We start from the raw sequence: 57671 nt of genomic DNA, 5'->3' as shown, positions 1-57671 counted from the left end.
GCGCCCAGTCCTTCCTGACGATAGTTATCGCCCTGGTCATAGTTGACGCGAAGTGCGCCAAACCGGGTGTTCTGTTGTAGATTACCGCCAAACGTCGTTGATGCGCCGCTATCGCCATTGCGATAACGCTCGTAGCCGCCATAAACTGACCATGACAGGTCGCTGTTCTCACCGCTACTGCCCGTCATTGATACGGTTGAGGAACGGCTTTGACGGGACTGGTTATAATTCATGGCGACAGAGGTTCTGTTTTCGCCCCAATCCAGCGGTATAGAGACATTAAACGACACTGTTGTCTCGGTATATTTTTGTCGGCTACTCACATCCAGTGGTTCGTTGACGCCGTGATAAAAGCGATCGTAATCCCAGGTGGTGCGCTGTCGTGCGATATTCACCCCGTAGCTTATATTCCGCCACTGGTTGCTATATCCCATTTGTAGCTGTGTTATACGCGATTGGTTATTGTAGTAGTCTGCGGTGCTGGCGCTGAGGTTAAGCGTGCCGAGCCGTCCTAACGGTTGGCTTACCGTCGCAGACAGGCGGTTGCGTTGATGCAGCGTGTCGGAGTAGTAATCAATCTCCGTTTTCGCTTCCCGGCGTACGCCGAGCACGTCCTGAAGATCGCGAAAACCGTTGGTTGAATAACGATAAGCCGCCAGTACCAGGTTAGTGCCGGTGGTAAACGTTTTGCTGTAACTGAGTTCCGCGCGCCAGCCTTGTTGGCGATCATTATGCTCTGCGCGCGCATTCGACCAGGTGGCGTTGAGGCCGAACGCGCCCATACCCGTGGCCCAGACGCCGCCCGCCAGCCATGCCTGGTAACGCTGCGCAATTCGTGAACCGAGGTTGAGGGTAATGGTGTTATTAACGCCGTGCTGGAACGTTCCCTCAAAGAAACGATTTTCAATATCGTAGTACTGACGAACCCTGCCGAAGGCCAGCGAATAGTGCCAGTTACCGGGACGTACAGAATCCGGCACGGAAGAATAAGGCACGGTGAAACGTGAGGTTTTACCGCTGGCCTCGATAACCTCTACCTCCAGATCGCCTTGATAACGGGTGTTGTACAGATCGCCAATATAAAATGGGCCCGGCGGAACGTTGGTTTCATAAATCACTTTCCCCAGTTGCTTTACTACCACGTGCGCGCTACTGGCCGCTACGCCACGAACTTCCGGCGCATAACCGCGTTTTCCCTGAGGGCGCATCCGTTCGTCGGTGACAAGCTTAGCCCCGTTAAAGGACAGGCTGCCGAATAAGCTGGAGTCCGTATAGCTATCGCCCAGCGACAGGATACTGTTAATGGACGCGACAGGTCTTTGCACCCAGGTTCGAACACTATTATAGCGCCAGGCGCTTCCGCTCTGGCTGCTATTGGCATAGCGCAGATTACTTTGATGACGGACCTGCCAAAGTCCGAGGTTAACGCCCATGTTTATACCGCTCCATAAGTATTGGTAACGATAATGGCTATCGGTATTTTCGGTGTGAGTCCAGTTTGTGTTATGGCGTAAAAACAGCGCCAGCGCGCCGCTATCCCACTCTGAAGGTGAGATATAACCACGCGGTTTGTGCGTAAGTTCGGTCATCGGAATCGTCAGCAACAGGCGAAGCGTGGCGCTATCAAATTGCCAGCCGGCATGAGGTACCCACTCACTGAGCGGGCGACACTGGGTCGCAGCGTCAGTCGCGGGGAGTGATTTTATCTGTGCCGCTTTCATCACCGATAAGGGCAGGCAGGGTTCAGTCTGTTGACCCTCTTTTACAGCATTAAATCGAATATTAATGCTCGATGTTACCAGCGTGCCATTAACGTAAACGTCGGCAAGATAGTCTCCGGAAGGCGTTTGCTGTTCATTAAAACGGGCAATGTTTTGTCCGTAAGTGGCCCCCTGAAGTAGCGCAGGATCAAAATAATACTCTTCACCCTGCGCGGAGCCTGAGCAAAATATGGCAATCAATAGCGCAAGGCTTTTGCGGTTCAAATTAATGGTGGGGGACATTGTAGCTCTCGCTTATCCGTGCGCCCAGGTCGTTAACCAAAGTAACGGTGACTGTACCGGAGAAGGATTTGAGTGACCGTTTGCCCGGTAGCCACCAGGTTTGGCTGGAGAAAGGGGCAATCATGTCAGCATCCAGGTTATACGAAGCGCCGTTCGCTTTTACGTTCAGGTTACTTAAAGAGGCAAACCAGGGCTGCGAATTAACAATAACAATACCGCTTTTTCCGGAACCATTATTAACCGTTTTAATCTGTAGTTTTTTCGCCAGATTATCAGGTTTGCCCAGCCCGTCAGGACGATAGAAAAGTTTTATTCTTGAACGCAGCATCACCAACATTTTATTTTGCCCGCTGTCGCTGCCAATATTCGTTGGTGGCACCTGTAATACGTTAAACCAGAATACTGACTCACGATCCTGCGGCAATTTTTTCGTGTTGTTATAAATTACGCGTACAACCTGGCCTGCTTTGGGTTGAATACGAAATACTGGCGGTGTGGCAACGAACGGCATCGCGCGGCTATTTTCCGGGCTGGTATTCATATCGCCATCGTCAAACCAGGTTTGTACGATATAAGGTATTGCATCATTATTTTTTAACTGCACATCTACGGAGGAGGCTGTCGATGGGTAAATTATTCGGCTACCCAAAATAGTAACGCTCGCCCACGATGCTGTGGCGGGGAGGGCCAGGAATAGAAAAACTATTAAGTAACATAATCTGGAATGTCGGGTATCCATTTTCATCTCAACAACTCCCTGGCGATAGAAAATGGTCTGGTGATTCAACACCAGACCGTAGCGACAATTATTTATACGAAACGGCGTATTGTAGGGTGGCAGCGACTGTCCCTGCCTCTGCTTTCCCGGTAGAATAATACTGTGCGGTATAAGTCGCGCTCGCTTCAGAAGCATTTGGCTCCAGCTGTAGGTCGCCGTCGCCAGTAAAACCGCCGGTCAGATTGATTGGATTATCTGAGGTGTCGAGCAATTGAACTTCAACATTCTTCGCACTGCCAGTATTACCCAGGTTACCGTTACTGGTGACCTGATTACCGACAAAGACGGTGGAGATTTTTGTTGTTTTGTCCTTAGAGCCGGTACACCCGGACAGCCCAATGTCAAACGTGACTGACCCCGCCGTTTTCCCTTGATCTGTTAACTCTTTAGTACTTACTGTCGGCAATAACACGACGGGTTTAGCCTGATTGCCATTAATCACGACAGAGCACGTTTCATCAGTGACTTCCCCTTGAAAGGTGATGGTATTATCAGAAACAGCCATCGCGCTGCTGGAGACAAGAAACGAGCCTGTAACCATGGCTAAATATTTTTTCATAGACATATTATAAAGTTCCTGTATTAATCTTTACTTTTTTCAGGGCGAGTGTAATTCGCCCAAATGTTTCGTGCTTATGGAGACGTGGTAAAATTAACCATCATTAACTCTATTTTGGGATGTAAGCTATACCCTCCTGCCTATCTTTAATGCGATATCAAACTGATAGGCTTATTTCTCTTTTGCTGAAATAGAGCGATAAGCGCTTTAGCCCGTATACCTCATTAGTACAACTGATAGTGTTATCATTTGAGTGAGCGTAATTCGATAATAATTCTCTCCGTGACTGAATAGATTAACGACGTTGCAATACAAATCTACACACTTTTGCTATGTAAAATCCGCATCAGCTAAAACTCCCGATGGATAATACGATAGTGAGATTAAGGAAACTTTTCTGAAATGTGCTTCTGAAGCCGTATAATTAGTCTTGCTTTTTTCTTACTTTTTGGCTTTCAGAATTTTTCTAAGTTTGCATTAAGGTAAAAAAACATTCAGATTTCACTGTAATATTTTGATTTTTAATGGTTAATTGATGTGAGTGTCAATTATTGTTTACTATGTATGATACTTTTAAGTTAAACTGAAGTTAATTAGGGGGCTGAATTCTTTTTTGAGCATGATAATATGTTGTCTGAATGATGGATGCAGTTACCTTTAGGATTGTCATGAATGAAAGCATATTTTTACTTGATAAGCGTGTTGTATTTGATAGTACGAAAATGACCTTATCGCAGGGTAATGAGATACTCAGAATATCAGAAGCCGAGACCCATTTACTTCTTGCTTTTTGGCAAGGCCTTTATAAAAAAGAAGATATTATCCATTTTGTCTGGGAAAATCGTGGAGGCTGTGTCTCAGAATCAAGTTACTATAAACTTATTAATCAAATGAGAAATGATTTTAGTAGCATTGGTCTACAGTCATCTGACATCGTAACTCGCCCTCGGGTTGGTGTGTCGCTGTCTGTTTCCATTGAGCCTATAAAAAAAATAACCACCGTAAAGGTACAGGATGAAAACGTTAATGGAAACCTGTCGCGGAAAAGCATAATCTATAAAATTAAACATAACAGTGCTTTTATAGTATTAGCAGGAGTCATTATTCTGATATTATTCTATGGGATGTTTCATATATATAGTGCACCTGCCCGTAAAAGTCCTGATGCTTTTTTTACGTATCTTGGCGAATATAATGATTATGTAATCTATAAAACCAAAGAGGATAAGGTCACGTTAAGCGAAGTGGTTTTTGCCTATAACTCTCTGAAAATTAAAATTTACAGGCAGAATGGACACCATCTTTATTATATCAGGGAACCTAATCTGAATATTTTTCTACAATGCTTAAATCCTGTTGAAATGGCGGTGCCAAAATGTATTACAGTAAAAGAACGTTATTGATTATGTTTATAATATTCATAATCATTATCGTAATAGGGTCTGTAACAGTGCTTGGGTGGATAAAACGTGATTCTTATAGAGCCAATAATCTTATATGCACGACAAAATCAGAGGCTTATATTGAACCACGAAAACTGTACATGGATGGTGGACTGGTTCTGGATCTTAAATCCGGCAGGATTACCGTACACTACGATGTTACTACCGATACGAAAGAGAAACGGCTTTTTTTCCGTGACATCTGCATCAGTAAACTGCGCAGAACAGGTATGAAAACATTTACTTTTAAAGTCAATTCAGTGAAGACTTTTGACTCTGATACTGCTGGCGATTTATTCTCCTGGTTGAGACTATTACAACCCGGTACGATTAATGAGTTAAAGATTGTCAACATTGGAAAAAACACCTATATGTTTTCGCTTAATCGGCATTTGTATAATGTGTGTACCACCAGTAGTAATGCTGAGTTACAATGAGTAATACTGTTTTTAATTGGTATTCGTGCCATGATTATTATGTTAACTTAGTGTCAGACTAACATATCGCACGTGACTTTATTTTAGATATCTGCTATCACTCATTTTAACGATGGCATCCTGCATCTGTTGAGTATTGATATTTTCTTTTATGTTTTCGACACAGGGTGTGCTGTCTTGCTATCATTAAGAACATATAACGTATCTCTTAATATTTCTTTTCTATATTAAGTTAATTTGGTTATCATATCAAAGCGTACAGTGGCAAAAGAAAGGCTGGTAAGAGGACAATGTTATGAAAGTAAGAAAGATATTTCTGATGTTGTTTATTGCCGTTCCACTGATCGTAATGATATTAGCGGGGTTACTCGCGGGTATCTTCCAGCTAAAAAGAGATATCGCCGTCAGCGCCAATACGCTGCTGCGGTTTAGCGCGGATATGTCAAACGCCTCCTGGCAAGTCGCCGGAAAAGCCGCCAGTCTGGCTGAACGTTCCTGCACTGACACGCTGAAAGAACTGTCCAGAACGCGGGCCTTCACTCCTTATGTCCGTGACATTGGGTTTCTGGAAAATGGCGATATCACTTGCTCCTTTGTCACAGGAACCGAACGCTATCATTTTTCCCGGCTGGCAGGGTTTTCTTTACCTGCTTCTTATCCGGCTCGGTGGCTGCGATCCATCGGTAGTATGGTCGAAGGGCCAGATCGGCTTGTCGTGGTTTATGTGAAAAAAATAGCAGCGAATAAAGCGGCCTTTGTCATTGTGGATTCGCAGTATGTGCAGGAGCTCATGGAGATATTGGCGGCAGAAAGAGCATCTGGTTTTAGTCTAACATTCGGCGCCGGGGATGCTATTACAAGCGCTGCGACATTGTACGGTAAGGCATTTTTAACGCAACGGTTCACCTCAACAGATCATTCTATCCAACTGATGGTACGCACTCCCTTCTCAACATTATCGGCATACTGGTTACACAATCTTTTTATTTTTGTTCCGCTATCATTATGCTTTTCTGTAGGAATGATTTTGCTCTACAGGCGCTGGCATTTAAAACGCTTATCTCTGGCCCGGGAGATTGAGCGGGGAATAGCGTGCAATGAGTTTACGGTACATTATCAACCTGTTTTTAATGTTAAACGCGGCAGTTGCGGCGGCGTGGAGGCGCTTATGCGCTGGCCGCAAACGGATGGCCGTTTTATGACCCCGGATATTTTTATCACCGCGGCAGAAAATGAAGGAATGATTATTCCACTTTCTCGTCATTTGTTTGAATTGATTGCACATGACGTAACAAACTGGAATGTACCGGATAATTTTTATATCAGCGTAAATATATCGCCTGCGCATCTTATGGATGACGGATTTATACAAGATGTAGAGGCGCTCAGGGCTCATCTGGGAATCATAACGCTTATGCTGGAGCTCACCGAGCGTAGTCTGATTGTAGAACCTTCACTGGTCGCAGAAAAACTTTCAACGCTCCGTGAAAAAGGTGTGTTAATAGCGATTGATGACTTTGGGACTGGCTATTGCTCTCTCTCATATCTGCAACAATTGCCTGCAAATTATCTTAAAATAGACAGAACATTTATCGATACAATTGATACCAGCAGCAATGATGTTCCTGTACTGGATACTATCATCACGCTGAGTCAGCGACTGGGACTCAATGTGGTTGCCGAAGGGGTCAGCACTCATCACCAATTGCGTTACATTTTAAGCCACGGCGTAGGATTCGTTCAGGGATTTCTTTATGCCAGGCCAATGAGGGCTACTGACTTTATGAGCTGGCTTGATAAGTCAGCCTGGCGGCAAAATAGTTTGCTCAACGGGGAGAGCGGGCCAGCGAGCGGCCTGGCGTCTGAATAATGCAGAAATCCGCTACTGAAAAAATTCAATAGTGCGATATATCCTGGTAATATGTTTACGCCGTGAAGAAACGTTATAGCACTGAGGCGGATATTTTTATGAGTCAGAACAACTACCTGATTGACAAAAGAGTTATTCTTGATTGCGAACGAATGACGCTTTCCAGTGCCGGAGAGTCGATAACGATATCTGAATCAGAACGTAGTTTGCTTATCGCTTTTTATGAAGGCCTTTTTAAAAAAGATGACTTAATTAACTATGTCTGGGGGCGAAAAGGTGTCGTGGTATCTGATGCCAGTTATTATAAATTGATTAACCAGCTACGAGGATCATTTGATAAAATTGGTCTTAAGGCTGCGTCTGTTGTGACTCGTCCTCGCGTGGGCGTTTTGCTCTCAGTTTCCATTGAACCGTTGAGTAATGAGGATCAAAACACGGCTCTGCCTGCTGTTGCTGAAACAGAATTATCGATGGTTGAAACGCGGCACAATGACACTATTATCTCACCGACACAGGGGACGCTGAATAGAAAAGATTGGCTCTATTTTTGTTTAGCTGCGATCCTGATGTTTTTTATGATTTATAAAGTTAAGAGCGAAAATATTGATTACTTTACTCTCCAGGGTTCATATGATGGATACACTTTTTATAGTGTAGGCCATGATAAAACGCATCTGACGGATATCGTTGACGCGTACTCTGAGATGAGTAATGAAATACATAAGCAAAATGGGAAATTCATTTATTACATCCGTGTTCCTAACACAAATATTTTTGTCCAGTGTCTTAACCAACTTGATATATCGGAGCCGAAATGCATTTCCATAAAAGAACGTTATTAAGCTTGGCGACGCTTGGTATGCTGGCTGTTTCAGTCGTGCTGATGGTGGTTTTGGTACGAAATGATAACTATCGATTTATTAATACTGATGAGTTTTTATGTACGACAAGAACGGTAACAACGATACAGCCTAAAAATATTCATGCCGATGGTAGCCTTGTTCTTGATTTTAAGATGAAAAGAATTACGCTTCAATATGAAATAAAAACAAAAGATAACGCTGTAAAAATATTATACCGGGACGTATATATGAAAAATTTACATCGAACAGCGCCTGGTGTCTATACGTTTGAAGTATCCTTGATAAAAGTCTTTGCCACAGACACGGCTGGCGATCTGTTATCATATTTACGGGTTCTGCATCCGCAAGCGGCTAATGAGATTCGAATATCTAAGGTTGGTGAGAAAACATTTTTCTACTCTCTTAATCGGCAGCTTTATAACGTTTGTACCGCACAGTAGATCTGAATGCTACCTGAACGCGTTCAGAAGGTGGTTTGCGTAATTGCCCTCCGGAAAGAGTAAGGGCTAACCTGTGATTCTTTAAAATAATATTAAAAACAATAAGATATAACGTGTAGGTTTACGAAAGGATTTACTGCGATTCTCTGGCAACACTCACAACCTGCCTGACGGATGCGATATAGTGATCGATGAATTTCTGGTTTGAATTAACTATGAATCCGCTATTAATAAAAAAGTAAGAAACTCTGTAAGACAGATTTCATATCCATTACCGAGCATATCAGGTTATATTACCTCCGCAGTTGGTATGGCTGTTAATAAGCATATCTGTCACTTTTAATTTATATGCTATTTGTGTGCCATGAGTTTCGGTACTGCCTTAATTATATATCAAAAATGGAGTGTTTTTAATGAAAAGACGGTCTTCGTTCCTTGTTGTTTTAGGTCTGTTATTAGCATCATCTTTAGCTTTGGCTAACGATCAGCACACCGTATCGTTTGGTTATGCACAAACCCATCTCAGTTCATTGAAAAATAGCGATAGCAAAGATCTGCGAGGTTTTAATTTTAAATATCGTTACGAGTTCAATGAGACTTGGGGGATGTTAGGCTCATTCACCGCGACGCGGAAAGAAATGGAGAACTACACCTGGAAAGAGGGGAAATTGCATAAAAATGGTTCCGATTCTGTGGACTATGGTTCTTTGATGTTTGGGCCGACATATCGTTTTAATGACTATGTGAGCCTGTACGGCAATGCTGGTATAGCGACGATGAAATTTAATAAACACTCAAAAGAAGACTCCTTTGCCTACGGCGCTGGCGTAATATTTAATCCTGTTAAAAGCATATCCATCGATGCATCATGGGAAGCAAGTCGTTTCTTCGCTGTTGATACCAATACATTTGGTGTCAGCATAGGTTATCGCTTCTGATATTAAAAGTATAAGCGTTAAGTGTATGGCAAGGAACTAAAAATAACGTGGCGTTGTTACTGAGTAGGGATGGTTAGGATCAATCAGGTAATATTAAGAGGACAATAAAACACTCACCGTGACGTTATTCTATTGATGAAATTATGATAAATTTAGAATCGGAACAACTTCCGTTAAAAACGATAAGCATAGTTTTAACGGATGATTATTATACTTATTTAGGTATCGCTTCACTCTTCGAGGCTGGGAAGTGCTTTATGTTCCCACTGAATAGAGGATATAATTCGTGTCAGATATCAGCTAGCGAAGATATCATAATTATTATTGATGGGCGAGTTTTGATTCAGGGGATCTGGAAAGGTTTTAAGACGCTCATGCAGCATTATCCACATGCTCGTCGAATCTGGCTCACGCGCAGAGATATTGGAAAACTTTATCCATCTGGCTGCGATAGAGATCCTGATATCGATCCCGATTTGGCAAAGCCTGTTTTTATTGAGTACTTCATTAAATACGCTTGTGCAAACGATGTAGCGGTCGGTGAACTCGTGCCGTTGACAAAAAAGGAGGAGGAGTTGTTATGGCATTTTTTATACAAAAAGTCGATGAATCAGATTGCCAGTAGCTATGGCATTAGTCGCAAGACTTTATATATTCATAGATTGCGTATTTGCCGTAAATATGGCTTCAAACGTTTTTTCCATTTGCTATTTATTTACCAAAGAAGTCGCCATATATTTACATCTAAAATCTCCCATGTAGATAAAAAGGCCAGCCAGGCTTGAAGTGAACAAGATGAAAAAGTTAACGATGAGAGAGTGTGAAAGCATGAGCCCTACTTTATTGCTTGCCATTAAGATACTTATCTCGTCGCTTGACGAACAAACGAAAATAAGGCTCAGAGAGCATATTGAAAAAACTGAACAAGAAATAGCCTCAAGCATACATGATAGCATCATGACAGAGACTTTTCTTCAGCAAATGAAAGACATTCGTTACATCTTAAATATGGCTCCTTGACGGCGTCCAGAAGAGAGAACGTGTCACGATTTAATGATTAATAGACCAGGTATCAGTATGAAAAAGATCGTAGTATGTTTTGCCGGTTTGGCTTTAACCGCATGTAGTGCTAATTCGTTGAATTATGGCGCTGAACAGGTACGGGTGATGACCAGCGAGCCAGGTAAGGAATGCAGCTACTTAGGGGATATCACGGGCAGCCAGGGGAATTTCTTTACCGGTGGCTGGACATCCAACAGTAACCTGGAAACGGGGGCCCGTAACGATCTGAAAAACAAAGCTTATAAAATGGGCGGAAATACGGTAGTCCTGTTAACCCAGCGTGCGGGCCAAACAGGAAGTTCATGGCACGGTTCGGGCTCAAGCAAACAAACTAATGTCACATTAAGCGGGAACGTTTATCGTTGCCCTCGTTAGCCTGATTTTGAATAAGGCGAGTATTTAGCGCAGGCAATGTATTGCTGTTTAACACATGCGCCATACTGGCGATGCGTTTGGTTGAAGTTGAAACGTCGCTATCCGGGGAGCAGATAGCTGCCGCCCTGTAAAAGGCCGGTTTCCCGCCGCGCGAGCTGTAATCGTCAATTGCGACCGGTCTGGCGACAGGCCGGTCGCGATACGATAGCTATGCCTCGCTTTTCTTTGCATGACATCACCCCTATAAAAACTGTGACAAATCATGTGTCAGTAAGCTTTGTTAATAATATGTAATGATTTGTCTATTTTTGCTAACGTTTTACCTGCTATATACAAAAAAATAACAAAGAAGTAGCGCAACGCTACCTTGTTACGTCGCTTTGGCGATGGGAGCGCTCATCAGCGCCTCGCCGCTTCAAAGCTTGATGTTATTTTTTGATGCAGGACACTACCTATGTACACCCCCCTGAACTGGACGACGACACAACGACATGTGGCGTTTGCCAGCTTTACCAGTTGGATGCTGGATGCGTTTGATTTCTTTATCCTTGTCTTTGTACTTAGCGATCTCGCCGAATGGTTTCACGCTTCCGTATCGGAGGTTTCCATTGCGATTATGCTGACCCTGGCGGTACGTCCCATTGGCGCGCTGCTATTTGGCCGAATGGCGGAAAAGTACGGACGTCGACCGATACTGATGCTCAATATTCTGTTCTTTACGGTTTTTGAACTGCTTTCCGCCTGGTCGCCCACCTTCATGGCATTTCTGATTTTTCGGGTCATGTACGGCGTGGCGATGGGCGGGATATGGGGCGTCGCGTCATCACTGGCGATGGAAACCATTCCCGATCGTTCGCGTGGCCTGATGTCAGGAATTTTTCAGGCGGGCTATCCCTGCGGCTATCTGTTCGCCTCGGTCATTTTTGGCCTCTTCTACAGTATGGTAGGCTGGCGCGGTATGTTCCTGATTGGCGCCCTACCTATTGTCTTGCTGCCTTATATCTGGTTTAAAGTGCCGGAATCGCCCGTCTGGCTGGCGGCCAGAGCGCGTAAAGAGGATACCGCGCTGCTTCCTGTTCTGCGCAAGCAGTGGAAGTTGTGTCTGTATCTGGTGCTGGTAATGGCTTTCTTTAACTTTTTCAGTCACGGGACGCAGGATCTCTATCCTACCTTCTTGAAGATGCAGCATGGTTTTGATCCGCATCTGATTAGTATCATTGCGATTTTTTATAACATTGCCGCGATGCTCGGCGGCATTTTCTACGGTACGCTATCGGAACGTATTGGACGTAAAAAAGCAATCATGATCGCCGCCTTTCTTGCGCTTCCGGTACTTCCGCTATGGGCATTTTCCAGCGGATCATTCACCATTGGCCTGGGCGCGTTCCTGATGCAGTTTATGGTGCAGGGCGCCTGGGGAGTCGTGCCGACCTGGCTGAATGAGTTGGTTCCGGCGAATGCGCGCGCCGTGCTGCCGGGGTTTGTTTACCAGCTAGGTAATTTACTGGCGTCGGTTAACGCGACGTTACAGGCCCGCATCGCGGAAACGCATGGTGGAAATTACGGGTTGGCAATGGCGATCGTGGCTGGCGCGGTGGCTATTTTAATCTGTGTATTTGTGGCATTTGGTCGCGAGACCCGGGGAGTCGTCATCTCCGGTACAGATAGCGACTCACTCCCGGAGTCGGCCGTCGGTCATCGCACGTAAACAATACGCTCCTGGCGCTCGCCGTCGCCGGGGGCACACCTTCTTCCCGCTGGTTTTCACGCTCTTTCAACGAACAACAAAGGTTAATGATGGCATCTGCCTTTCGTGACCATTACAATCATCGCTTACTTTTTTCTTTATAAGAAATTGATTGTTGGACCTTAAAATTATCAACGGAGCGAAGATATCATGTTGAAAGATAACCAAAAACACAACGAGTCTGTTGCCCCGAATAGCGCCTTTCTGTCTGAGTTACAACGTGCATTACCGGAATTTTTTATCGCCGATCGTTATGACGAGCAGGGCGAACTGATCGCGAAAGGCGGATTTGATCTCGCCAGATTTGAGCGCGCGCTGAAAGCGCGTAATATCGATGAGCTGACTAGCGGTTATCAGATTGATTTTATTGGCAAAGATTACGCAAAAAAACAGGCGGGTGAAAAATCCGTTACCGTTATCGTTCCTGACGTGGAACACAATACTCTGGCAGAAAACAAAAACAGCCATAATCTTTTTCTGACCGGGGATAATCTGGATGTTTTACGCCATCTGCAAAATAATTACGCCGATACCGTCGATATGATCTATATCGATCCCCCTTATAACACCGGATCGGACGGGTTTGTTTATCCCGATCATTTTGAATATAGCGATCGGGCGTTGCAGGATATGTTTGGTCTTAATGATACTGAACTGGCACGTTTAAAATCCATTCAGGGTAAATCGACGCACTCCGCGTGGTTATCTTTCATGTATCCGCGTCTCTTCCTGGCCAGGAAACTCCTGAAAGATACCGGATTTATTTTTATCTCTATCGACGATAATGAGTACGCCAATCTTAAATTAATGATGGATGAGATTTTTGGCGAAGGCGGATTTGTCACCAATGTGATGTGGAAGCGCAAAAAAGAGATTTCTAACGACTCTGATAACGTTTCCATCCAGGGGGAATACATTCTTGTTTACGCCAAAACCGGTCAGGGCGCCTTACGTTTAGAACCGCTTTCTAAAGAGTATATTCAGAAATCCTATAAAGAACCGACCGAACAGTTTCCTGAAGGAAAATGGCGGCCGGTGCCGTTAACGGTGTCAAAAGGGCTGAGCGGCGGCGGCTATACCTATAAAATTACCACGCCTAATGGTACGGTACACGAAAGGCTATGGGCTTATCCTGAAGCCAGTTACCAAAAATTGGTGGCCGATAATTTGGTCTATTTTGGCAAAGATAACGGCGGTATTCCCCAGCGAGTCATGTACGCGCATCACAGTAAAGGGCAGCCAACGACCAATTACTGGGATAACGTAGCGTCGAATAAAGAGGGGAAAAAGGAGATTCTGGATCTCTTCGGCGACAACGTTTTTGATACGCCGAAACCTACTGCGTTATTGAAGAAAATCATCAAGCTCGCTATCGATAAAGACGGCGTCGTTCTGGACTTTTTTGCCGGTTCTGGCACCACGGCCCATGCGGTGATGGCGCTGAATGAAGAAGATGGGGGGCAGCGCACGTTTATTTTATGCACTATCGATCAGACATTAAGCAATAACACTATCGCGAAAAAAGCGGGTTATAACACCATTGATGAAATCAGCCGTGAGCGAATTACACGCGTTGCGGCGAAGATCCGCGCTAACAATCCCGCGACCAATGGCGATCTCGGTTTTAAACATTATCGTTTTGCCACCCCGACGCAGCAGACGCTGGACGATCTGGATAGCTTCGATATTGCTACCGGCCATTTTATCAATACCAGCGGTCAACTGACCGCTTTCACCGAATCAGGATTTACCGACATGATCAATCCTTTTTCCGCCAGAGGATTGGGTGTGCCGGGCGGTGCAAGCGGCGAAGAGACCCTATTAACGACATGGCTGGTCGCCGATGGTTATAAAATGGACATTGAAGTACAGACCGTTGATTTTTCCGGCTATCGCGCCATGTATGTGGATAATACGCGCCTGTATCTGATTGATGAACGATGGGGAACAGAGCAGACCCGCGATCTGCTCAACCACATTGGTACGCACCAGCTTCCGGTTCAGACTATTGTCATTTACGGCTACTCTTTCGACCTTGAATCCATTCGGGAACTGGAAATCGGCTTAAAACAGCTTGATCAAAAAGTGAACCTGGTGAAGCGTTATTAAGAGGGGATGAAGATGAATATTTTATTGGAAGAACTCCCCCATCAGGAACAGGCATTAGCGGCGATTCTGGCGAGTTTTACCGGTATCGATCACGCGCAGGCCGATCATAATCACTATGCTAATCCGCTGATTAACGAGCGCTACAACGATAAAGCCAATATTGACGTTAAAATGGAGACCGGGACGGGGAAAACCTATGTCTATACCCGGTTGATGTATGAACTGCATCAGAAATACGGCCTCTTCAAATTTGTGCTGGTGGTGCCGACGCCAGCCATTAAAGAAGGTGCGCGGAACTTTATCACCAGCGATTATGCCAGACAGCATTTTTCACAGTTCTACGAAAATACGCAGATGGAACTTTGCACCATCAACGCTGGTGATTTTAAAGTGAAGTCGGGACGCAAAAATTTTCCGGCCCAGTTATTAAGTTTTACTGATGCCAGCCGTCGTGATAGCCATACGATTCAGGTTTTGCTAATCAATGCGCAAATGCTCAATTCCGCCAGTATGACGCGAGACGATTACGATCAAACGCTACTGGGCGGGCTGACGTCGCCTGTTAAAGGGCTACAAATGACGCGACCGGTGGTCATTATTGATGAACCGCATCGTTTTGCGCGAGATAACAAATTTTATCGAGCGATTCAGGCCATTCAGCCGCAAATGATCGTACGTTTTGGCGCCACCTTCCCGGATATTGTCGAAGGCAAGGGTAAAAATAAATGTGTACGTAAAGATTACTATCGCCGGCAACCGCAGTTTGATCTCAATGCGGTGGACAGTTTTAACGATGGTTTGGTGAAAGGTATTGATATTTATTATCCGAATCTCCCCGAAGAGCAGGCCAACAATCGTTATATCGTTGACAGCGTTACGGCAAAGAAATTAATCCTCCGACGGGGGAGCAAAATTGCCGAGGTTGGCGTGGGCGAAAATCTCGCCGATGTCGATGCGGGATTTGAAGGCAGTATTGAATATGCCGGCAGTAAAATGTTATCGAACGAGCTGGAGCTGGAAGCCGGGATGGCGCTGGTGCCAGGAACCTTTGGTGCGAGCTACCAGGAACTGATTATTCAGAACGCTATTGATAAGCATTTTGACACCGAACAGGCAAATTTCTTACGCAGCAATGAGCCAGAAAATAACGCCCCGCGTATTAAGACATTAAGCCTTTTCTTTATTGACAGTATTAAAAGCTATCGTGATGACGAAGGTTGGTTGAAACTGAAGTTTGAGTGTTTACTGAAAAAGAAACTGACGCAACTGATTGACAATTATCAGCGCAAGACCCTGCCGCGAGAAGTGGAGTATCTGTCATTTCTGCAGGCCACGCTCGCCAGCCTGCACTCGGATAACCAAAACGTTCACGCCGGTTACTTTGGCGAAGACCGGGGAAGTGGCGATGAGGCGATCCAGGCTGAAGTAGATGATATTCTGAAAAATAAAGAGAAGTTGCTCAGTTTTTCAGACCATCACGGCAATTGGGAAACGCGCCGCTTTTTGTTTTCAAAATGGACGCTTCGCGAGGGTTGGGATAACCCGAATGTTTTTGTCATTGCTAAATTACGTTCTTCCGGTAGCGAGTCGAGCAAAATTCAGGAAGTGGGGCGCGGCCTGCGGCTACCGGTGGATGAAAACGGCCATCGCGTTCAGCAGGAAGAGTGGCCGTCCCGGCTGGCGTTTCTGATTGGCTATGATGAAAAAGCGTTTGCCAGTATGCTGGTTGATGAGATTAATCGTGACAGCAAAGTTCAGCTTAACGAGCAGAAACTGGATGAGGCGATGATCACACTTATCGTCACCGAGCGGCAAAAAGTCGATCCCGCGTTTACGGAGCTTCGTTTGCTGGAAGATCTGGATGATAAAAGACTGATCAACCGGAGTAATGAGTTTAAACCCAGCGTCACGCTTAACGGAGAAACCAAAAGTGGTTTTGCATGGCTACTGGAGTTCTACCCTGAGCTGACGCAGGCGCGGGTGCGAGCGGATCGTGTTCGTGACAATAGACCCGTCTCCCGATTGCGAGTCAGGTTACGCAAAGAAAATTGGGAACAACTTAGCGGTATCTGGGAGCAGTTTTCCCGTCGTTATATGCTGCAATTCGAGCGTAGCGGCGCTTCTCTGGAACAGATTGCCGCCGAGGTGCTGCGCGACCCGGCGCTGTATATACGCCAGAAGCCAAGCCAGATGCAACAACGGCTGGTATCGAATGAGGATAATGGCCGTTTTGAGGTGGCGCAGCGGGAAGGCGAATTAGCCGCCAGCGAATTCATGGCGGGCATGAAATATGGCCATTTTCTTAAGCAACTGGCGTTACGCACCAGTCTGCCGGTTAACGTTCTGCACCCGGTGTTAATGGCGATGCTGCGTGATGTTTTGCAGGGAGATTCACGCTATTTAAGCGAGATTTCGTTGGACAATATGACCCGCGCATTACAGGCGCGGATTAATGCGCATTTTGCGCAGCGCCACGATTATCTGCCTCTCGATTTTCAGGCTTCAACGTCGGTATTTGATTCCACGGCACGGCAGTTCAGGGAGGAGATTAGCGCTGAAATTCTGGGTAAAAATGTGGATGAGAATGCGATAGATGATCCCCGTTCTCTCTATCAAATACCGCCGCTGCGTTATGACAGCGTCGATCCTGAATTACCGCTATTAAAATACCATTATCCGCAACAGGTTTCCGTATTTGGCAAACTACCCAAGCGGGCCATTCAGATCCCCAAATATACGGGGGGCTCTACCACGCCGGATTTTGTGTACCGTATTGAGTGTCAGGACGCCGACAGCGTTTATTTACTGGTTGAAACTAAAGCAGAAAATATGCGCTTAGGCGATCAAGTTATTCTTGATGCGCAACGTAAATTCTTCGATATGCTGCGTCGGCAAAATATCAATGTCGAGTTTGCGGAAGCGACCAGCGCGCCGGCGGTATTTTCTACGATCAATGGCCTGATTGAGGGGAAGGTAAACTAACGGTTATCTTTCTGATTGACGGTATAAAATGATCGCAGCGAGCGCTGCGGTCATTCTCCCTACGCTAATCCCCCGCCCATGAAACCGCGTTGACTTGAACGTTATCGTTTTACGTCTATTCTTAACTTTCAGCTAAGAGTATTTTGCTGAAACTGCAAATAGTCTTGAGAACGCTGTTTTTTTGTTTTGCCGTTATTTTTCATAATGGCTGGGTAGATATTGCCAATTGAATGTAACTAAGGGAGACATGTTATGCTAAATAAATACTACCGTTTCGCTGTCGAAAAAGACGACCCCTCCGAAGCGCCAGAATCGGGCGATAAGCCTGATAGCCAACCGCATAAAAAATCGTAATTTATCTGGATATTCCCCGGCGTTTTTACGTTTGGGGAAAATAACCGTTTCGTTTCAACCTGGTTGCGAACAGTGAATATTTTACACAAAGTGACTGTATATAAACGGGAGGGAACATGGAGTTTGATGCATTCTTTTTAGCGAGACTCCAGTTTGCCTTTACCGTCTCTTTTCATATTATTTTCCCCGCGATTACGATTGGCTTAGCCAGTTACCTGGTGGTACTGGAAGGTTTATGGCTAAAAACGCGTAATCCTGTCTGGCGCTCGCTCTATCAGTTCTGGCTCAAAATTTTTGCCGTCAACTTCGGGATGGGCGTGGTCTCCGGTCTGGTCATGGCTTACCAGTTCGGAACGAACTGGAGCGGTTTTTCCCAGTTCGCCGGCAGTATCACCGGGCCTTTATTAACCTATGAAGTGCTCACCGCATTCTTCCTGGAAGCGGGATTCTTAGGCGTGATGCTTTTTGGCTGGAACAAAGTCGGGCCGGGCCTGCATTTCTTGTCTACCTGTATGGTGGCGTTGGGCACGTTAATGTCGACGTTCTGGATTCTGGCATCTAATAGCTGGATGCATACCCCGCAGGGATTTGAAATTCATAACGGTCAGGTGGTCCCGGTGGACTGGTTCGCGGTGATTTTCAACCCGTCGTTCCCGTATCGCCTGTTGCATATGTCCGTTGCGGCGTTTTTAAGTAGCGCGATGTTTGTCGGCGCGTCCGCAGCCTGGCATTTACTGAAAGGTAACGATACGCCGGCTATCCGCCGTATGTTCTCGATGGCGTTATGGATGGCGGTCGTGGTGGCGCCCGTTCAGGCATTGATTGGCGATATGCACGGCCTTAATACTCTGAAGCATCAGCCGGTCAAAATTGCCGCGATTGAGGGGCACTGGGAAAATACGCCCGGCGAGCCAACGCCGCTTACGCTGGTAGGTTGGCCGGATATGGAGGCGGAACGGACCCGCTATGCGCTTGAGATCCCGGCGCTGGGCAGTCTGATCCTGACGCATAGCCTGGACAAACAGGTGCCTGCGCTAAAAGATTATCCCAAAGAGGATCGCCCCAACTCTACCGTGGTGTTCTGGTCTTTCCGTATTATGGTGGGCATGGGCGTACTGATGATCTTTCTGGGGCTGGCCAGCCTGTGGCTACGCTACCGACACCGACTGTATCATTCGCGGCCCTTTATGCACTTTGCGCTGTGGATGGGGCCGTCCGGGCTTATCGCTATCCTTGCTGGATGGGTGACGACTGAAGTAGGGCGTCAGCCGTGGGTGGTCTATGGCCTGCTGCGAACGCGTGATGCGGTTTCCGCGCACAGCACCTTGCAAATGAGCATCAGTTTGCTGGCCTTCTTTGTGGTCTATTCCCTGGTCTTTGGGGTTGGCTATATTTATATGATTCGCCTTATCCAGAAAGGGCCGCAGCCGGCGGAGACACCGACCGCTGAAACCGATGGCAGACCCGCGCGTCCTATCTCTGCCGTGGGAGAATCGCTTGAGCAGGAGAAACGCGAATGACCATCGTTCTTCCGGTTATCTGGTTTGCTATTATCGTGTTCGCCACGCTGATGTATATCGTGATGGATGGTTTCGATCTGGGCGTCGGTATCCTGTTTCCGTTTATTCGTGATAAACACGATCGCGATGTCATGGTGAACTCGGTCGCGCCGATATGGGACGGTAACGAAACCTGGCTGGTGCTGGGCGGGGCCGGGCTTTTTGGCGCGTTTCCGTTGGCTTATGCCGTCATCGCCGACGCGCTGACTATCCCGCTGGTGGTTATGCTGCTTGGTCTTATCTTCCGCGGCGTCGCTTTTGAATTCCGTTTTAAAGCTACCGAGTCGCATCGCGCTTTCTGGGATAAATCCTTTATCGTTGGGTCAATCCTGGCAACCTTTGCCCAGGGGGTTGTGGTGGGCGCGGTGGTGAGCGGTTTTCAGGTGGAAGGGCGAGCCTTTAGCGGTTCGCAGCTTGACTGGTTGACGCCGTTTAACCTGTTCTGCGGCGTCGGTCTGGTCGTCACCTACGCGCTGCTGGGCGCTACCTGGCTGATTATGAAAAGCGAAGATCCGCTACATAGCCGGATGTGCGCGCTGTCGCGCCCGTTGTTGATCATCTTGTTGCTGGTGATGGGGGGCGTCAGCGTGTGGACGCCGTTCACCCACGACGATATCGCCGAGCGCTGGTTCACACTGCCCAATTTATACTACTTCCTGCCGGTGCCTGTGCTGGTGTTGGCTTTTAGCGTCTGGCTATGGCGCAGCGTGAAAAAACCAGAATCCCATGCGCGTCCATTTATTCTCACGCTAGGGTTGATTTTTCTGGGGTTCAGCGGGTTAGGCATCAGTATCTGGCCGAATATTATTCCACCGGATATTTCGCTGTATGCCGCCGCCGCGCCGCCGCAAAGTCAACGCTTTATGCTGGTTGGGGCGCTGATAATCATCCCGATTATTCTGGCTTATACCTTCTGGAGTTACTACGTCTTCCGTGGAAAAGTGCGACATGGAGAGGGATATCACTGATGGTTAAAGTGAAAAAATGGTCGCGGCGAGTCGTATGGATGGTCGCGATATGGTGCGCCAGCGTGCTTCTGCTGGCGGGCGTCGGAATGTTGTTCAGACTGCTCATGACCTCCGCAGGGTTTCGCTCCTGACTGATACCACCCGGACGCGCTTTCGTCTCTGGCGAAAGCGCGTCTTTATCGACAGATCGGCGTTTATCGATCACGTTTGCTCGCCTTATCTCTCCCTTTAATAGCGGTTGATAATTATTCTCATCTTTATTGTCGTTCCCGTGCTGCAGTGATATGGTTACAGAGTAGCTAATGCTTTGGTATAACGCAGATAAACGGTATTGATAATGTCTCCGAGCTCCTGTCACTCTTCCGCATCCCCGGCGATGAAAAAGATCTTTTCCGTCAGCGACTTCATCGCGTTTGGCGAGCGGTATGGCATTGATTACCGCTTCCCGGCGTTACCGCAGTATACGCAGAGTAGTCCCGTACTTCATGGCGATATCGAAGAGATAGCGCTTCCCGGCGGGATTTGCATTACACGCTCGGATGTTCACGTGTTACAACCCTATGAAACCACCTCTCGCCATAGTAGTCCTCTGTATATGCTGGTAGTGCTGGAAGGTAACGTCGCGCTGGCGGTAAATGAGCAGACCTTTTTGCTGAGCGCGGGGATGGCGTTTTGCTCGCAACTTAGCGAGCAGCAGACGATGCGCGCTCATCACGACGCAGACAGTAAATTACGCACCTTATCGCTGGGAATGTACCCGGACGGCGGATGGCGGGAGCATTTGCCTGGCTCGCTGGCAGACGAGTGGGAAAATAGCGCTACCTCTGCGATGGTCTGGCAGGTGCCGGAGTTTCTTCTTTCGGGGCTACGCTATGCGCAGCAGCCCGGACATCATGCTGCGTCACGCCAGTTAATGCTGGAAGGCATCATGCTGCAATTGCTGGGCTATGCGCTAAATCTATGTCAGCCCGAAAAGCAAAAATGCGGACTTCCCGTCACTGGTGAATATCAACGGCTGGAGCTCATTCGGCGTTTACTGGAACAGACGCCGGAAAAAGCATACACGCTGAACGAACTGGCGCGTCGGGCGGCAATGAGTCCGAGTAGCCTGCGGTGTAAATTTCGCCATGCCTATGGTTGTACCGTGTTTGATTATCTGCGCGATTGCCGCCTGGCGCGCGCGCGTCGTTATCTGATGGAGGGATACAGCGTGCAGCAGGCAGCCTGGATGTCAGGCTATCAACATGCCACAAACTTTGCGACGGCATTTCGTCGGCGTTATGGCTGCTCGCCCGGCGAACTGCGTGACGCTTCCCTGACGTCGTCCCGACACTGTGCGTAACGTGCCCCGCCAGAGCGGTAATATCCGCCGCTAACCCGGTTTTCTGCCTCTTTTTATGATTTTTTATCATTGCGCATAGGCAATCTGGCGTTACGCATAGTGATTCATCACCTCTAAAGGGTAATAATTCTTATTTACAATAAGAGATACCTTTGGAGATGTTCATGTTTGCGACAACGCGTATAGCGCTATTGATAGGCGGAACTATCGGCGGCGCGACTTTTCCTCTTTTTGCCCAGGAAACAACAAAAAATGATACGGTCATTGTCACCTCGCCCGTACAGAGTGGCGCGACCAAGTTGGCGACGCCAGATATTGAAACGCCGCAGTCGGTATCCATTATTACCCGCCAGCAGTTTGAAGAGCAGGGCGCAACCAGCGTGCGTCAGGCGGTCAGCTACACCCCAGGTGTATACAGTAACCAGATAGGCGCCTCTAACCGCTTTGATTACATTGTATTGCGTGGTTTTTCGGACGGTAGTCTGGATAACGTCTATCTCGACGGGTTAAAAATGATGGGCGACACCAATTCGCACAGTTCGTTGGTGGTTGACCCTTGGTTTCTGGAGGATATTGAGGTGGTACGCGGCCCGGCGTCCGTTCTGTATGGACGTTCATCGCCAGGCGGCATTGTCGCGCTGACGTCGCGAAAACCGGCGTTTGATGCCGGGGGAGAGGTGAAGCTGTTTGCCGGCAATCACAACCAGCGCGGGGCGGCTTTTGATGTGACCGGCCCTCTGGATGACAATGAACGTGTGGCGGCGCGTCTTAGCGGCATGACACGTTACGCCGATTCGCAGTTTACCCCCTTGAAAGAGGAACGCTATGCGCTGATGCCGAGCCTGACCTGGCGAATTACCGATCGGACGCGTCTTGAGCTTATGGCCTATCTGCACCGTGATCCGCAAGGCGGTAGCCACTCCGGATTGCCTTATCAAGGCACGGTTGTACCCTATAACGGCGGCAAAATTTCTAACACCTTCTTTGAAGGTGAAGATGACTACGACAAATACGATCGCCGTGAAAATATGGTGGGTTATAACATCGAGCATCTGTTCGATAACGGCTGGTCGGTACGGCAAAAATTGCGTTATCTGCATACTAAAGTGGCGTTAAATCAGGTCTATGCCGCAGGTTGGTTGAATGAAACGGCGCTGAATCGCGGCTATTCCGGCTCCGGGGAGAAAATGTCGGCTATCGCGCTGGATAATCAGCTCGACGGCAGCGTGGATACCGGGGAGATTAACCATCGTCTGCTGGTGGGGATCGATTATCAGGATCGCAGCAATCATACCACTGGCTATTATGGCGCGTTTCCGCCGATTGACGCTTTCAACCCCGTTTATGGCGCTCAGCCGGATTACATTACGTTGTACAGCCGTGAAAAACATAAGTTGCGGCAGACTGGATACTATTTACAGGATCAGATGTCATGGGATCGCTGGCACTTTACGTTGGGCGGCCGTTACGATCGGGTCAGTGTGTCTAATATCGACAAACTTCATGATTCACGCAGCGATCTCGATAAAAACAACGTCAGTACCCGTGCCGCGTTGCTTTATCTGTTCGACAATGGCGTCGCCCCCTATCTCAGTTATTCTACCGCGTTTACGCCAACCAGCTTCGCCGACGAAAACGGCAATGTGCTGGAACCGATGAAAGGTAAGCAGTGGGAGGCGGGGGTAAAATACGAACCGCTGGGGTGGAACAGCCAGTTTAGCGCCGCCGTGTATCGTATTAACCAGACAAATATCGCGACCAAAGAAGAACCTACCGATCCGTACCGTTCGATTGGTGAAATTGAGTCTAAAGGAGTTGAACTGGAGGCCATTAGCCATTTGTCGGATAGCGTCCGTTTGCAGGCGGCGTATACCTATACTGATATCCGTTATAAGAAAAGTAGTCCGCAAGAGCAGGGTAAGCGCGCGGTTTATGCTCCACGGAACCAGGCCAGCGCCTGGCTAAGCTACGATGTGAAAAGCGGTCTGTTAGAGGGGCTGACTTTGGGCTCCGGCATCCGGTACGTCAACGGCGTGACCAGCGATCGCCTGAATACTCATACGTTGCCGTCCTATACACTGGTCGATATGGTGGTAGGGTATGATTTATCCAGCATTGGGTTAAATGGCTTAAGCGCCCAGCTCAACGTAAATAACCTGACGGACAAACGTTATGTCGCTGCCTGTAATTCGCTCTCTTATTGTTATTTTGGCGCCGAGCGTAGCATTGTAGGCAGCGTTTCATGGGCGTTTTGATAACGCTTATTGCCCGGTAGCAAACGCTACCGGGCAAGCATTAGCGGTGCGTCACGCCTTCATAGAGAAGTCTGAGCGCAAACATCCCGATAATAGCGCCGATAACACGACTGGCAATGCGCTGTATTCGCCCATAAGCACGGCGGACTGCGGGGAGCGAAAAGGCCTGGCTGAGAAAAATACGCCAGATAACGGATGACAGCACAATCCCGGCCCAGGCCATTAACCTTGCCCATGTGGGCGTTTCTGCGTTAAGCGTTACGGAAAAAATACTGATAAAAAACAGTACGGTTTGCGGATTAGATAAATCTGTCATTAATCCCCGGCGAAAGAAAATCGTCCACGGGGCGGCAATCGGTGCCTGGAGCGTGCTCATTTGCGGCGTCGCCTGGTGGCGAATACTGTTCCAGGCGAACCATAATAAATAGGTGCCGCCGACAATTTTGATAAGAGAAAATACCGCTTCGCACTGCGTAATGAGCGTCGCCAAACCGAAAAGCCCCAGCCCGGAATAAAAGGCGTCTCCCGTGGCGACGCCCAGGCCGGTTATTACCCCCGCCCGGCGTCCTGATGCGAGGCTGGTTTGCACCACCACAAACAGATTTGCGCCGGGATTAAAAAAGGTTAATACAAACAGACTGACGGTAAGCACAACGGCATGAAACGGCTCCATAGACAACTCTTCCCTTAGCCTCAAGAAATAACGTTCATCTTATTAATAGTCAAACCAGACGATTGCGAGTGAGATCACAAAGCAGTAGCATTTTTAATGCGCGTAGTTACGCCGACAGAAGGGAGGCTGACTGGATTTTTCCAGCAATCTACACTACTTATTTAATCAGTCCGAACGGCATTTTTGTTCTGATAAAGCGATGATGGCGTAATAATAAAACGAGGGTTTTGCTATGAAAACTGGCTACAAGGTTATGCTTGGCGCATTAGCGTTTGTCGTGACAAACGTCTATGCCGCAGAAATGATGAAAAAAACGGACTTTGATAAAGTCGCTTCGGAATACACGAAAATTGGCACTATTTCTACCACCGGGGAAATGTCGCCGCTGGACGCCAGAGAAGATTTAATTAAAAAGGCGGATGAAAAAGGGGCGGATGTAGTGGTGCTGACGTCCGGACAGACAGAAAATAAAATTCATGGTACGGCTGATATTTATAAAAAGAAATAAAAGCGTTGCATCATAAAAATACCCGCCTGGGTTTCCGGCGGGTATTTTTATTCCTGGCTGGCAACCGGCATCCATTTTGTCGGATGACGGCCTGCAGTAAACGTAGTGCCATCAGGCGTTCAGGACATTGTCATTTGTCTTAATTACCCGACTGGTTTTTGGCACATGCTTTTAAACGACGCCAAAGGGGGGTGCGGCTAATCCCCAGATAACGCGCCGCAGCAGTCTTATCGCCATTAAAGCGCGCCAGCACATCCTGCAACGTGAGTGCATCCACGATTGAAGGCGTCAGTTCTGCTGTATTCACCATAAGTTCAGGTAATAATTGCCGCATAAATTGCCTGTCCAGCGTTGGCGCGGGGTCGACGCTTAAAAAAAGCGCCAGGCGCTCCATCATATTACGCAGTTCGCGAATATTACCGGGCCAGCGCCAGGCCAGCAATAGCGGCTGACACTGCGTCAATCCATGACGTACCGATTCGGTAAACGGAATTTCTATCGCCGCCAGCGACTGTTTTAAAAAGCTTTCCGCGAGCGGCAAAATATCAGCCTGCCGCTCGCGCAAAGGAGGAAGCGTCAGGCGTAGAATACTCAGGCGGTAAAATAGATCGGTACGAAAACGTCCTTGCACTATCTCCCGATCCAGATCGCAATGTGTAGCGCTGATCACCCGGACATCCACCGGGATCGGCTGGTGTCCGCCGACGCGAGTGACGGCTTTTTCCTCCAGTACACGTAAAAGTCGGGTTTGTAACGGCAAGGGCATTTCGCCGATTTCATCAAGAAACAGCGTGCCGCCGTGCGCGATTTCAAACAGCCCCGCTCGGCCTCCTCGTCGTGAACCGGTAAATGCGCCCTCTTCATAACCAAACAGTTCCGCTTCCAGCAACGACTCGGTAATCGCGCCGCAATTGACGGCGACAAAGGGAGGGGATGGCTTATTCTGACGGTGAGGCAGGCGGTGAAAAAACGTCTGGTGAATCGCCTGCGCCGTCAGCTCTTTCCCGGTCCCCGTCTCCCCCTGAATCAGCACTGCCGCACGGGAGCGGGCATAGAGTGTAATCATCTGGCGGACCTGCTCCATTTGCGGCGAATGGCCGCGTATATCGCCCAGTTCATACCGGGTTTGTAATCCCTTGCCGGACGGATAATCAACGCGCTGGCGCCGTGTCAGACGGGTCATATCCAGCGCATCATGGAAGGCCTGACGAACGGTCGCCGCGGAATAAATAAAGATGGCGGTCATTCCCGCCTCTTCCGCCAGATCGGTAATTAATCCCGCCCCGACGACAGCCTCAATACCGTTGGCCTTAAGTTCGTTAATTTGCCCGCGCGCGTCCTCTTCGGTGATATAGCTTCGCTGTTCAAGACAGAGGTGAAACGTTTTCTGAAAGGCAAGTAAAGCCGGAATGGTCTCCTGATAGGTCACGATGCCGATAGATGAGGTGAGCTTTCCCGCTTTCGCCAACGCCTGTAACACATCGAATCCGCTGGGCTTGATGAGGATCACCGGTATTGACAGGCGACTTTTTAAATAGGCGCCGTTAGAACCCGCCGCGATAATCGCGTCGCAGCGCTCGGTCACCAGTTTTTTGCGAATGTAGGTCACCGCCTTTTCAAAGCCGAGTTGAATAGGCGTGATGGTCGCCAGATGATCGAATTCCAGACTGATATCCCGAAACAGTTCGAACAGACGCGTTACGGAGACCGTCCAGATCACCGGTTTATCGCTATTATCGCGCGGAGCGCTGTGGGCAGTCGTCATCGCAGTAGGTTCATCTTTAAGGGGCGAGTTTTTGTTTTAAACATGTTTCATGAATGTTGCAATGAAACGGAACGATTCGTTTCATGAAACGTTAGCTGACACGTTTTTCTTTTTCCTTAATCGCGCCTATTCATAACAGGGATTGCTGTAATTATCTGTTTTTAAATCTCATTGTATTTAATTTTCTCGCTGCCTCTTTGCCTGGCATAGCCTTTGCTTTGGTTAATATATCTTGAGTAACAATTTACTAACATGAGGATCGAATATGTCTCTACATTCGCCGGGGCAGGTATTTCGCGCCGCGCTCGCCAAAGAGAATCCATTGCAAATTGTCGGCGCTATCAATGCTAATCATGCTCTGTTGGCCCAACGGGCCGGGTATCAGGCGATCTATCTTTCTGGCGGCGGCGTAGCAGCGGGCTCGCTCGGACTGCCGGACCTGGGGATTTCGACGCTGGATGATGTGTTAACCGATATCCGGCGCATCACGGATGTTTGTCCGCTGCCGCTGTTGGTGGATGCGGATATCGGCTTTGGCTCCTCCGCCTTTAATGTCGCGCGGACGGTAAAGTCCATAGCCAAAGCGGGCGCCGCCGCGCTGCATATTGAAGACCAGGTTGGCGCTAAGCGCTGTGGACACCGTCCAAACAAAGCGATCGTCTCGAAAGAGGAGATGGTGGACAGGATTCGGGCGGCAGTGGATGCGCGCACCGATCCGAACTTTGTGATCATGGCGCGTACCGATGCGCTGGCGGTGGAAGGGCTGGAGGCGGCTCTCGATCGCGCGCGGGCTTACGTAGACGCGGGGGCTGACATGCTGTTCCCGGAGGCGATCACCGAACTGTCGATGTACCGCCAGTTCGCCGACGTGGCGCAGGTGCCGATCCTCGCCAACATCACTGAGTTTGGCGCGACACCGCTGTTTACTACCGACGAGTTACGCAGCGCAAACGTGGCGATGGCGCTCTATCCGCTGTCGGCGTTTCGCGCCATGAACCGCGCCGCAGAAAAAGTCTATACCGTACTGCGCCAGGAAGGGACGCAAAAGAACGTGATCGACATCATGCAGACCCGCAACGAGCTGTATGAAAGCATCAATTATTACCAGTTCGAGGAAAAACTCGACGCCCTGTACGCCAAAAAATCGTAGGCCGGATAAACGCAGTGCCATCCGACAATGCCTGATGGCGGCTGCGCCTTATCAGGCCTACGCCCTACACATTACAAAAATGACGAGGACACTATGAGCGACACCACGATCCTGCAAAATAATAACCATGTCATTAAGCCAAAAAAATCCGTCGCCTTGTCTGGCGTACCTGCCGGGAACACCGCTCTGTGTACCGTGGGAAAAAGCGGTAACGATCTGCACTATCGCGGTTACGACATTCTCGATCTGGCGGAGCACTGCGAATTCGAAGAAGTCGCGCATTTACTGATCCACGGAAAATTACCGACTCGCGACGAGCTGAATGCTTATAAAAGCAAATTAAAAGCGCTGCGCGGATTACCCGCCAATGTCCGTACCGTTCTGGAAGCCTTACCGGCAGCGTCGCACCCGATGGACGTGATGCGGACCGGCGTTTCCGCGCTGGGCTGTACCCTGCCGGAAAAAGAGGGACATACCGTCTCCGGCGCACGGGATATTGCCGATAAGCTGTTGGCCTCGCTCAGCTCAATCCTCCTCTACTGGTATCACTACAGCCACAACGGCGAACGTATTCAGCCGGAAACCGACGATGATTCCATCGGCGGCCATTTCTTGCATCTGCTACATGGTGAAAAGCCAACTCAAAGTTGGGAAAAGGCGATGCATATTTCGCTGGTGCTATACGCCGAGCATGAGTTCAACGCCTCGACGTTTACCAGCCGGGTGATTGCCGGGACCGGTTCGGACGTCTACTCCGCGATTATCGGCGCGATTGGCGCGCTGCGCGGCCCGAAACACGGTGGGGCGAATGAGGTGTCGCTGGAAATTCAACAGCGTTATGAAACGCCGGACGAGGCGGAAGCGGATATCCGTAAACGCGTGGAAAACAAAGAGGTGGTGATTGGTTTTGGACATCCGGTTTACACCATCGCCGACCCACGCCATCAGGTGATCAAACGGGTAGCGAAACAGCTTTCAGAAGAAGGCGGCTCGCTGAAGATGTACCACATCGCCGACTGTCTGGAAACCGTGATGTGGGAGACCAAAAAGATGTTCCCCAATCTCGACTGGTTTTCGGCGGTCTCCTACAACATGATGGGCGTCCCTACCGAAATGTTCACCCCGCTGTTTGTCATCGCCCGCGTTACCGGCTGGGCGGCGCACATTATTGAACAGCGTCAGGACAACAAAATTATTCGTCCTTCCGCCAATTATACCGGCCCGGACGATCGCGAGTTTGTCGCAATCGACGAACGTTGCTAATTCACTCTTATTAAAAATAAAACGCAGGAAACGTACCCTATGTCTACCCAACAACTGAACATCCGCCCGCAATTCGACCGTGAAATCGTGGATATCGTTGATTACGTTATGAATTACGAAATCTCCTCAGAAGTCGCGTATGACACTGCGCATTACTGTCTGCTCGACACGCTCGGCTGTGGTCTGGAAGCTTTGGAATACCCAGCCTGTAAAAAATTGCTTGGGCCGATCGTGCCAGGCACCGTGGTGCCCAACGGCGCACGCGTGCCGGGCACCCAGTTCCAGCTCGATCCGGTACAGGCAGCCTTTAACATTGGCGCGATGATCCGCTGGCTCGATTTTAACGATACCTGGCTTGCCGCCGAGTGGGGCCATCCTTCCGACAACCTGGGCGGTATTCTGGCGATCGCGGATTGGTTGTCACGCAACGCCATCGCCGCCGGCAAAGCGCCGCTGACCATGAAACAGGTATTGAGCGGGATGATCAAAGCCCACGAAATTCAGGGCTGTATCGCGCTGGAAAACGCGTTTAATCGTGTCGGGCTTGACCATGTGCTGCTGGTCAAAGTGGCCTCGACCGCGGTGGTCGCTGAAATGCTGGGGCTGACGCGCGATGAGATCCTCAACGCGGTATCGCTGGCGTGGGTGGATGGGCAGTCGCTGCGCACCTATCGCCATGCGCCGAATACCGGTACGCGTAAATCCTGGGCGGCGGGCGACGCTACCTCACGCGCGGTGCGCCTGGCGCTGATGGCGAAAACTGGGGAGATGGGTTATCCGTCAGCGCTGACGGCGAAAACCTGGGGCTTCTACGACGTTTCATTCAAAGGCGAAACGTTCCGTTTCCAGCGACCTTACGGCTCCTACGTGATGGAAAACGTGCTATTCAAAATTTCCTTCCCGGCAGAATTCCACTCGCAAACCGCCGTCGAAGCGGCGATGACGCTGTATGAGCAGATGCAGACCGCGGGAAAAACGGCAGCGGATATCGAGAAAGTGACCATCCGCACCCACGAAGCCTGTCTCCGCATTATCGATAAAAAAGGCCCGCTCAATAACCCGGCGGACCGCGATCACTGTATCCAGTATATGGTTGCCGTGCCGTTACTGTTCGGACGGTTAACCGCGGCGGATTATGAAGACGAGGTGGCGCAGGACAAGCGTATTGACGCCCTGCGCGAGAAGATCGTGTGTTATGAGGACCCGGCTTTTACCGCCGACTATCACGACCCGGAAAAACGTGCTATCGGCAATGCGATCACCGTGGAGTTTACTGATGGCTCATGCTTTGACGAGGTTATCGTGGAGTATCCGATTGGTCATGCGCGTCGCCGCGCCGACGGTATTCCGAAGCTTATCGAAAAATTTAAAATTAACCTGGCGCGTCAGTTCCCGACTCGCCAGCAGCAACGCATTCTGGATGTCTCCCTGGATAGAGCCTGCCTGGAGCAGATGCCGGTTAACGAATACCTCGATTTATATGTCATCTGAGCCAGCCAGCAGTAAGGCGTAAGTTCAACAGGAGAGCGTGATGTCTTTTAGCGAATTTTATCAGCGTTCCATTAACGAACCGGAGGCGTTCTGGGCCGAGCAGGCCCGGCGTATCGACTGGCGACAGCCGTTTACGCAGACGCTGGATCATAGCCGTCCACCGTTTGCCCGCTGGTTTTGCGGCGGTACCACTAACTTATGTCATAACGCCGTCGACCGCTGGCTGGATAAACAGCCGGAGACACTGGCGCTGATTGCCGTCTCATCAGAGACCGATGAAGAGCGTACGTTTACCTTCAGCCAGTTGCATGATGAAGTCAACGTTGTGGCCGCCATGTTGCTGTCGCTGGGCGTGCAGCGTGGCGATCGCGTATTGGTCTATATGCCGATGATTGCCGAAGCGCAGATAACGCTGCTGGCCTGCGCGCGCATTGGCGCGATCCATTCGGTGGTCTTTGGCGGTTTTGCCTCGCACAGCGTGGCGGCGCGAATTGACGATGCCAGACCGGCGCTGATTGTGTCGGCGGATGCCGGGGCGCGCGGCGGTAAAATCTTGCCGTATAAAAAGCTGCTTGATGACGCCATCGCGCAGGCGCAGCATCAGCCGAAGCACGTTCTGCTGGTGGACAGAGGACTGGCGAAAATGGCGCGGGTCGCCGGGCGCGATCTGGATTTTGCCACGTTGCGCCAGCAGCATCTCGGCGCGAGCGTGCCGGTGGCGTGGCTGGAATCCAATGAAACCTCGTGTATTCTTTATACCTCCGGTACTACCGGCAAACCGAAAGGCGTCCAGCGCGACGTCGGCGGCTACGCGGTGGCGCTGGCAACCTCAATGGACACCATCTTCGGCGGCAAAGCGGGCGGCGTGTTCTTTTGCGCATCCGACATCGGCTGGGTCGTTGGCCACTCCTATATCGTTTACGCGCCGCTGCTGGCAGGTATGGCGACTATTGTTTACGAAGGGCTGCCGACGTACCCGGACTGCGGGGTCTGGTGGAAGATTGTCGAGAAATACCAGGTTAGCCGGATGTTCTCCGCCCCGACCGCGATTCGCGTGCTGAAAAAATTCCCGACGGCGCAAATCCGTAATCACGATCTCTCCTCGCTGGGGGCACTTTATCTGGCCGGGGAGCCGCTGGACGAGCCGACTGCCGCCTGGGTGACGGAGACGCTGGGTGTGCCGGTCATTGACAATTATTGGCAGACGGAGTCCGGCTGGCCGATCATGGCGTTGGCGCGCGCGCTGGACGACAGGCCGTCGCGTCTGGGAAGCCCAGGCGTGCCGATGTACGGTTATAACGTTCAGCTACTCAATGAAGTCACCGGCGAACCCTGCGGCATAAATGAAAAAGGAATGCTGGTAATCGAAGGGCCGCTGCCGCCGGGCTGTATTCAGACTATTTGGGGCGACGATGCGCGTTTTGTGAAGACTTACTGGTCGCTGTTTAACCGCCAGGTTTATGCCACCTTCGACTGGGGAATTCGCGATGCCGAGGGCTATTACTTTATTCTTGGCCGTACCGATGATGTGATTAATATTGCTGGTCATCGACTGGGGACGCGAGAAATAGAAGAAAGTATCTCCAGTTACCCGAACGTGGCGGAAGTTGCGGTGGTGGGGATAAAAGACGCTCTGAAAGGGCAGGTGGCGGTGGCGTTCGTCATTCCTAAACAGGGCGACACGCTGGCGGATCGCGAGGCGGCGCGCGGCGAGGAAAAAGCGATTATGGCGCTGGTGGACAACCAGATCGGTAACTTTGGTCGTCCGGCTCATGTCTGGTTTGTCTCGCAGCTCCCCAAAACGCGCTCCGGAAAGATGCTTCGCCGCACGATCCAGGCGATCGAGGAATAACCGTAGGCCGGATAGACCGCGTTGTTGGCGCTATCCGGCGACGGGTCAGTGCCAAAGATTGAATATTGGGGGAGACAGGTACTGTAAAGTCGGGAAAGGGCGGCAGAGCACCGGAAAGGGCGGCAGAGCACCGCCCTGTGACAGAATTAACGCAGAATGTTTTTCTCAGCCAGATCCAGCGCGAAGTAACTGAAAATCAAATCGGCGCCGGCGCGTTTAATCGAGCCCAGACTTTCCAGCACGACCCTTTCTTCATCAATGGCGCCAGCCATAGCAGCAAATTTAATCATGGCGTATTCACCGCTCACCTGGTAAGCGCCAAGCGGCAACTCTGTGCGTTCGCGGATTTCACGCAGCACGTCCAGATACGCGCCGGCCGGTTTCACCATTAAGCAATCCGCGCCCTGGGCTTCGTCGAGCAGTGATTCGCGAATTGCTTCACGGCGGTTCATCGGATTCATTTGATACGTCTTGCGGTCGCCTTTTAACGCGGTACCCGCTGCTTCACGGAAGGGGCCGTAGAAAGAAGAGGCGAACTTAGTGGAGTAGGACATTATTGCCGTATCGGTAAAACCGGCGGCGTCCAGCGCCTGGCGGATGGCCTGGACTTGACCATCCATTGCCGCAGAGGGCGCAATAAAATCTGCTCCAGCCGCCGCCGCGACAACGGCCTGCTTACCGAGGTTGGCCAGCGTCGCATCGTTATCCACACCGTGTTCGCACAACACGCCGCAGTGACCGTGCGAGGTGTATTCGCAGAAGCAGGTGTCGGACATGACGATCATCTCCGGCACGGTTTGCTTACAGATGCGGGACATTCTCGCTACCAGGCCGTCTTCTTTCCAGGCATCGCTGCCGGTGTCATCAGTATGGTGAGAAATGCCGAAGGTCATAACGGAACGAATACCAGCATTTGCGATACGTTCAATTTCTCGCGCCAGGTGCTTTTCCGGGATGCGCATTACGCCAGGCATGGCGTCAATAGCTTTGTAATCGTCGAGTTCTTCTTCAACAAAGATCGGCAACACCAGGTCGTTCAGGCTGAGTGTTGTCTCTTCAAACATGGCGCGCAACGCAGCGGATTTGCGCAGGCGGCGAGGGCGATGGATAAGGTCTGTCATGGTCTGCCTGATGTTTGTGGAATCGAAGGCCTAGTATACCTGAATCTGTAGGCAGATGTTTTACGAAAACGGTCCTTAACGCAGCGGGCGCAACGCTAGCGCCGGAAGATAATGGTACTGGTTTATATACTGGAAATTAATATTTTAAAGTGTGACGCATTTTTAGGAGCAATTAATTTTGCAGTAATTTTAGTTTTATTTCATTTCTTTTTAAGTAAGAGACGTACTGTCTGTTATTCATGTTTATGTTGTATTTCTATTAAATATATTATTCTTATATGTATTCCATTTTCTTGACTTGCTTGCAACTTGCTGAAATAAAAGTTATTTTTATAGTTTTATTTCGCTTTTGGAAACGTATTTAATTCATGTCCGAATCCGGACTGAGGGTAAAGAATAATTGAACCTTTCAGCGATGACGCCGCATAATCGTCCTTGCTAAATGAAAAAAACACCGTTGGTACTTGTCTGACCAGCGTTCGTCATGGTCTGGCGGATAATGGCGGCGCAGGGGGAAGCTACTTTGACGGTAACTTGAGTTACTCTCGCTTCAACAACGACTTATCTGCTAACATGAGCGACGGTACTTACGTTGACGGCAACACCGCTTCTGACGCTTGATTTCAAACTGGCTTACGTTTACGACGACTCCAACAGCGATGCTGACGTAAACGACGACTCTATCGACATTGGTATAGAAGGCGCTGCGGCTGGATACTCAGTTCAGCTTCACGAAGGACTTCAGCACCTACAACGATGCTAACAACCTCGGCGGCGGTGATGTTGAGCAAGACTGGTCTGCAAACGTTGGTATTAAATATACTTGGTAATTCATTTCTCTCAGGAGAAATAAAGGTAATTTAAACTGAAAAATGCCCGTCAAGGACCTGACGGGCATTATTGCAAGGAATGCATATGTTATCTTTAAGCAAGCCACTCCAGGAATTCAGGAAACTCGATAAATGCCTTTCTAAGCATGGTACACGTTTCGAATTTGTTAACGATAAAGAGATTATTTGTTCACCTGATGAAAGTAACACCCATACCTTTGTTATTTTAGAGGGGGTTGTTTCGTTGATCCGGGGTGATAAAGTTCTTATTGGTATTGTGCAGGCCCCCTTTATTTTCGGCTTAGCCGATGGTGTGGTGAAAAAAGAGCCTCAATATAAATTAATTGCGGAGAGCGGTTGCATCGGTTATCGCCTCTCATCATCACAAACTCTCGCTATCATTGAGCAGAACCAACTGTGGCGTGAAGCATTCTGCTGGTTAGCATGGAAAAGTCAGGTACTGGAACTTCGTGACAGGCAGCTCATTGGTAATAATTCTTACGACCAGATTCGGGCGACGTTAATAACAATGATTGAGTGGGATGAAGAACTTCGCTCACGTATTGGTGTTATGAATTATATTCATCAACGAACGCGCGTATCGCGATCGGTGGTGGCGGAAGTACTCGCGGCCCTGCGTAAGGGTAATTATATTGAAATGAATAAAGGCAAACTGATCAGTATTAACCGTTTGCCCTTCGAATATTAACAAAAATGTCGTGCCTCGTCTGATATACGGCGAAGCACGACGACTCAGGATGCAGGAATGATAATGGGTTTATTGCCGCTTAACTCAGTAACCAAATCGTTAATACCGTCGCTCATATTGGTAAATCGAGTGAGGGGGGGACGGGTTACGACCACAAAAGCGCCAATATTATATTGTGGGATCATCGCCATATAGGTAATAAAACCGCCGCCGCCGCCCGTTTTCTGGATAATGCCAGGACGTCCGTCTTTTGGCGCCATATAGACCCAGCCCAGACCGAGTGCGTCGGCTTTACCCGGTACGTCCATCCCAATCATTTTTTTTAGCTGCGTGCGCTGATAAATCAACGTTTGCATACGATCGGCCTGATGGCTACGGTGATAGAAATCTGACGACAGATACTGTTGCATCCAGCGCATCATATCTCCTGGCGTAGAATAAACCCCGCCGCTGCCGATGGCTGCCAGCGTATTATTACAGGGGCTTGCGCCTTTCTCTGCCACCATCAGACGCTTACACTGATCGGGAGAGGGAGTAAACGTGGTGTCTTTCATTCCCAGCGGGCGGGTAATCTTTTCTTCAAACAGTTGCGTATAAGGTTTGCCGGAGGCGGCCGCCAGCGCGTCGGCTAACAGATCGAACGCCAGATTGGAATAGGCCGCCTGCGAGCCCGGTGCTACTTTTAAGGCCGCTGTGGAGATCCAGTTCCAGCGTTGTTCGCGGGTTGGCCAGACAAATACCGGACGATGCGCCGCGCCGCCGGGCTGTTCTCGCGGAAGCGCGCTGGTATGGGTCGCTAAGTTGACCAGCGTAATCGGCGTGCCTTGATACGTCGGGACATGCGCGCCGGGAGGGGCATATTTGCTAAGAGGATCGTTTAATTTTACCGTTCCCTGATCGAGCAATTTCACCAACATTTCACTGGTCATTAGCTTGGTGAGAGAAGCGATACGAATAACCGAATCAAGCTGTGGACGAACATTATTGCCCGGTCTGGTTTCACCGAAACTACGAAACACGCGTTGATTGCCGTCGATTACCACCAGCGCCATGCCCGTGGCGCCGCTACCATAAAAGATATGCTCGGCGTAACGATCAACGATATCAGAGGCAAAAACTGGATCGGCAATCGGCTGAGCCGCCTGGACAGAAGTAAGTGATGCCGCAAACAGTGTGGCAGTAAAAAGCAGACTACGTTTCAACGGTGATGTCCATAAATGAAATAACGGAGGTTATGCGTATTTATACTACCCGGCGGCACATTGCAAAGTGTTAAAGAGAAAAAAGTGGGTGAGAAAACGTAACGGCGGGTTTTCGTGATGGAGAATGTTTACTTTAGTGATATCGCGCTTGTGATAACGCTGATAGCGTTAGCCGGCATGCTCATGTATGAAACTCGTCGAAACAATTCTATTGAGCAGAAGTGCGAACTAAGCGTCACAACGTAGGTCACAATGCCTGGTTTAGCCCTTTCATTTGCCAGGGCATGGCTTGATATTGCCGTCGTCACAGTAGCCGTAATAAAGATAAGAAGTTAGCAGGAGAGCATGATGTTTAAATCTTTTTTCCCAAAGCCAGGGCCGTTTTTCATTTCAGCGTTTGTTTGGGCGCTGATCGCCGTCATTTTCTGGCAGGCGGGAGGAGGAGATTGGGTGGCGCGACTTGTGGGAGCATCCGATAAGGTGCCTATCAGCGCCGCGCGATTCTGGTCGCTGGACTATCTGATTTTTTATGCTTATTACCTGATTTGCGTTGGTTTATTTGCAACGTTCTGGTTCATCTATAGCCCGCACCGCTGGCAGTACTGGTCGATACTTGGCACCTCGCTCATTATTTTTGTCACCTGGTTTTTGGTGGAGGTCGGCGTCGCGGTTAACGCCTGGTACGCGCCGTTCTATGATTTGATTCAAACGGCGCTCAGCTCGCCGCACAAGGTAACTCTTGGTCAATTTTATTATGAAGTGGGGGTGTTTCTCGGTATTGCGCTTATCGCCGTGGTGATCGGCGTGCTGAACAACTTTTTTGTCAGCCACTATGTATTTCGCTGGCGTACCGCAATGAATGAGCACTATATGGCGCACTGGCAGTATCTGCGCCATATCGAAGGGGCCGCCCAGCGTGTGCAGGAAGACACCATGCGTTTTGCCTCTACACTGGAGAATATGGGCGTGAGTTTTATCAATGCCATTATGACGCTCATCGCCTTCTTGCCGGTGTTAGTCACCCTGTCAGCGCATGTGCCGGATTTACCTGTCGTGGGACATGTTCCTTACGGCCTGGTCATTGCCGCCATAGTCTGGTCATTAATGGGTACGGGCCTGCTGGCGGTCGTCGGGATCAAATTGCCGGGGCTGGAATTTAAAAATCAGCGAGTGGAAGCGGCTTATCGTAAAGAGTTGGTCTACGGCGAAGATGACGCCAGCCGCGCCACGCCGCCAACCGTCCGTGAACTGTTTAGCGCGGTGCGCCATAACTACTTCCGTCTCTACTTTCACTATATGTATTTCAACATTGCGCGCATTCTCTATTTGCAGGTTGATAACGTTTTCGGTTTGTTCCTGCTGTTTCCTTCCATTGTTGCCGGTACGATTACGCTGGGTCTGATGACGCAAATCACCAACGTGTTTGGCCAGGTGCGCGGTTCGTTCCAGTATTTGATTAACTCCTGGACGACGCTGGTGGAGCTGATGTCTATCTATAAACGTTTACGTAGTTTTGAACGCCAGTTGGATGGTCAGCCAGTTCAGGATGTGACCCACTCTTTTAGCTAACAGAAGGAAACGTTATGCCGGCGGCGTCCCGTCTTTATCCTCTGCCTTTTCTGGCGATCGCAATATTGGCTGGCTGTAGTAGTCAATCCGGGCAGCCTGTGAACAAGGGCGAGAAGCCTGTCGACGTTGCAAGCGTAGTACGCCAGAAAATGCCGGCCAGTGTCAAAGACAGAGAAGCCTGGGCGAAAGATATCGCGACAACGTTTAAGAGCCAGGGTCTGGCGCCGACGGTAGAAAATATCTGTTCGGTGCTGGCTGTCGTCCAGCAGGAGTCCGGTTATCAGGCTGACCCTGTCGTGCCGGGGCTAAGTAAAATAGCCTGGCAGGAGATTGATCGTCGTGCTGAGCGACTGCACATTCCGCTGTTTCTGGTGCACACCGCGCTGAAAATTAACTCCCCCAACGGGAAGAGCTATAGCGAACGCCTGGATACGGTAAAAACCGAAAAACAGCTTAGCGCTATTTTTGACGATTTTATCAATATGGCCCCTATGGGGCAGACGCTATTTGGCTCATATAACCCGGTGCATACGGGGGGCCCGATGCAGGTCAGTATCGCCTTTTCCGAACAGCACGCTAAAGGCTATCCGTGGAAGATGGCGGGCACGGTACGTCAGGAAGTGTTTACGCGCCGTGGCGGACTGTGGTTTGGAACATACCATTTGCTGAATTACCCGGCGAACTACAGCGCGCCTGTTTTCCGCTTCGCCGATTTCAACGCCGGATGGTATGCCAGCCGTAACGCCGCGTTCCAGAATGCCGTCAGTAAAGCCAGCGGCGTAAAACTGGCGCTGGATGGCGATCTGATTCGTTATAACAGCAAGGAACCGGGTAAAACAGAGTTAGCGGCGCGCAAACTGGCAGAACAGTTGGGAATGAGTGAGCGTGAGATTCGCAGCCAACTGGAGAAGGGCGATAGCCTGGCGTTTGAAAAAACGGCGCTCTACAAGAACGTCTATAAACTGGCCGAGGCCAAAACGGGCAGGACGCTTGCGCGGGAAATGTTGCCCGGTATTCAACTGGAAAGCCCGAAGATCACGCGCAAGCTGACGACCGCCTGGTTTGCTAAGCGAGTTGATGAACGGCGGGCGCAGTGTATGGGGCGATAAATTTTGCGCTGGGATATTTTCGCCAGCGCGCTAAGGTTTACTGGTGACGGTGACGCCAGCGCAAAAACGCGGCGATAACGGCAAAAATGAGGCAGCCCGTGAGGAAGGGCACCAGGCCAAAAATCGTCCCGACGCCCAGCCCAATCTCTACCCGTGGTCGACCTGTATCCTGTACCTGCATCAGATGCTCATAGATGCCCGGCGCATGAACCAGCAGGTTTAAAAGCTGCGCCCCGGCCCAGAAGCAAAACAGTACAAATACGGCGTAAGCAATATTTCCTGGCGCAGAGGAGGTTTCTCGATGTTTCCCGCTGAACAGCGATTTTGAGAGAGTGAAATCAGCCATAAAGACCTCCAGGGTGATCGGCTACGATCTGGCGTTATGCCATCGGCTTACTGTGAAGTCTGACAGGTCATTGTGTTTGTCAATATCAGAATCATGGTAATTTCACATACGGAATGTATCCATCGCGTAAATTTTTGTTAGTTGTCACAAAATTATCACTTTTATCTAAATCAATTAACATTTAAGAAATTCCGTATCCCCCACAGACTCGCCCGCAAGAAGTATGTAAAAATACATTTTTGCTGTTGTTAATACGTCGGAGTTGTTATGCATTTGCCTGTAAAAATTCGTCGTGACTGGCACTACTATGCCTTCGCTATTGGCCTTATCTTTATTTTGAATGGCGTCGTAGGATTGCTGGGTTTTGAGGCGAAAGGATGGCAAACCTATGGCGTTGGGCTGGTAACATGGATTATTAGCTTCTGGCTGGCGGGGTTCATCATTCGTCGGCGCGAAGATGATGAGGCAAAAGACGCCCGATAAACGTTGCGCTATCGGGCGTGCGTTATTACATCGTGGTTTTTAAGGCGTTATCCGCCGCATGGCGTTCCAGCGCCAGCTCAATCAGGCGGCTGATCAAATCGGTATAGCCCAATCCGCTCGCCTGCCAGAGTTTTGGATACATACTGATATTGGTAAAACCTGGCAGCGTATTGATCTCGTTAATCACGACCTCATTGTCTGTCGTTAAAAAGACATCGACACGAGCCATACCCGCGCAGCCCAGCGTCTGATAAGCCTGGATCGCGATCGCGCGGATCTTGTCATTCACCTCGGAAGGGATCTGCGCAGGCACGACAACCTGTGCGCCATTATCATCAATATACTTGGTATCGTAGGCGTAAAATTCGCTATTCAGTACGATTTCGCCACAGGTACTGGCCTGCGGGCTACTGTTACCTAATACGGCGCATTCGATCTCGCGCCCTTTGATCCCTTGCTCCACCACCACTTTATGATCGAACTCGAAGGCCAGCGCGACCGCCTGTTGATATTGCGCCTCGTTGGCGACTTTACTTACGCCGACTGAAGAGCCCTGATTAGCGGGCTTCACGAACAGCGGCAGTCCCAGACGAGACTCTATCTCGGCAAAGCTAAACGCGTGACGGTTGGCCCGGGTGAGTGTAATAAACGGGGCGATATTCAGTCCTGCATCGCGCAGCAGTCGTTTGGCGACGTCTTTATCCATGCAGGCTGCGGAGCTCAGAACGTCTGAACCGACAAACGGTAAGTTTGCGACGCGCAGCATCCCCTGCAATGAGCCGTCTTCACCCAGCGTACCGTGGACGATAGGAAAAATGACATCTACCGTCGGCAGCGGTTGCCCGTTCTGGGCGTTAATCAATTGGTGTTCGTGTTTGCCAGGCACCTGGGCCAGACTGATTGCCGAAGGGCGTAGCGCGATATGTGCCGGATCGTCTGCATTCTGCAAATAATTTTCCGCATCGTTAACATGCCATTGTCCCGCCTTATCTATCCCTAACAGCACTACGTCGAAGCGGGTTTTATCGATCGCATCAACGATATTTTTCGCTGATTGCAAAGACACTTCATGTTCCGCTGACTTACCGCCAAATACTATTCCTACCCGCAATTTCGCCATCTTAAAAACCCATTCCATCGAATGCAAAGCGTATACATTACCACGACAAAACGCGGGTTTCGCGGGCTTCTGCCATAATGTTTATGGGATGTGAGAACGGAGGCCGCGTGAGAGGTAAGGGTTTTCTGATTATTGTGCTGTTGGGCGGCATTGGCGGGCTGGGATATCGTTATCTTCCTTCTTATTATAATCCTTTTGCCCCGTTACAACTTGCCGATCCGCCAGGCTGGATCACTACTTTCAAACTACAGCGCCTTACGTCGCCACAGTGCCGGGAACTTTTGACGGCGGCTAATCAACAGGGATTAATTTCATCACAGCCTGTTGTGGATAGCGCTGGCGAATGTCCATTAACCCATGTTGTGCGTGTCAAAGATTTTGGCCAGGTAAAATTGAGCAGTAGTTTTTTAGCCTCCTGCCCGTTGGCGCTGAGCTCCGCGCTGTTTGTTGAACAGCAGGCAAAACCCTTAACAGAAACCTGGATGAAGCGCCGCCTGACCCGCATCGAACATCTGGGCAGCTATGCCTGTCGTAATATTTATCACCGCCCGGATGCGCGGCGCAGCGAACATGCCGGCGCAGAAGCGCTGGATGTCAGCGGGTTTCAACTGTCGGATGGACGGAGAGTTACTGTCCTGCGAGGCTGGAAGCGTGAGGAGACAGGGCCCTGGCTGCGCGCTATGTTAAACGCCAGTTGCCATTATTATGGAAATGGGCTCGGGCCTGACTATAACGTTGCTCATGCTAACCATTTTCACCTGGGGATGCGTGGCTACGGCGTGTGTCGTTAAAGCATAAACGTCTGAGCTGTGCGCCTATATAATGTGATATATTTCACAAAAATGATGAACGGTGAGACAAAATAGCAAAGTGTGACGTATCGCACCTCTGGAACCACCTGAAAAAACATAGCTTGCTAAGCTAGCACGTATTTTCAGCTACTTATCGTTACGAGTCTTATGGAATCCTGGAAAGTTAATCTAATTTCCGTCTGGTTTGGATGTTTTTTTACCGGTCTGGCAATCAGTCAAATCCTGCCATTTTTACCCCTTTATATTTCCCAGCTTGGCGTCTCTTCCCATAAAGCGTTATCAATGTGGTCCGGGTTAACGTTTAGCATTACGTTTCTGATTTCCGCTATTGTATCGCCGATGTGGGGCAGCCTGGCCGACCGTAAGGGGCGCAAATTGATGCTGTTGCGCGCATCGCTTGGGATGGCGATTGCTATTTTACTGCAGGCATTTGCGACCCATGTCTGGCAGCTTTTCCTGCTGCGCGGAATCATGGGGTTAACGTCAGGCTATATCCCCAATGCTATGGCGCTGGTGGCCTCTCAGGTACCGCGCGAACGTAGCGGCTGGGCGCTCAGTACGCTTTCTACCGCGCAGATTAGCGGCGTCATCGGCGGGCCGTTAATGGGCGGTTTTGTCGCGGATCATATTGGTTTGAGGGCTGTCTTTCTGATTACCGCCATGCTGTTGGTGGTGAGCTTTCTGGTCACGCTGTTTTTAATTAAAGAAGGCGTGCGTCCAGTCATCAAGAAGAGCGAACGTCTGAGCGGTAAAGCCGTTTTTGCGTCGTTACCTTATCCTGCGCTGGTGATCAGTTTGTTTTTTACCACGATGGTCATTCAACTCTGTAATGGCTCTATCAGTCCAATCCTGGCGCTGTTTATCAAATCAATGATGCCGGACAGTAATAACATCGCCTTTCTTAGCGGGTTAATTGCCTCGGTGCCCGGAATCTCCGCGCTTATCTCCGCGCCTCGTCTGGGAAAACTTGGCGACAGAATCGGCACGGAAAGAATTCTGATGGCCACGCTTATCTGCGCGGTGCTGCTTTTCTTCGCGATGTCCTGGGTCACCACGCCATTCCAGTTGGGGCTGTTGCGTTTCTTGTTGGGCTTTGCCGATGGCGCGATGTTACCCGCCGTACAAACGTTGTTGGTGAAATACTCCAGCGACCAAATTACCGGACGTATTTTTGGCTACAACCAGTCATTTATGTATCTGGGCAACGTGGTAGGGCCGTTGATGGGGGCGACAGTATCGGCGATGGCTGGTTTCCGCTGGGTTTTTATCGCCACGGCGGCAATCGTGCTGATCAATATTGGGCAACTGAGCCTGGCGCTACGTCGTCGGCGTAACGCGCAAAAAGCGAAAGGCCAATAGCTTTACATCGTAACGGTGCTCCTGCCGTTACGATGTGGTTTAAATTAAAAGATATATTCTTTACCCATGAGGCTTTTCTATAGATGGCATAACTTTAAATTATGATATAGCGTGATTATTGTTTTTTGATGGTTTATTATCGTCTCGTTTACGGTTTGAGAAACGTTTCGCTGCGGCGATGGTGATAATTATTTGTGTAAAGTTCTTCCTGTATCATAAAAATAGTACTTTCAGCCTCTAGGCAGTGGTTCTTCATAGTGATAACGTCACCCTGGAGCTAATAAGGAAATATGGTTATGAAAAATCTCATAGCAGAGTTGTTGCTTAAGCTAGCCCAAAAAGAAGAAGAGTCGAAAGAACTGGTTGCTCAGGTAGAAGCGTTAGAGATTATCGTCACAGCAATGTTACGTAACATGGCGCAAAGCGAGCAACAGATGTTGATACGTCAGGTAGAGAGCGCACTTGAAGGCGTAAAGCCGGATGCCAGCGTTCCTGATCACGATACGGAATTGCTGCGCCAGTATGTAAAAAAGTTGCTGAGACACCCTCGGCACTAATCGTATTTAAAACAACACAGTTGTTATAATGTTACTTTTATGAAATAACCATAGCCGCTTCGTTTTTATTTTGCTTTACATTAAACAGAAAAATAAAAACGAAGCGGCTATGGTAATAACAGGGTAACGCGATGCGTTGTTCCTCTCCATCATGCCGGTATAGTTGTGGATAATCGAATTGCACATCAACCTGCGGTTTGTCAATCAATAAAGCCTATATTAATAACGGTAAGTAATACTTTTACTGCCGGGTGGTATTTTTGCCAGTAACAGCCAGACTTATATAAAGTCCCTGGGATATTTCCCAAAGGGACAAAGTGTAGTGTGTACACTGACAAAAGGATGGTGCTATGAAAATAACCTTACTGGTGACTTTACTTTTTGGCCTGGTCTTTTTAACTACCGTCGGCGCTGCCGAGAAACCGTTGACGCCGCAACAGCAGCGCATGACCACCTGTAATCAGCAGGCGACAGCGCAGGCGCTGAAAGGCGATGCGCGTAAAACTTACCTTAGCGATTGTCTAAAAAACAGGCAGTCAGCCCCTGGTGAGAAAAGCCTGACGCCGCAACAGCAGAAAATGCGTGAATGCAATCTCCAGGCGACGGAACAATCCTTGAAAGGCGACGATCGCAGCAAGTTTATGAGCGCCTGCCTGAAAAAAGCGGCGTAGTGCTATCGGGTGAGCCCTGAAAAACGTTCACCCGAAATCTCATACTCCTTCCCTGCGCTCTGTTTCTATAATTTGGGAAAATTGTTTCTAAATGTTCCCAAAAATAATGAATGATGAAAATTTTTACCGAAAAGCGGTTGAACAGGCGGTAGCGCCGCCAGCCTCTCCTGATGAGCATCAACGTTCCGGGTTGCGTTTTGCCCGGCGCATCAGGCTGCCGCGTGCGGTGGGGTTAGGGGGAATGTTTTTACCCGTGGCCGCCGTGTTAGTGTCGCAACCCGTTTCCGGAGGCTGGTGGCTGTTGCTGGTCGGCTGGTCTTTTGTCTGGCCGCATCTGGCGTGGCAGTGGGCGGCAAAAGCGCTTGATCCGCTACGTCAGGAAATTTACAACCTGAAAGCGGATGCGATCCTCTCCGGCATGTGGATCGCGCTGATAGGCGTCAACATGCTGCCTGCCGCCACGCTGTTTATGATGATGAGTATGAATCTGATGGGCGCTGGCGGGTTGCGACTATTCACTGCCGGAATGGGGCTCTTGCTGGCATCATGTCTGGTGACATTGCAGCTTACCGGGCTACCTGTCGCTATGCGAAGCTCATCGCTGGAAGTCACGCTCTCTTTGCCCGTCATTATGTTGTATCCGCTGCTGTTTGCCTGGGTAAGTTACCAAACGGCCATTAAATTAGCGGAACATAAGCGACGCTTGCAGGCTATGAGCTCGCGGGATGGCATGACCGGCGTCTATAACCGACGACACTGGGAAATTTTATTACGCAATGAATTCGATCACAGCCGACGCCACCATCGAGAGGCGACATTGTTGATTATCGACATCGATCATTTTAAGAGCATTAACGATACCTGGGGACATGATGTTGGGGATGAGGCTATTATCGCCCTGACGTGTCAACTGCAGATAACGCTACGCGGGAGTGATATTATCGGGCGCTTTGGCGGCGACGAATTTGCGGTGATTATGTGCGGAACGCCGGCAGACAGCGCGATTACCGCCATGTCGCGAGTGCATGAACGGCTAAATACATTACGCCTGCCGGGCGCGCCACAGGTCATGTTACGTATCAGCGTGGGCGTGGCGCCGTTAACGCCACAAATCACTCATTATCGGGAATGGCTAAAGTCTGCAGATATGGCGCTTTATAAAGCAAAGAATGCCGGACGTAACCGCACCGAAGTGGCGGCATGACGTCCAGCCGGGCCTCTGGATTTACTGAGCGCCTCTGATTTTTCCATACACTTCGTCATCGCTTCTATTACCGCAGCGCGGAAGCCACGTTCTTCCAGAACGCGTACGGCTTCAATCGTCGTTCCGCCAGGCGAGCACACCATATCTTTCAGTTCACCGGGATGCTTTCCGGTTTCCAGAACCATTTTCGCCGATCCCATGACGGCCTGCGCGGCGAATTTATAAGCCTGAGCGCGAGACATTCCGCCCAGAACGGCAGCGTCCGCCATCGCCTCGATAAACATAAAGACATAGGCCGGAGAAGATCCACTCACGCCAACCACCGGATGGATCATAGGCTCAGCAATCACTTCCGCCTCGCCAAAGCAGCGGAAAATATTCAATACATCAGCCGTATCTTCCGGCGTTACCAGCGCATTGGGCGTGACGGAGGTCATACCGGCGTTGACCAGCGATGGCGTATTCGGCATGGCGCGAATAATTTTACGATCGTGCCCCAGCGCGCGCGCAAGTTGATCAAGCGTTACGCCAGCGGCAATAGAGACCACCAGAGAGTCTTTGCTCAGGCTGGAGGAAATTTCACTCAGCACTTTTACCATAATGCCCGGTTTTACCGCGCCGAAAACGATATCCGCGACCTGAGCGACTTCCTGCGCGCTTTGCGCCGCATTAATGCCGTACTGGTCATGCAAGGCGGAAACTTTATCGGGGGAGGGGGTGTAGACCCAGATCTGACCGGGAAGCACCTGACCGCTGGCAATGAGTCCGCCAAGAATAGCCTTGCCCATATTACCGCAGCCAATAAAACCGATTTTCTTCTCCATCTCGTCACTCCCTATGTTTGTGTGTTATGGGGAAGGGTTAGCTTAACGCGGATTGAAAACGGGCAGAAGGAGAAACAGCACTTTGACGAAAGACAAAAGCGCGAGACAATAAAAGATTGTATACCGTATGGGAGACATTATGACCATCTGGGTGGATGCGGATGCGTGTCCGAATGTCATTAAAGAAATTTTGTATCGCGCCGCCGGGCGGATGCAGTTGCCGCTTATTCTGGTTGCCAATCAGGCCTTGCGCGTGCCGCCTTCGCGTTTTATCCGTACGCTCCGTGTGGCCGCCGGGTTTGACGTGGCGGATAATGAAATCGTGCGTCAATGCGAAGCGGGCGATCTGGTGATTACCGCTGATATTCCGCTGGCGGCTGAAGTGCTGGAAAAAGGCGCTGCAGCTCTTAATCCTCGGGGAGAACGCTATAGCGAAGCCACGATTCGCGAACGCCTGACGATGCGTGACTTTATGGACACGCTACGCGCCAGCGGCGTACAAACGGGGGGACCAAACAGTCTTTCGCCGCGCGATCGTCAGCATTTTGCCGCCGAGCTGGATAAGTGGTGGCTGGAAAGCCAGCGTAAAAAATAAATCGTGTAATGAAAGTTTTACAGTTTATTCATTTCTAATTCTTGCTATAGTGCTAATATTATGAGTTTAGTATTTTCATGTAAATTATTGTTTACATTTATGCATTGTACTAGTTTGATGGTATGATTACAACATTGCTGATATCAAATCCTGCGTATGCGCAGCTCCCAGGGGAACGCCTGCTATGATGCAACCTCTTTATCTTGTTGGCCCGCGAGGCTGTGGGAAAACCACCATCGGTATGGCGCTGGCGCAGGCAACCGATTTCCGGTTTGCGGATACCGACCGCTGGCTGCAATCGCATGTGCAAATGAGCGTCGCTGATATTGTTGAAAAAGAGGGCTGGGAAGGGTTCCGCGCCCGGGAAACAGCGGCCCTTGAAGCGGTAAGCGCGCCTTCGACGGTCGTGGCGACAGGAGGCGGTATTATTCTCACAGAATATAATCGACGTTATATGCACCGTGTTGGCATAGTGATTTATTTGTGCGCGCCGGTGTCAACGCTGGTTAACCGGCTTGAGGCTGAACCTGAAGCGGATCTGCGTCCAACTCTAACCGGAAAGCCGTTGAGCGAAGAGGTTCGGGAAGTGCTTGAGCAGCGTGACGCGCTGTATCGCGAAACGGCGCATTACATTATTGACGCGACGAAAGCGCCGACCCAGGTCGTTTCTGAAATTATTGCGGCGCTGCCGCCGTCGACGCAACGGGTGCAGGGAGATGTCTATACTTAACGCTCACCCAGAATAAAGGAAACACTATGCCAACCAGACCACCTTATCCGCGGGAAGCTTATATCGTCACCATTGAAAAAGGCGTGTCAGGACAGACGGTGACGTGGTATCAGCTACGGGCTGACCATCCGAAACCTGATTCGCTCATTAGCGAGCATCCGACTGCAGAAGAGGCGATGGATGCGAAAAAACGTTATGAAGATCCGGATAAATCATAGCCGCATGAACGACTCGGAAGGGATTCTGAGTACTCCTAAATTGTATCTCTATCACATTTTTGAAACATTTATACTGGCAACTAAAACCGTAAATTAAGCGATAACAATACAATACTGGAATTATTTGGAATCTTTACACAATACGTGGTCCATCTGCTGCTACGCTTTTTGAGATTTGTAGGGCAGGTAGCACGGTGGTTGTGTAAATATTTGCCCGGGAACTACGACGAAGTAATAAGAAGGTGGAATAAGAATGAGTGCGTCGTTGGCAATCCTCACAATCGGCGTTGTGCCAATGAGCGAAGTGTTACCGCTCCTGACGGAATACATCGACGAACAACATATCACCCATCACAGCCTGCTGGGAAAAATGAGCCGGGAAGACGTTATGGCGGATTACGCCGTAGAGCCTGGCGACGATCCGCTTCTGACGTTGCTGAATGATAACCAAATAGCCCATGTTTCCCGCCAGAAAGTGGAGCGAGATTTACAGAGCGTTGTCGAAGTGCTGGATAACCAGGGTTATGATGTCATTATACTGATGAGCACTGCGGCGATTAAAAGTATGGCTGCCCGCAATTCTATTTTGCTTGAACCGCTGCGCATTATTCCACCGCTTGTTGCCTCTATTGTGGATGGGCATCAGGTTGGCGTTATTGTGCCAGTTGCAGAGCTTCTGGCGGCCCAGGAGAAAAAATGGCAGGTATTGCAAATGCCGCCGGTTTATTCGCTGGCGAATCCGGTTCACGGATCTGAGCAACAGTTAATTAATGCCGGGCAGGCGCTACTGGATCAAGGCGCGGACGTCATTATGCTTGATTGTCTGGGTTTTCATCAGCGTCATCGGGATATTTTACAGCAGGCGCTGGATGTGCCGGTTTTACTCTCTAATGTTTTGATTGCGCGGTTAGCTTCAGAACTGCTTGTCTAATTTTGCGTGACAGGCCGAACGTCAGGACTCTATATTGGGTGTTAATTTAATAACGAGACGGGGCCTGATTATGCTACAAAGCAATGAATACTTTTCCGGGAAAGTGAAGTCTATTGGATTTACCAGCAGTAGCACCGGCCGGGCCAGCGTTGGCGTGATGGCGGAAGGAGAGTATACCTTTGGCACCGCCGAACCCGAAGAGATGACGGTTGTGAGCGGCGCGTTGAAGGTACTGTTGCCGGGAACTGTCGAATGGAAAGTGTATACGGCAGGTGAGGTGTTTAACGTGCCTGGCCACAGCGAGTTTCATCTACAGGTTGCTGAGCCTACCTCGTATCTGTGCCGCTATTTGTAACGGTGAGTCCCCTCTCCGGCGGAGAGGGACCCTCTGGTTAGCGTTGCGCTTCGCCGCCTAATCCTTCCACCAGGCTTTGAATCAGCGCCGCCAGCTCTCCGGTCATCAGGATAAAGTCCGCGTCGAAACGCTGGGCAAAATCTTCCCGGTCGATATCTTCGTTCTGATCGCGCAGCTCATCGCAGAATTTCAGACGCTTAATGGAGCCGTCGTCGCACATCACGAACTGAATGCGTTGCTGCCAGTCGAGCGCCAGCTTCGTTACCACTTTACCCGCTTCAATATGAACGGCGATCTCGTCGCTGACCAGATCCTGCTTTTTCGCGCGAATCACGCCGCCATCTTCCAGCATCGCTTTCAATTCGGCTTCGTCGAGCAATTGGAAGCCCTGAGCGACCGTACCGGAGCGCACCCACTCTGTGAGCGTCAGTTCAATCGGATTTTCCAGCGCCAGCGGGACAACCGGCAGCGAGCCGAGACTTTTACGCAGTAGCGCCAGCGTATCCTCCGCTTTTTTCGCGCTGGCGCAGTCAACCATAATCAGGCCGTTAACGGTATCAATCCACATCATTGTCTGGCTGAAGCGGCTAAACGCGCGCGGCAGCAATGAATGCAACACTTCATCCTTCAGGGAATCTTTTTCCGTCTTCTTCAGCTTGCGCCCCTGATCGGCTTCCAGTTTCTGGATTTTCGCTTCCAGTGCCTGTTTAATCACTGGCGATGGCAGAATTTTCTCTTCTTTGCGCGCACAAATAATAATTTGGCCATTGGCAGTGTGCGTTAACGCATCGCTGTGAGAGCCCATTGGCGGAACCCAGCCCATTTTGGCCATATCCTGGCTACCGCATGGGGTAAACGTCATTGAGGCGAGCTGTTTCTCCATCTCTTCGACGCGCAATGCGATATCGCGGCTAAGACGGTAAACCATTAAATTTTTGAACCACAGCATGATAATTTCCACGGCCTTGTCGTTAAATCCAGGCGGTATAGTAACGAATTGTCGGCGGGCTTGCATTGCCAATCAGAACGGTGGGTTCTACCCTGTTGATATTCCCAAAAAATGAGGAGCGGTATGTGCGTATTGGTATCGATTTAGGCGGCACAAAAACGGAAGTCATTGCGCTTGATGATGCAGGAGAACAGCGGTTTCGCCATCGTCTGCCTACGCCGCGGGAGGATTATCAGCAAACGATAGAAACTATCGCTGCGCTGGTCGACATGGCGGAACAGGCGACCGGACAGACCGGTAGCGTCGGCATTGGCATTCCCGGTTCTCTCTCGCCTTACACTGGCGTCGTGAAAAACGCTAACTCTACGTGGCTTAACGGCCAGCCGTTCGATAACGATGTGAGCCGTCGTCTGAAGCGTGAAGTACGGTTAGCTAACGATGCCAATTGCCTGGCGGTCTCAGAGGCGGTAGATGGCGCGGCGGCGGGGGCGCAAACGGTATTTGCGGTGATTATCGGTACCGGGTGCGGCGCGGGCGTAGCGCTAAATGGCCAGGCGCACATCGGCGGCAACGGTACGGCAGGCGAATGGGGCCACAATCCGTTGCCGTGGATGGATGACGATGAGTTGCGTTACCGCGAAGAAATTCCGTGTTATTGCGGTAAACAAGGCTGTATCGAAACTTTTATTTCCGGTACGGGATTTGCCACGGATTACCAGCGTTTGAGCGGTAAGGCGCTAAAAGGCGATGAGATTATTCGTCTGGTTGATACGCAGGACGCCGTGGCGGAACTGGCGATAAGCCGTTATGAGTTACGGCTGGCGAAAGCGTTAGCGCACGTCGTAAATATTCTTGAGCCGGATGTCATTGTGCTGGGCGGCGGCATGAGCAATGTTGAGCGCCTGTACAAGACGGTTCCGTCGCTGATGAAATCGTTTGTTTTTGGCGGCGAGTGCGAGACGCCGGTGCGTAAGGCGCAGCATGGCGATTCGAGCGGTGTGCGCGGCGCGGCCTGGCTGTGGCCGCTGGCGTAACATTTTTGGCCGGATGGCGTCATCCGGCAACAGACGTGACTGATTGATGCTTGTGTTTTAGACGGCCATATACCAGCAACGACGACATGGCGGAAAACGACAGTAGAGCGGCGGGAAGCGCCACGTAGTGGTACGCAAAACCTAGCGTCAGCATCAGCCCTCCGCACCAGGCGCCAATTGCGCTACCGAGATTAAACGCGATTTGCCCTCCCGCCGCACCCAGCAGTTCGCCGCCTTTGGCATTTTGTAGCAGCAAGATCTGCAGCGGCGCAGAGAGCGCAAACAGACCAGCGCAGCAGATAAACGCGAAAGTCAGCGATGCCGTTTTGCATCCGCCAAAGAAAAAGAGCGCCGTGAGAGAGAGCACGATAACGAGGTCAGTCACTGCCGCGATGCGGAGCGGAGTATATCTGCCGGAGAGTTTGCCGCTTAATAGATTGCCTAACACCATCCCCAGCCCGACCAGCATCATAATAAACGTCATGCTCGTTTCCGAAAAACCGGAGATGTACATCATAAATGGCTTGATATAGCTGAACCAGGCAAAAACGCCCGCATTGCCGAACATCGTGGCGGCGAAGATAAGCCACGGCGCGAGGCTGCGCAGAAAGTAGAACTGCTCGCGCAGGCTGCTTTTGGCTTCGTCGCGAATATCCGGCACCCAGAAGAAAATCGCGGTGAGCACGGCGATGTTGAAAACCGCGATCAATAAAAAGGTGTAGCGCCAGCTAAATTCCTGGCTCAGGTAAGTGCCGAACGGGATGCCCACCAGATTCGCCACCGTCATCCCCGAAACCATACCCGCGACGGCGGCGGTGACTTTCCCGGGGCGGATAATCTTTGACAAGACAATGGCGCCGACGCCAAAAAAGGCGCCGTGCGGAAAGCCGGAAACCAGTCTGCCGATGGCGAGCATCAGATATGAGGAGGAAAAGGTAAACATGGCATTGCCTGTCACGCACAGCATGACCAGAAACAGCAGTACATGTTTAAGCGAAAAGCGGCTGGAAAAAAGCGCCATAATGGGAGCGCCCAGCACGACGCCGAAGGCGTAAAACGAGATCATATGCCCGGCGGAGGGAATCGTTATTCCGACATCGCGCGCCAGCTCCGTCAGCACGCCCATAATGCCAAACTCGGCCATCCCCAGTCCGAACGTACCCAGCGCCAAAGAAAAAATAACTTTTTTCATACCACCTGCCGAAAATGAAGGCGCATGTTGCGCGCCGTGGCTGTCAACTGTCGTAGCCAATCAACGTATAGCTTGCGGATAAGCGCGAGGTAATACCATTCCTTATCCGTCTTTGTGTATTCATTATTATGCTACGTCATGACATTATGTTGCGCGCAGAATGGCTCCCGCGTTACTCCACGGCAAACACTTTGTCCAGTTTGCTGTAACCAAGTCCGTTGATTTTTTTCACTTTTATCTGCACAGGGATACGTTCTTTCATGGCTTCCACGTGGCTAATAACGCCGATGGTCTTACCGCTGGCATTCAGCGCGTCGAGCGCATCCAGCGCGGCGTCCAGCGTTTCGCTATCAAGCGTGCCGAAGCCTTCGTCGAGGAACAAAGAGTCAATGCGCGTTTTATGGCTGACCAAATCTGATAACGCCAGCGCCAGCGCCAGGCTGACCAGGAAACTTTCGCCGCCTGATAAAGTGCGCGTATCGCGCACAGCGTCGGCCTGCCAGGTATCGACAACCTCCAGCTCCAGCGCGTCGCTGGCTTTACGTTGCAATAAATAACGACCATGCAGACGGGTGAGCTGATGATTCGCCAGCCAGACCAGATTATCCAGCGTCAGCCCCTGGGCGAATTTGCGGAACTTATCACCCTCTTTAGAGCCGATCAGCGCATTAAGATAGCCCCAGTCTTCCACCTGCTGAGAGGCTTGCGTCATTTCCGCCATCAGCGCCCGTTGGTGCTGCCGATTATCTGCATCCTGTTTAATTTGCTGGCGGATTTCCCCCTGGCGTGTCGTGTTTTCACGCAGTTGTTGCGCCAACTGCGTCAGCCGCTGCGAGAGCTGCTCCGCCGTACACGTTGGCTCCAGACCGGCGGGCGGCTGTTGCTGATGGTCAGCCAGCGCCTGCGCGGACTGCGCGCTTAACGCCTTCGCTTGCTGTAGCTGACTTTCCAGCGCCTGTTGCTGTTTTTCCAGACGGGTCACGGTCTCTTCATCCAGCAACGCCGCCAGGAACGTTGTCTGGCTGTCAAACGGGCTATTTTTTAACGCTGCGTCAAAATGCGCTATCGCCTCGGCGGCGCGCTGCTGCTGCAAGGTTTGCAATTGGCTTTGTAACGACACGCATTCATCATGCGCCTGCCGCCAGTTATCCAGCGGCACGTCGTCGGAATCCACGGTATCCGTTTGCGGTAGCGTCTCCAGCAACGGGGCAAGCCTGTCGATCTGCGTTTGCAAATCCGCGAACTCTGTCTGACGCTGTTGCCACATTTTCACTTCATCGGCGCGGTCATTCAGCCACGAAGCCTCCTCTTCTGGCGCAGGAAGGGAAAGCTTATACAGCGCCAAATCAGCCGTCAGCGACGCCTGACGCTGCGCAATCTGCGCGGTAAAGCGGGCTACCTGCTCGGTATGCGCGGCGATTTGCGTTTGTAGAGCATGGCGCTGGCTTAGCTGATCCAACTGCTGCTCATGCTCTTCCGCGGCGGTCAGCCAGCCAGAGAGATCTTCTTGCGGCTGAAACTTAACGCCCAGCGCGGCGCAGAGCGTTTGCCATTCCTCAGTAAGCGCTTGCTCTTCCTGCAACAGCGACTGCGCCTCGCTTTCATCCCGCTGTAATTGTTGCGTTAAGGCATCTAACTGTCCTCGCAGCGCAGCGCCTTCTTCCGCCAGCGTTTTGACCTCTTTTTCCAGCGCGTCGCGGCGGGTTTGATTCGTGCTCAGTTCGAGCGCCTGATAGGCGGCGATGGCGGGGTGTGTCGTCGAGCCGCAAAGCGGACACGGCTGGCCGGGCTGTAAGCGCGCCCGCTGGCTTTCCAGATCTTTGATGCGCGCTTCCTGCTCGCAAATAGTGCGAACGTCCGCAAGCTCCTGTGCTTTGGTTTTATAACTCAGGCGCTTATCCGCCAGGCGTTGGGTGTATTGCGTCTGTTCCTGATGATGACGCGTAATCGCCTCCTGTAGCTGCGTCTGACGCTTTTGTTTCGGGGTAATTTGCCCCTGAAGCGCGGCGAGACGCTGACGTAGTGGACGTTGCCGGGTATGTAACGCCCTGGCTTCCGCCAGCGCCTGTGGCGTGAGATCGAGCATGAGCGGCGGTAGCGCGTCGAGTTGACGCGTATCGCTCATCAACTGCTGTTGCCATTGGCTCAGTTGCGCCCGATCGTGGGATTGTTGTGTTAATAATGCTCGCCAACCCGCCAGTTCGCTGTGCCAGACGCGGATGCCGTCGTGTTCCGCCAGCCATGCCTTCAACCGCTGCCCTGTGGCGTTCAGTTGCGTGGATTGTCGATGCGCGCAGGCGCGGATACTCTGGCGCAGGCGATACGCGCTTTGTAAGCGAGCATTCACTTCATCAATGTGCTGGCGAACCCGCTCAACGGCGCGGGTTTGTTCCTGAATGCGCTCCCAATGCGGGCGCAACTGGCGAGCAGGTTGCGCCAGAGTCAGCGCCGCGAGCTGCGGCTGCGCTTTTTCTCGCGCCTCTTGCGCCGCGTACAGCGACTGCTGCCGGGCGTGTAATTCAGTGTGGAGCTCGTTTTTTCGGGTCAGCCAGTGAAGGTGCTGCTGCTGTACCTGCTGGCCGGCCAGCAGGCGTTTCTCTTCGTCAGTAAGCGCCTGCAAACTGGCTTCCAGTTGCTGTAACTGTTCGTCCGCCAATAGGGCGACGCCGCTGGCCTGCGCTTGTAACTTTTCCAGTTCGAGACGGGCTGATTTATGTTTTTCAAATACCTGTGCGGATATCTGCCCGTAAATCTCAGTGCCGGTGAGCTCCTCCAGAAGCTCTGCGCGCTCTTTCGCTTTGGCGTTAAGAAAGGCGGCGAACTGCCCCTGTGATAACAACATCGAACGGGTGAAGCGCCCGTAGTCCAGCCCGGTCAACGTGGCGATCATCTCCAGTTTATCCTTTACCTTATCGGCAAAGATTTTTCCGTCTGAACACCGCGCCAACTCCACGCGTGGGGCCTGGAGATTGCCGTCAGGCTGATTTCGGGCGCGGTTCTGGCTCCAGAACGCGCGCCAGGCTTCGCCTTTTACCTCAAACTCCACTTCGGCCAGACATTCCGCCGTATCGCGCGTCATCAAATCGTTTTGCGATTGCGATACCGTATTCAGGCGCGGCGTTTCGTGGTACAGCGCCAGGCAGATGGCGTCAAGCAAGGTGGTTTTTCCCGCGCCGGTCGGGCCGGTGATGGCGAATAACCCGTTACTGGCAAACGGTTCGGCGGTAAAGTCGACCTTCCATTCTCCTTTCAGCGAGTTCAGGTTTTTCAGACGCAAACTGAGAATTTTCATGCCTCATGCTCCTCATTCAACGCGTAGAGCGTGCTGGAAAAGAGCTGATTCAGGCGCTCGCGCTGCGGGGTATCTAACGCTTCCAGCGCCAGCCGCCGCGCAAAAACCTCCTCCACGCTAAGCTCGCTTAATGTTTCCCGCCGTTCGTTCGCCAGCGAGCGTTCACGCTGTTCGCGGCTACGACGCACCAGTAATACTTCTACCGGTAGCGACTCCGTTAATGTCTGTATTTTTCTTTGTATATCATGTAGATAATCATCGCTGGTGATTTCAATATCCAGCCAGACGGAGGGCGATTGCTCAATGCCGCGCCACTGCTCAAGCTGTTCGGTAATTGACGCCAGGTCGCCTTTTAAAACCGCCAATGGTTGGCTAACGGGGATGGCCAGACTTTCGGTACTTTGCCATTTCCCCTGGTCGAAGGTCACCAGATGCACGCATTTGCTTTTGCCGCACTCATCAAAGCTGAGGGCGATGGGGGAGCCGCAATAGCGGATATGCTCTGTGCCGCCGACACATTGCGCGCGGTGAATGTGTCCCAATGCGATATAATCCGCTGGTGGGAAATGCTCCGCCGGAAAGGCATCCAGCGTACCGATATAAATGTCGCGTACCGCATCGCTTTTGCTGGCGCCGACGGTGGTTAAATGCCCCGTCGCGATAACCGGCAACTTCCGTTCGCCGCGTAGCAGGCACGCTTCCTGGTACTGCTGTTGATAATAATCGGCAATCGCATGAAGGAGTTGCTGCTGTTTCTCGCTGCCGGACAACCCCGCCTGGCTGGTAATAATGTCGCGCGGGCGCAAAAAGGGAATGGGGCACAGTACGGCGCCGGGAGAACCATCGCGGCGATGAAGTAGTTGCGGCGCATAGCCCGCGCTGGCGATCACGGTTGTATTGAGAAACGCCAGAATTTCGCGTGACTCGTTAAGCGTGGCAACGGAATCATGATTACCGGCCAGCACCACTAAATGACAGCCTGTTTGCTGTAAATTAACGACAAAACGGTTATAAAGTTCTCGGGCATAGCTTGGCGGCGAACCGGTATCAAAAATATCGCCTGCGACAATAATGGCATCCACCTGATGGGACTGCGCGGTCTCCAGCAGCCAGTCCAGAAAAGCCTGATGCTCCGCGGCGCGGCTTTTACTGTAGAAATTTTGTCCCAGATGCCAGTCAGAGGTATGGAGGATGCGCATAATAGTTCCATGCAAAAAAAGCGTGAACGGGATTATACACGTCATCCCCTCCATTTTTGGGCGCAATTTACCGCCAGTAGACGGTAATGCAATGTTTCAACGGTGTCATAAATCATCAACATGCTGTCAATACCACCCCTTTTTTTCATAAATCTGTCATAAATCTGACGCATAATGGCGCGGCATTGATAACTAACGACTAACAGGGCAAATTATGGCGAGACGTATTCTGGTCGTAGAAGATGAGGCGCCGATCCGTGAAATGGTGTGCTTCGTGCTCGAACAAAATGGCTTTCAGCCCGTAGAAGCCGAAGATTATGACAGTGCGGTGAATAAACTTAATGAACCCTGGCCGGATCTCATCCTTCTTGACTGGATGTTGCCCGGCGGGTCTGGGTTACAGTTTATTAAACATCTCAAACGTGAAGCCATGACCCGGGATATTCCTGTGGTTATGCTGACGGCGAGAGGTGAG

51 protein-coding genes and 5 pseudogenes (2 of these 56 running past the window's edge) are annotated in these 57671 nt (G+C 50.4%); 42 read left to right on the top strand and 14 right to left on the bottom strand.

Annotation, left to right across the window (positions count from 1 at the left end; genetic code table 11):
• From ACE15A_RS17220 to ACE15A_RS17210, 3 genes are all read right to left on the bottom strand, one after another.
• A protein-coding gene (locus ACE15A_RS17220; protein WP_053508618.1) for a fimbrial outer membrane usher protein crosses the window boundary here: on the bottom strand, positions 1-2003 show its 5' portion. Its footprint begins 553 nt before the window's first position; only the first 2003 of its 2556 coding nucleotides appear in the window; its start codon is at positions 2001-2003; the stop codon falls past the left edge of the window.
• Positions 1987-2748: a fimbrial biogenesis chaperone StbB gene (stbB, locus tag ACE15A_RS17215; protein ID WP_053508616.1), complete on the bottom strand. Its 762-nt coding sequence runs from the start codon at positions 2746-2748 to the stop codon at positions 1987-1989. Before stbB ends, ACE15A_RS17220 begins: the two co-directional genes overlap by 17 nt.
• Positions 2749-2809: 61 nt before the next feature.
• Positions 2810-3346, bottom strand: a complete 537-nt coding sequence (locus ACE15A_RS17210) for a fimbrial protein (protein WP_053508614.1) — start codon at positions 3344-3346, stop codon at positions 2810-2812.
• A gap of 662 nt (positions 3347-4008) precedes the next feature.
• On the opposite strand from ACE15A_RS17210, the gene ACE15A_RS17205 reads away from it, so the two are divergent.
• From ACE15A_RS17205 to foxA, 20 genes and pseudogenes are all read left to right on the top strand, one after another.
• On the top strand, positions 4009-4743 hold the full coding sequence (locus ACE15A_RS17205) for a hypothetical protein (protein WP_053508612.1): 735 nt from the start codon (positions 4009-4011) through the stop codon (positions 4741-4743).
• Positions 4716-5016, top strand: a pseudogene (locus ACE15A_RS17200) (hypothetical protein). The gene ACE15A_RS17205 and the pseudogene ACE15A_RS17200 overlap by 28 nt, the downstream one beginning before the upstream one ends.
• Positions 5017-5514: 498 nt before the next feature.
• The gene (locus tag ACE15A_RS17195) at positions 5515-7089 is read left to right on the top strand and encodes an EAL domain-containing protein (protein ID WP_129382470.1); all 1575 of its coding nucleotides are present in this window, start codon (positions 5515-5517) and stop codon (positions 7087-7089) included.
• A 98-nt stretch (positions 7090-7187) separates the two neighbouring features.
• On the top strand, positions 7188-7931 hold the full coding sequence (locus ACE15A_RS17190) for a hypothetical protein (RefSeq protein ID WP_023246099.1): 744 nt from the start codon (positions 7188-7190) through the stop codon (positions 7929-7931).
• A complete protein-coding gene (locus ACE15A_RS17185; RefSeq protein ID WP_023246100.1) occupies positions 7904-8392 on the top strand; it encodes a hypothetical protein in 489 nt (162 codons plus the stop codon). The genes ACE15A_RS17190 and ACE15A_RS17185 overlap by 28 nt, the downstream gene beginning before the upstream one ends.
• 413 nt (positions 8393-8805) lie before the next feature.
• Positions 8806-9330 carry an Ail/Lom family outer membrane beta-barrel protein gene (locus ACE15A_RS17180; protein WP_023246101.1) on the top strand — a complete coding sequence of 175 codons (525 nt, stop codon included), beginning with the start codon at positions 8806-8808 and terminating at the stop codon, positions 9328-9330.
• A 143-nt stretch (positions 9331-9473) separates the two neighbouring features.
• Positions 9474-10115: a helix-turn-helix transcriptional regulator gene (locus ACE15A_RS17175; RefSeq protein WP_053508609.1), complete on the top strand. Its 642-nt coding sequence runs from the start codon at positions 9474-9476 to the stop codon at positions 10113-10115.
• A 10-nt stretch (positions 10116-10125) separates the two neighbouring features.
• Positions 10126-10350: a hypothetical protein gene (locus tag ACE15A_RS17170; RefSeq protein ID WP_023246103.1), complete on the top strand. Its 225-nt coding sequence runs from the start codon at positions 10126-10128 to the stop codon at positions 10348-10350.
• A gap of 57 nt (positions 10351-10407) precedes the next feature.
• Positions 10408-10767, top strand: coding sequence for a DUF4156 domain-containing protein (locus ACE15A_RS17165; RefSeq protein ID WP_023246104.1), 360 nt, complete (start codon positions 10408-10410; stop codon positions 10765-10767).
• A gap of 68 nt (positions 10768-10835) precedes the next feature.
• Positions 10836-10898: pseudogene (locus ACE15A_RS17160) on the top strand (copper chaperone); the annotation flags it as partial.
• Positions 10899-11221: 323 nt separating this feature from the next.
• Positions 11222-12475 carry an MFS transporter gene (locus ACE15A_RS17155; RefSeq protein WP_053508607.1) on the top strand — a complete coding sequence of 418 codons (1254 nt, stop codon included), beginning with the start codon at positions 11222-11224 and terminating at the stop codon, positions 12473-12475.
• Between the two features lie 189 nt (positions 12476-12664).
• A complete protein-coding gene (locus tag ACE15A_RS17150; RefSeq protein ID WP_023246106.1) occupies positions 12665-14623 on the top strand; it encodes a site-specific DNA-methyltransferase in 1959 nt (652 codons plus the stop codon).
• 12 nt (positions 14624-14635) lie between these two features.
• Positions 14636-17605: a type III restriction-modification system endonuclease gene (locus ACE15A_RS17145; protein WP_053508604.1), complete on the top strand. Its 2970-nt coding sequence runs from the start codon at positions 14636-14638 to the stop codon at positions 17603-17605.
• Positions 17606-17857: 252 nt separating this feature from the next.
• Positions 17858-17959: a small effector SsaA gene (gene ssaA / locus ACE15A_RS17140; RefSeq protein ID WP_023246108.1), complete on the top strand. Its 102-nt coding sequence runs from the start codon at positions 17858-17860 to the stop codon at positions 17957-17959.
• Positions 17960-18075: 116 nt separating this feature from the next.
• Positions 18076-19479 (top strand): cytochrome ubiquinol oxidase subunit I, encoded by a 1404-nt coding sequence (locus ACE15A_RS17135; protein ID WP_023246109.1) that lies wholly within the window; start codon positions 18076-18078, stop codon positions 19477-19479.
• Positions 19476-20486: a cytochrome d ubiquinol oxidase subunit II gene (gene cydB / locus ACE15A_RS17130; protein WP_053508602.1), complete on the top strand. Its 1011-nt coding sequence runs from the start codon at positions 19476-19478 to the stop codon at positions 20484-20486. Before ACE15A_RS17135 ends, cydB begins: the two co-directional genes overlap by 4 nt.
• On the top strand, positions 20432-20617 hold the full coding sequence (locus tag ACE15A_RS17125) for a DUF2474 domain-containing protein (RefSeq protein ID WP_305954967.1): 186 nt from the start codon (positions 20432-20434) through the stop codon (positions 20615-20617). The genes cydB and ACE15A_RS17125 overlap by 55 nt, the downstream gene beginning before the upstream one ends.
• A pseudogene (locus tag ACE15A_RS17120) lies at positions 20536-20728 on the top strand (hypothetical protein). Before ACE15A_RS17125 ends, ACE15A_RS17120 begins: the two are co-directional and overlap by 82 nt.
• Positions 20729-20823: 95 nt before the next feature.
• Positions 20824-21828 (top strand): ferrioxamine uptake transcriptional regulator FoxR, encoded by a 1005-nt coding sequence (gene foxR / locus ACE15A_RS17115; protein WP_064055908.1) that lies wholly within the window; start codon positions 20824-20826, stop codon positions 21826-21828.
• A 146-nt stretch (positions 21829-21974) separates the two neighbouring features.
• Positions 21975-24083, top strand: a complete 2109-nt coding sequence (gene foxA, locus ACE15A_RS17110; RefSeq protein ID WP_164984592.1) for a ferrioxamine B receptor FoxA — start codon at positions 21975-21977, stop codon at positions 24081-24083.
• A 40-nt stretch (positions 24084-24123) separates the two neighbouring features.
• On the opposite strand, the gene ACE15A_RS17105 is transcribed toward foxA, so the two are convergent.
• The gene (locus tag ACE15A_RS17105; RefSeq protein ID WP_023246114.1) at positions 24124-24756 is read right to left on the bottom strand and encodes a LysE family transporter; all 633 of its coding nucleotides are present in this window, start codon (positions 24754-24756) and stop codon (positions 24124-24126) included.
• A gap of 232 nt (positions 24757-24988) precedes the next feature.
• On the opposite strand from ACE15A_RS17105, the gene yahO reads away from it, so the two are divergent.
• Positions 24989-25264 (top strand): DUF1471 family periplasmic protein YahO, encoded by a 276-nt coding sequence (gene yahO, locus ACE15A_RS17100; RefSeq protein WP_023246115.1) that lies wholly within the window; start codon positions 24989-24991, stop codon positions 25262-25264.
• A gap of 139 nt (positions 25265-25403) precedes the next feature.
• Here the strand turns inward: yahO and prpR are convergent, their stop codons facing one another.
• Positions 25404-27029, bottom strand: coding sequence for a propionate catabolism operon regulatory protein PrpR (prpR, locus tag ACE15A_RS17095; RefSeq protein WP_129382469.1), 1626 nt, complete (start codon positions 27027-27029; stop codon positions 25404-25406).
• 265 nt (positions 27030-27294) lie between these two features.
• Here prpR and prpB point away from each other — a divergent pair, with 265 nt between their 5' ends.
• The 4 genes from prpB (at position 27295) to prpE (ending at position 32785) form a co-directional block, all read left to right on the top strand.
• On the top strand, positions 27295-28179 hold the full coding sequence (gene prpB / locus ACE15A_RS17090) for a methylisocitrate lyase (RefSeq protein ID WP_023246117.1): 885 nt from the start codon (positions 27295-27297) through the stop codon (positions 28177-28179).
• A 93-nt stretch (positions 28180-28272) separates the two neighbouring features.
• Positions 28273-29442, top strand: coding sequence for a 2-methylcitrate synthase (gene prpC, locus ACE15A_RS17085; protein ID WP_023246118.1), 1170 nt, complete (start codon positions 28273-28275; stop codon positions 29440-29442).
• A gap of 39 nt (positions 29443-29481) precedes the next feature.
• Positions 29482-30933 (top strand): bifunctional 2-methylcitrate dehydratase/aconitate hydratase, encoded by a 1452-nt coding sequence (locus ACE15A_RS17080; protein WP_053508594.1) that lies wholly within the window; start codon positions 29482-29484, stop codon positions 30931-30933.
• A gap of 40 nt (positions 30934-30973) precedes the next feature.
• Positions 30974-32785 carry a propionate--CoA ligase gene (gene prpE / locus ACE15A_RS17075; RefSeq protein WP_129382468.1) on the top strand — a complete coding sequence of 604 codons (1812 nt, stop codon included), beginning with the start codon at positions 30974-30976 and terminating at the stop codon, positions 32783-32785.
• Positions 32786-32931: 146 nt separating this feature from the next.
• On the opposite strand, the gene hemB is transcribed toward prpE, so the two are convergent.
• Positions 32932-33906: a porphobilinogen synthase gene (hemB, locus tag ACE15A_RS17070; protein WP_053508591.1), complete on the bottom strand. Its 975-nt coding sequence runs from the start codon at positions 33904-33906 to the stop codon at positions 32932-32934.
• Between the two features lie 444 nt (positions 33907-34350).
• Between hemB and ACE15A_RS17065 the strand changes: the two are divergent.
• Both ACE15A_RS17065 and iprA read left to right on the top strand, forming a co-directional pair.
• Positions 34351-34736 (top strand): annotated as a pseudogene (locus ACE15A_RS17065) (autotransporter outer membrane beta-barrel domain-containing protein); the annotation flags it as partial.
• A gap of 85 nt (positions 34737-34821) precedes the next feature.
• Positions 34822-35445 (top strand): hydrogen peroxide resistance inhibitor IprA, encoded by a 624-nt coding sequence (gene iprA, locus ACE15A_RS17060; protein ID WP_053508589.1) that lies wholly within the window; start codon positions 34822-34824, stop codon positions 35443-35445.
• 44 nt (positions 35446-35489) lie between these two features.
• Here iprA and ampH read toward each other — a convergent pair whose 3' ends face one another.
• Positions 35490-36647 (bottom strand): D-alanyl-D-alanine-carboxypeptidase/endopeptidase AmpH, encoded by a 1158-nt coding sequence (gene ampH / locus ACE15A_RS17055; protein ID WP_064055906.1) that lies wholly within the window; start codon positions 36645-36647, stop codon positions 35490-35492.
• A 348-nt stretch (positions 36648-36995) separates the two neighbouring features.
• Here ampH and sbmA point away from each other — a divergent pair, with 348 nt between their 5' ends.
• Together sbmA and yaiW are read left to right on the top strand one after the other, a co-directional pair.
• The gene (sbmA, locus tag ACE15A_RS17050) at positions 36996-38216 is read left to right on the top strand and encodes a peptide antibiotic transporter SbmA (protein WP_023246124.1); all 1221 of its coding nucleotides are present in this window, start codon (positions 36996-36998) and stop codon (positions 38214-38216) included.
• Positions 38217-38230: 14 nt separating this feature from the next.
• Positions 38231-39325, top strand: a complete 1095-nt coding sequence (yaiW, locus tag ACE15A_RS17045) for a surface-exposed outer membrane lipoprotein YaiW (protein ID WP_053508585.1) — start codon at positions 38231-38233, stop codon at positions 39323-39325.
• 37 nt (positions 39326-39362) lie between these two features.
• On the opposite strand, the gene ACE15A_RS17040 is transcribed toward yaiW, so the two are convergent.
• Complete coding sequence (locus ACE15A_RS17040) at positions 39363-39671, bottom strand: YaiY family protein (RefSeq protein WP_000763138.1); 309 nt, start codon at positions 39669-39671, stop codon at positions 39363-39365.
• Positions 39672-39938: 267 nt separating this feature from the next.
• Between ACE15A_RS17040 and ACE15A_RS17035 the strand changes: the two genes are divergently transcribed.
• Complete coding sequence (locus tag ACE15A_RS17035; protein WP_023246126.1) at positions 39939-40154, top strand: DUF2754 family protein; 216 nt, start codon at positions 39939-39941, stop codon at positions 40152-40154.
• Positions 40155-40179: 25 nt separating this feature from the next.
• Here the strand turns inward: ACE15A_RS17035 and ddlA are convergent, their stop codons facing one another.
• Positions 40180-41274 (bottom strand): D-alanine--D-alanine ligase, encoded by a 1095-nt coding sequence (ddlA, locus tag ACE15A_RS17030; RefSeq protein WP_023246127.1) that lies wholly within the window; start codon positions 41272-41274, stop codon positions 40180-40182.
• A 77-nt stretch (positions 41275-41351) separates the two neighbouring features.
• On the opposite strand from ddlA, the gene ACE15A_RS17025 reads away from it, so the two are divergent.
• The 5 genes from ACE15A_RS17025 to adrA all read left to right on the top strand — a co-directional run bounded on the left by ACE15A_RS17025 (position 41352) and on the right by adrA (position 45877).
• Positions 41352-42065 carry an extensin family protein gene (locus ACE15A_RS17025; protein WP_023246128.1) on the top strand — a complete coding sequence of 238 codons (714 nt, stop codon included), beginning with the start codon at positions 41352-41354 and terminating at the stop codon, positions 42063-42065.
• Positions 42066-42233: 168 nt separating this feature from the next.
• Complete coding sequence (locus ACE15A_RS17020; RefSeq protein WP_023246129.1) at positions 42234-43445, top strand: multidrug efflux MFS transporter; 1212 nt, start codon at positions 42234-42236, stop codon at positions 43443-43445.
• A 296-nt stretch (positions 43446-43741) separates the two neighbouring features.
• Positions 43742-44002 (top strand): anti-adapter protein IraP, encoded by a 261-nt coding sequence (gene iraP, locus ACE15A_RS17015; protein WP_023246130.1) that lies wholly within the window; start codon positions 43742-43744, stop codon positions 44000-44002.
• Between the two features lie 350 nt (positions 44003-44352).
• Positions 44353-44673 (top strand): phosphate starvation-inducible protein PsiF, encoded by a 321-nt coding sequence (gene psiF / locus ACE15A_RS17010; protein ID WP_023246131.1) that lies wholly within the window; start codon positions 44353-44355, stop codon positions 44671-44673.
• 91 nt (positions 44674-44764) lie between these two features.
• Positions 44765-45877 carry a diguanylate cyclase AdrA gene (gene adrA, locus ACE15A_RS17005; protein ID WP_129382467.1) on the top strand — a complete coding sequence of 371 codons (1113 nt, stop codon included), beginning with the start codon at positions 44765-44767 and terminating at the stop codon, positions 45875-45877.
• A gap of 17 nt (positions 45878-45894) precedes the next feature.
• On the opposite strand, the pseudogene proC reads toward adrA, so the two are convergent.
• Positions 45895-46701 (bottom strand): annotated as a pseudogene (gene proC, locus ACE15A_RS17000) (pyrroline-5-carboxylate reductase); the annotation flags it as partial.
• A gap of 139 nt (positions 46702-46840) precedes the next feature.
• Here proC and ACE15A_RS16995 point away from each other — a divergent pair.
• From ACE15A_RS16995 to ppnP, 5 genes are all read left to right on the top strand, one after another.
• Positions 46841-47296: a YaiI/YqxD family protein gene (locus ACE15A_RS16995; RefSeq protein WP_000158171.1), complete on the top strand. Its 456-nt coding sequence runs from the start codon at positions 46841-46843 to the stop codon at positions 47294-47296.
• A gap of 184 nt (positions 47297-47480) precedes the next feature.
• Entirely contained in the window at positions 47481-48026 is a 546-nt protein-coding gene (aroL, locus tag ACE15A_RS16990) for a shikimate kinase AroL (RefSeq protein ID WP_053508583.1), read from the top strand.
• Positions 48027-48052: 26 nt separating this feature from the next.
• Positions 48053-48244 (top strand): protein YaiA, encoded by a 192-nt coding sequence (gene yaiA / locus ACE15A_RS16985; RefSeq protein WP_023246135.1) that lies wholly within the window; start codon positions 48053-48055, stop codon positions 48242-48244.
• 253 nt (positions 48245-48497) lie between these two features.
• Complete coding sequence (locus ACE15A_RS16980; RefSeq protein WP_023246136.1) at positions 48498-49175, top strand: AroM family protein; 678 nt, start codon at positions 48498-48500, stop codon at positions 49173-49175.
• A gap of 70 nt (positions 49176-49245) precedes the next feature.
• On the top strand, positions 49246-49530 hold the full coding sequence (gene ppnP / locus ACE15A_RS16975) for a pyrimidine/purine nucleoside phosphorylase (RefSeq protein ID WP_000941953.1): 285 nt from the start codon (positions 49246-49248) through the stop codon (positions 49528-49530).
• Between the two features lie 37 nt (positions 49531-49567).
• Here the strand turns inward: ppnP and rdgC are convergent, their stop codons facing one another.
• Entirely contained in the window at positions 49568-50479 is a 912-nt protein-coding gene (gene rdgC, locus ACE15A_RS16970; RefSeq protein WP_023246138.1) for a recombination-associated protein RdgC, read from the bottom strand.
• A 125-nt stretch (positions 50480-50604) separates the two neighbouring features.
• Here rdgC and mak point away from each other — a divergent pair, with 125 nt between their 5' ends.
• Complete coding sequence (gene mak, locus ACE15A_RS16965; protein WP_023246139.1) at positions 50605-51513, top strand: fructokinase; 909 nt, start codon at positions 50605-50607, stop codon at positions 51511-51513.
• Positions 51514-51532: 19 nt separating this feature from the next.
• On the opposite strand, the gene araJ is transcribed toward mak, so the two are convergent.
• The 3 genes from araJ to sbcD form a co-directional block, all read right to left on the bottom strand.
• Entirely contained in the window at positions 51533-52705 is a 1173-nt protein-coding gene (gene araJ / locus ACE15A_RS16960) for an MFS transporter AraJ (protein WP_064055905.1), read from the bottom strand.
• A 172-nt stretch (positions 52706-52877) separates the two neighbouring features.
• Positions 52878-55997, bottom strand: coding sequence for an exonuclease subunit SbcC (gene sbcC, locus ACE15A_RS16955; protein ID WP_064055904.1), 3120 nt, complete (start codon positions 55995-55997; stop codon positions 52878-52880).
• On the bottom strand, positions 55994-57196 hold the full coding sequence (gene sbcD / locus ACE15A_RS16950) for an exonuclease subunit SbcD (protein ID WP_053508579.1): 1203 nt from the start codon (positions 57194-57196) through the stop codon (positions 55994-55996). Before sbcD ends, sbcC begins: the two co-directional genes overlap by 4 nt.
• A gap of 214 nt (positions 57197-57410) precedes the next feature.
• Here sbcD and phoB point away from each other — a divergent pair, with 214 nt between their 5' ends.
• On the top strand, positions 57411-57671 hold the beginning of the coding sequence (gene phoB, locus ACE15A_RS16945) for a phosphate response regulator transcription factor PhoB (RefSeq protein WP_000113921.1). It continues 429 nt past the right edge of the window; 261 of the gene's 690 nt are visible here — the first part of the coding sequence; the start codon lies at positions 57411-57413; the stop codon falls past the right edge of the window.

Source organism: Salmonella sp. HY31, from assembly GCF_042604575.1.
GTDB classification, from domain to species: domain Bacteria; phylum Pseudomonadota; class Gammaproteobacteria; order Enterobacterales; family Enterobacteriaceae; genus Salmonella; species Salmonella diarizonae.
This window is presented reverse-complemented; position numbering and strand designations above follow the sequence as displayed.

Coding starts and splice junctions, on each gene's coding strand:
- hemB (WP_053508591.1), bottom strand. CDS start 33,906: ATGACAGACCTTATCCATCGCCCTCGCCGCCTGCGCAAATCCGCTGCG.
- adrA (WP_129382467.1), top strand. CDS start 44,765: ATGTTCCCAAAAATAATGAATGATGAAAATTTTTACCGAAAAGCGGTT.
- araJ (WP_064055905.1), bottom strand. CDS start 52,705: ATGAAAAAAGTTATTTTTTCTTTGGCGCTGGGTACGTTCGGACTGGGG.
- ACE15A_RS17170 (WP_023246103.1), top strand. CDS start 10,126: ATGAAAAAGTTAACGATGAGAGAGTGTGAAAGCATGAGCCCTACTTTA.
- ACE15A_RS17205 (WP_053508612.1), top strand. CDS start 4,009: ATGAATGAAAGCATATTTTTACTTGATAAGCGTGTTGTATTTGATAGT.
- iprA (WP_053508589.1), top strand. CDS start 34,822: ATGTTATCTTTAAGCAAGCCACTCCAGGAATTCAGGAAACTCGATAAA.
- ACE15A_RS16995 (WP_000158171.1), top strand. CDS start 46,841: ATGACCATCTGGGTGGATGCGGATGCGTGTCCGAATGTCATTAAAGAA.
- prpC (WP_023246118.1), top strand. CDS start 28,273: ATGAGCGACACCACGATCCTGCAAAATAATAACCATGTCATTAAGCCA.
- ppnP (WP_000941953.1), top strand. CDS start 49,246: ATGCTACAAAGCAATGAATACTTTTCCGGGAAAGTGAAGTCTATTGGA.
- ACE15A_RS17025 (WP_023246128.1), top strand. CDS start 41,352: ATGTTTATGGGATGTGAGAACGGAGGCCGCGTGAGAGGTAAGGGTTTT.
- sbcD (WP_053508579.1), bottom strand. CDS start 57,196: ATGCGCATCCTCCATACCTCTGACTGGCATCTGGGACAAAATTTCTAC.
- sbcC (WP_064055904.1), bottom strand. CDS start 55,997: ATGAAAATTCTCAGTTTGCGTCTGAAAAACCTGAACTCGCTGAAAGGA.
- foxR (WP_064055908.1), top strand. CDS start 20,824: ATGTCTCCGAGCTCCTGTCACTCTTCCGCATCCCCGGCGATGAAAAAG.
- ACE15A_RS17195 (WP_129382470.1), top strand. CDS start 5,515: ATGAAAGTAAGAAAGATATTTCTGATGTTGTTTATTGCCGTTCCACTG.
- ACE15A_RS17165 (WP_023246104.1), top strand. CDS start 10,408: ATGAAAAAGATCGTAGTATGTTTTGCCGGTTTGGCTTTAACCGCATGT.
- ACE15A_RS17105 (WP_023246114.1), bottom strand. CDS start 24,756: ATGGAGCCGTTTCATGCCGTTGTGCTTACCGTCAGTCTGTTTGTATTA.
- psiF (WP_023246131.1), top strand. CDS start 44,353: ATGAAAATAACCTTACTGGTGACTTTACTTTTTGGCCTGGTCTTTTTA.
- sbmA (WP_023246124.1), top strand. CDS start 36,996: ATGTTTAAATCTTTTTTCCCAAAGCCAGGGCCGTTTTTCATTTCAGCG.
- ACE15A_RS17035 (WP_023246126.1), top strand. CDS start 39,939: ATGCATTTGCCTGTAAAAATTCGTCGTGACTGGCACTACTATGCCTTC.
- ACE15A_RS17185 (WP_023246100.1), top strand. CDS start 7,904: ATGCATTTCCATAAAAGAACGTTATTAAGCTTGGCGACGCTTGGTATG.
- ACE15A_RS17155 (WP_053508607.1), top strand. CDS start 11,222: ATGTACACCCCCCTGAACTGGACGACGACACAACGACATGTGGCGTTT.
- stbB (WP_053508616.1), bottom strand. CDS start 2,748: ATGAAAATGGATACCCGACATTCCAGATTATGTTACTTAATAGTTTTT.
- ddlA (WP_023246127.1), bottom strand. CDS start 41,274: ATGGCGAAATTGCGGGTAGGAATAGTATTTGGCGGTAAGTCAGCGGAA.
- yaiA (WP_023246135.1), top strand. CDS start 48,053: ATGCCAACCAGACCACCTTATCCGCGGGAAGCTTATATCGTCACCATT.
- yaiW (WP_053508585.1), top strand. CDS start 38,231: ATGCCGGCGGCGTCCCGTCTTTATCCTCTGCCTTTTCTGGCGATCGCA.
- ACE15A_RS17150 (WP_023246106.1), top strand. CDS start 12,665: ATGTTGAAAGATAACCAAAAACACAACGAGTCTGTTGCCCCGAATAGC.
- ssaA (WP_023246108.1), top strand. CDS start 17,858: ATGCTAAATAAATACTACCGTTTCGCTGTCGAAAAAGACGACCCCTCC.
- iraP (WP_023246130.1), top strand. CDS start 43,742: ATGAAAAATCTCATAGCAGAGTTGTTGCTTAAGCTAGCCCAAAAAGAA.
- aroL (WP_053508583.1), top strand. CDS start 47,481: ATGATGCAACCTCTTTATCTTGTTGGCCCGCGAGGCTGTGGGAAAACC.
- rdgC (WP_023246138.1), bottom strand. CDS start 50,479: ATGCTGTGGTTCAAAAATTTAATGGTTTACCGTCTTAGCCGCGATATC.
- prpB (WP_023246117.1), top strand. CDS start 27,295: ATGTCTCTACATTCGCCGGGGCAGGTATTTCGCGCCGCGCTCGCCAAA.
- prpE (WP_129382468.1), top strand. CDS start 30,974: ATGTCTTTTAGCGAATTTTATCAGCGTTCCATTAACGAACCGGAGGCG.
- ACE15A_RS17175 (WP_053508609.1), top strand. CDS start 9,474: ATGATAAATTTAGAATCGGAACAACTTCCGTTAAAAACGATAAGCATA.
- ACE15A_RS17080 (WP_053508594.1), top strand. CDS start 29,482: ATGTCTACCCAACAACTGAACATCCGCCCGCAATTCGACCGTGAAATC.
- ACE15A_RS17180 (WP_023246101.1), top strand. CDS start 8,806: ATGAAAAGACGGTCTTCGTTCCTTGTTGTTTTAGGTCTGTTATTAGCA.
- prpR (WP_129382469.1), bottom strand. CDS start 27,029: ATGACGACTGCCCACAGCGCTCCGCGCGATAATAGCGATAAACCGGTG.
- ACE15A_RS17145 (WP_053508604.1), top strand. CDS start 14,636: ATGAATATTTTATTGGAAGAACTCCCCCATCAGGAACAGGCATTAGCG.
- cydB (WP_053508602.1), top strand. CDS start 19,476: ATGACCATCGTTCTTCCGGTTATCTGGTTTGCTATTATCGTGTTCGCC.
- ACE15A_RS16980 (WP_023246136.1), top strand. CDS start 48,498: ATGAGTGCGTCGTTGGCAATCCTCACAATCGGCGTTGTGCCAATGAGC.
- ACE15A_RS17040 (WP_000763138.1), bottom strand. CDS start 39,671: ATGGCTGATTTCACTCTCTCAAAATCGCTGTTCAGCGGGAAACATCGA.
- ACE15A_RS17020 (WP_023246129.1), top strand. CDS start 42,234: ATGGAATCCTGGAAAGTTAATCTAATTTCCGTCTGGTTTGGATGTTTT.
- yahO (WP_023246115.1), top strand. CDS start 24,989: ATGAAAACTGGCTACAAGGTTATGCTTGGCGCATTAGCGTTTGTCGTG.
- ACE15A_RS17135 (WP_023246109.1), top strand. CDS start 18,076: ATGGAGTTTGATGCATTCTTTTTAGCGAGACTCCAGTTTGCCTTTACC.
- ACE15A_RS17190 (WP_023246099.1), top strand. CDS start 7,188: ATGAGTCAGAACAACTACCTGATTGACAAAAGAGTTATTCTTGATTGC.
- ACE15A_RS17210 (WP_053508614.1), bottom strand. CDS start 3,346: ATGTCTATGAAAAAATATTTAGCCATGGTTACAGGCTCGTTTCTTGTC.